This window comes from Marinihelvus fidelis (assembly GCF_008725655.1).
Taxonomy (GTDB): Bacteria; Pseudomonadota; Gammaproteobacteria; order Xanthomonadales; family SZUA-36; genus Marinihelvus; species Marinihelvus fidelis.
On the sequence record NZ_VYXP01000007.1, the window covers coordinates 102,672 to 159,143 of the forward strand.

The following is a 56,472-nucleotide window of genomic DNA, read 5'->3' on the forward strand; positions in this document are numbered from 1 at the left end:
GACCATCTGGGATGAGTGGGCCGACGAGGACGGCGAACTGGGGCCGGTGTACGGCGCCCAGTGGCGGCGCTGGCCGACCCCTGATGGCGGCCATATCGACCAGCTGGCCGAACTGCTCGACAACCTGGAAAACCGCCCGGATTCCCGCCGCCACCTGTTGTCGGCCTGGAACCCGGCCGTGTTGCCGGATGAGCGTGTCAGCCCCAGTGACAACGCCAGCGCCGGACGACAGGCGCTGCCGCCGTGCCACACGATGTTCCAGTTCTATGTCGCCGATGGCCGCCTCAGCTGCCAGCTCTACCAGCGCAGCGCCGACGTGTTCCTGGGCGTGCCGTTCAATATCGCGTCCTATTCCCTGCTGACGCTGATGATGGCCCAGGTGCTGGAATTGCAGCCGGGTGACTTCGTTCACACCTTCGGCGATGTCCATATCTATGCCAACCACTTCAACCAGGTGCGTGAGCAGTTATCGCGCCAGCCGCGGTCGCTGCCGACCATGCGCCTGAATCCCGAGGTGCGCGAGCTGTGGGATTTCCGTTTCGAGGATTTCGAGCTGCGGGACTACGACCCGCACCCGGCGATCCGCGCGCCGATCGCGGTCTGAGCGCGTGACCGCGAGCCTGACCATCGTCGCCGCGATGGGGCGCCACCGGGGTATTGGCATCGAAGGCCGGTTGCCCTGGCACCTGCCGGCCGAGCTCCGGCATTTCAAACAGCTGACCATGGGCAAGCCCATCCTGATGGGCCGCAAGACCTTTGAGTCGATCGGCCGTCCCTTGCCCGGCCGCCAGAACCTGGTCGTGACGCGGAATGCCGACTGGCGGGCCGAGGGTTGCCAGGCGGCGGTGTCGCTGGCGGCGGCACTGGCCCTGGCCGAAAGTGATGAGGTCATGGTGATTGGCGGTGGAGAGTTGTACCGCCTGGCGTTGCCGGTGGCCTCGCGCATGGTGCTGACCATGGTCGATGCCGAGCCCGAGGTGGATACCTGGTTTCCGCAGTGGCCCCTGGACGAGTGGCGCCGGGTATCGGCCAAGCCTCATCCCGCAGATGCGGACAATCCGCTGGCCTTCCGTGTTGACGACTGGGCGCGGGTCAGGCCGGCGGCCGGGCCCTGACCTGGATCACGCGGTCGTCTTCCAGGCGGTAGGCGGTGAGCGAGCCGCCCCAGACACAGCCTGAATCCAGCGCCATGTAGCGCTTGCGCACCCGCAGGCCCAGCGCCGCCCAGTGGCCGAAGGCGATGCGCACGTCCCGGGTCTGCCGGTTCTTGTGTTTGAACCACGGTTTGTAACCTGATTTGCCACTGCCCGGTGGGCCCGAGGCGTTGAAGTCGGCGCGCCCGTTGGGCCGGCAGAACCGCAACTGGGTGAGGATCTTGGTGATCAGGCGCAGGCGTTTCCAGCCCCGCAGGCTATCATCCCAGCGACGCGGCCGGCTGCCGTACATCTTGCGCAGGAACTTGCGGCGCCGGTGCGAGCGCAGCACGCTGTGCACCTCGTCGGCGCGGGCCAGCGTGGTTGCCACGTCCCATTGCGGGATCACGCCGGCATGCATGCGCAGCAAACGGTGCTCCGGCGACCAGGCCACCAGCGGCTCGGCGGCCAGCCACTCGATCAGGGCTTCACGGTCACTGGCCACCAGGATACGGTCGAACTCGGCATTGCTGCAGCCGCCGCGTGGGAACTTCGATGCCGCGGCCAGCAGGTGCAGGTCATGATTGCCCAGCGTGACGCTGACGCGGTCGCGAATACCGTGCAGCAGGCGCAGGGTTTCCAGCGAGCGACCGCCGCGGTTGACCAGGTCGCCACAGGACCAGATGTAGTCTTCCGCCGGGTCGAAGTTGATGGCCTCCAGCAGGCGCTGAAGCGGCTCGTAACAACCCTGAATGTCCCCCACCAGGTAAGTGGCCATCGATCCCCCTTATCGCCCCGGTTCAGTGCAGCGCGTCGGGCGCGAGCAGGGCGAACTCCGGAATGTCGACCCGGAAGGCCTCGCCGGATTCGGTCTCGAACCCGTAGGAGCCCTTCATCGAGCCGGCGCGGGTGGGGATGAATGCGCCACTGGTGTAGGTGTAGCGCGCGCCCGGCGGCAGTTCCGGCGTCTCGCCCACCACGCCATCGCCCACCACTTCCTCCACGTGGCCGTTGCCATGGGTAATGATCCAGTGGCGGTTCAGCAAGGTAATGGCGACGTCACCTTCATTGGTGATGTGGATCGTGTAGGCAAAGGCGTACTGGTCCTCGTGCTCGCCCAGGTACTGGGGAACGGGAACAATCTTGACGGGGATGTCCGCGGGCATGTGGGGTTCCGTGCGAGCCTGGCCCCATGATAGCAGTCCCGATTACCGATACCAGCCCCGCCCGCTAGGTGGTGATTCAGCTGGTTTGCTCGACTACGTAGGCCGCGAGTGCGGCAAAGGCGTCCAGGGAGAGTGTTTCCGGGCGCGCCACCGGGTCGATGCCGGTCGCCTCGAAGGCGGCCGGGTCGACGTGGCCCTTCAGGCTGTTGCGCAGGGTTTTGCGGCGCATCGAAAAGGCCCGCAAGACCAGCTGGTCGAACGCGGCCTGGTGCACGGTCGGCACGCGGGGGCTGGGGCGTGGCTGCAGGCGCACGACGGCGGAATCCACGCGCGGGCGCGGATCGAAGGCCTCCGGCCCCACCTGGAACAGCGGCGTGACCTCGGCCAGGTTCTGGCAGGCCAGGCTGAGGCGGCCGTAGTCGCCGCCGCCCGGCGCGGCGGTCATGCGGTCGACCACCTCTTTCTGCAACATGAAATGCATATCCACCGGGGGCTCGTTCTGCTGCAGCACGTGGAACAGCAGCGGTGTGGAAATGTTGTAGGGCAGATTGCCCACCAGGCGCCAGCGGCGGCCGGAGGACAGCGCGCTGAAATCGACCTTCAGGGCGTCTTCGCAGACCACCTCCAGGTGTGGCCGGCGCTGTTGCAGCGAAGCGGCCAGGTCGCGGTCGATCTCCACAACTGCCAGGTCGGCACCCGCGGCGATCAACGGGCCGGTAATGGCCTGGCGGCCCGGACCGATCTCGACAATGCGCTCGCCCGGCTGCGGAGCGATCGAGGCGACAATCCGGTCGATAACCGTGCTGTCGACCAGGAAGTTCTGGCCGAAGCGTTTGCGGGCGCGATGGTTCACTGGCTGGCCGCCCGGGTCATGCGCGCGGCGATCTCGACGGCGTGTCCAAGGCTGGAGGCGTCGGCAATGCCCCGGCCGGCGATGTCGATGGCGGTGCCGTGGTCCACGGACACGCGCGTGAACGGCAACCCCAGCGTGATGTTCACGGCGCGCCCGAAACCGGCGTGCTTGAGGACCGGCAGGCCCTGGTCGTGGTACATGGCCAGCACGGCGTCACAGCCCTCCAGCGCAGTGGGCGTGAACGCGGTGTCCGCCGGCACCGGGCCCAACAGGTCCAGCCCGTCGCGGCGGCATGCCTCGATGACCGGCGCGATGATGTCGTCGTCCTCGTGGCCCAGGTGGCCACCTTCGCCGGCGTGCGGGTTCAGGCCCAGCACCTGCAGGCGGGGTTTGGCGATACCGAACTGCCGCTGCAGGGCGTCGGCGGTGATGCGGATGGCGCTGTCGACGGCCTCTGTGGTGATGGCATCCGGCACCTGGCGCAAGGGCAGGTGGGTGGTTACCAGCGCGACCCTGAGCGAATCGGTGGCCAGCATCATGATCACTCGGTCGACTTCGGCGAGGTCGGCGAGAAATTCCGTGTGGCCGCTGAAGTGATGGCCGGCGTCGTTGATCACGCCCTTGTGGACCGGGCCGGTCACCAGTGCCGCGGCATGGCCGTCGCGAACCAGGTGTACAGCCTGGCGCAGTGTGTCGAGCACATAGTCGGCGTTGGCCGGATCCAGATGGCCAGGCCGGGCCGGTGCGCGTAGCGGGACGGGGTAACAGGCCAGTTGTCCCGCCCGGGGTTCGAGGCCGGGGGACCATTCCACCATGTCGATGTCCAGGCCCAGCATCGTGGCCGCGGACGCCAGCACCGCCGGGTCGCAGACGGCCAGCAAGGGCGCGGTGGCGCCGCTATCGGCCAGGCGGACCAGGCACTCAGGCCCGACACCCGCGGGCTCGCCGGGCGTGACCGCAAGCCAGGCCGGGGCGGTCATCAGCCGGGCAGGCGGATGTCGACGTAGGCTTCTTCGCGCATCTGCCGGATGAAATCCTCGATTTCCGAGTCCGCGCGGCGTTGCATGATGGTCTGGCGCGCCATGTTGCGGAGCGCCTGGTCGGTGACGTCGGTTTCGCGGTAGCCGGTGCGCTGGACGATGTGCCAGCCCTCGGCGGTCTGGAACGGCTCGCTGACCTCGCCATCCTCCAGTCCCTCGAGCATGGCCGCGAATCGGTCGCCAAACTGCTGCGGGATGATCCAGCCCATGTCGCCACCGATGTTGGCGCTGGTGGTGTCATCGGAGAACTCGCGGGCGAGCTCGGCAAAGTCTTCACCGTCGTCGATGCGCGTGCGGATGGTGCGGATCTCCTCCATCGCGGCGCGCGGCGTGACCAGTTCATTAGGCGTGATCTGAATGTGATTGGCGCGATACTCCTCGGCCATGACCCGCTGGCGCTCACGTCGGTCGCTCACCAGGATGATGTGCAGTCCGGCGGCGCTGCGAACCGGCTCGGAGTACTGGCCGGCCTGGAGGTCGCGAACAGCCTCGGCGAACTCGCGGGGCATGCTGCTCAGGTCGCGCCAGCCGATGTGACCGCCTTCCAGGGCGTCGCTGCTCTGGGAGTAGCTGATGGCGGCCTGTTCGAAGCCCATGCCGCCATCAAGGTCAGCATGGATCTGGTCTGCGCGGGCTTCGGCTTCGGCCACGGCCTGCGGGGTCGAGCCATCCGGGATGCGCACCAGGATCTGTGACAGGTCGAACTCGCCGCCGCTGAAGTCCTCGGAGGCCAGCAGGATGTCGATCTCGGTATCGCTGACCGGGTCCATGCTGCTGACGATACGCTGGCGCAGACGTTCGGCGACGATCTCTTCGCCGATGTTGCGGCGGAAGTCGTCGAAGTCCTCGCCCTCGGAGGAGATGACCTGGCGCAGCTGGTCCAGCGAAATGCCGTTTTGCTGGGCCACGTTCATCAGCGCCTGGTCGATGTCCGCGTCACTGACGCGAATACCGGTTTGCTGGGCGCGCTGTACCTGCAGTTTGCGGACAATCAGGCGTTCGAGCACCTGCTTTTCCAGCAGGTCCTGCGGCGGCATGCCGCCGCCCTGGGCGCGGATGCGGTCGACGATGCCATCGATGGCCACATCGAGCTCACTGCGCAGGATCACGTCTTCTTCCACCAGCGCGACGATGCTGTCGATCGGCTGGGCTGCCTGGGCCTGGGCCAGCGCCGGCAGAAGCGCGGTCGCGGCAAGCGCGAGGGCCATCAGGCGAGAAACGAATCGGGGTGTTTGCATCGAAAATTACTCCTGCCGGGGCGCATCCTGGCGCGCCGCACCGGCATCAGGTCTTGCTTTTCAGAGGACGGCTATTCTAAACCAAACCGCCACGGGTGCGAGGGGTTGCGACGGCCCCGGGGCTCACGGCGCCGGCGTGTAGAACAACGGCGGTTCGCGGCGGCCGAAGCTGCCCAGCCCCTTCAGGCGCAGTTCCAGGTAGATGGCATCGCGCTCGCCGCCCTCGCGGTCCTTCAGGTAGCGCCGCGCGACCACCCGCAGGGCCCAGCAGCAACTCTCGTACTCGGCACCGACCAGGCCTTCCAGCAGCTCGTCGTCCTGGACCGACCAGTTCACCCGCGAGAACAGGCGCCAGCTCTCGTTGATGGGCCAGTAGTAGCGCACATCGAACTGGTCCAGGCGATCGCGCCGGTAGCGGTATTCGACCGCCATCCGGTGGCCGTTGCGGGTGGTGTGATCCAAGCCGGCCACGCCCACGTCAAGCTGGTTGGCTTCCCAGTCCCACTGCAGGCCCAGCCGGGCGGTGAAGCGATCCATCGGGTGCCAGTTGAACTCGCCGATAAACGGTGACTTTTCCAGCCGCTCCATGGTTTCGTCCGGCAGCCGGACCAGCGGGTTGTCCAGGTAAATGATCTGCCCCAGGCTCAGGCTCCAGGCGTCATTGCCGCGGTTGGCGTCAATCGAGCGCGTACTCAGCGCCAGCGTGACCTGGTTGGCGTCGCTCTGGCGGTCTGCGCCGGTGTAGCGGTTGTAATGGAACAGCTGGGCGAAACCGAAGGTGAACTCGTTGGTATCGAAATCGGGCAGCTCGTCCTGGTTCTCGTAGGGCACGTACAGGTAGTAGATACGCGGCTCAAGTGTCTGGGTGTTGCCGCTGGCCAGTTCGCGTTCCAGGTACAGCCCGCTGTCCAGGCTGAGGATGGAGGTGCCGCGGTCAGGGGACTCGTCGCCCGGCTCGCCCTGCAGGTCGAGTTCATAGGTGGTGTAACGGTAGCCGGCATTGGCGCGCAGGAAACCCCAGTAGCGGTCCAGGTTCCAGGACAGGTCGGGGTAGACGTCCAGGCGGGCGCCGGTGACGCCGGTGTCGCGGTCGAAGTACACGAGCTCGGAATCCAGCCGTGCCTGGAAGCCGCTCCGGCCCAGCGGTGCGTCGAACATAAAGGCGGCGCGCGGCAGGCGGCGGTAAGGCTCCTGTCCGGGTGAGACCGAGTCATCAATCACCTGGAAGCCGTCGGCCAGTAACGAGAAGATCCAGTAGCGGCCGGCGCCGTCGATGCTGGCCTGGCTGCGCAGGTACTGGCGTGAAGTTTGTGCCAGGTCGCCGCCGAAATCCTGGAAGTAGGCATCGTCGCTGACCCGCTCCAGGCGCATGCGGCCACGCCAGGCGGGCGAGAACGCAGCACTGGCCCGGGCCAGGTAGTGCCAGCGGTCCTCGCCGGTCTTGTCGTCGTCGAACAGGTAGCTGCCGTCGAAGACGCTGCTGGTGCGTTGGGTCAGCAGCCGGTATTCGCCGGTGCCCATGAAGCCTCGGTCGGTGTACAGCCGGGGCGTGAAGGTCAGGTCCTGGTTGGGCGCGATGTTCCAGTAGTACGGCACGCTGACTTCCAGGCCGTTGTCGTTGGCGGTGCTCAGCGAGGGGTACAGGAAGCCGCTCTTGCGCCGGTCGTCGATTGGGAAGGTCATCCAGGGCACATACATCACCGGGATGCTGCCCAGCTCCAGCTTGGCGCCGCGGGCCACGCCCACACCCTCGTCATGGCGCAGCTCCAGTGACTTCGCGGACAGCCGCCACTCGGGGTCGTCACCCGGGCAGGTGGTAAACCAGATCCGCCGCAGGTCGGTGCGGTTGCCGCCGCTGACGTGCGCACTGTCCGCGCCGCCATGCGCGCTGGAGCCGACGAAGCCATAGTCGACGTCGTAGAAATCACCGGATTGCTCATTGAAGCCGTACAGGCCGTTCGAGGCCGACAGGCGCACCTGGGAATCCTCATAGCTCAGCGGCGTGGGCAGCCCGAGTACCCGGCTGACCGGGTCGAAGCGCGCGGCCTCGGTGGACAGGTGCTGGTCGGCGCGGAACAGTTCGACATTGCCGCTGGCGGTACCCGGCTGGCCCTTGCTGGCTTCGAAGCGTTGGGCGTAGATGTTCACCGGCGCGCTTTCGCGGTCCGGAACCGTGCCGACCACGGGCGCCAGTGCCGGCTGCGGGCAGGCCAGTGCCGCCGGCGTTTCCGCCGTTTGCGCCCATGCCGTGGGCGATAGCAGCGCGATCATCATGCTCGCGCGGGACGGCCAGCGGGACCGTTTTCGGTTTGCCAGGGAGTTCACGCAGTCACCTGCCGGGAAAATCGGCGTAACGGTGTCACAAACCGGACACCGGCGCAACGGCGCGAGGTCATGGACACGGTGTTTCCAGCCAGCGCGCCCGGGTGTCGGCATCGCGCCCGGCGATTGATGCGGCGGCCTGGTGGAACCGTTCAAAGTCGCCGTCGCTGTTCTCGAACAGCTGTTCAAACGCGCAGTGCCCGCCCTGGTACTGGCTCACCAGGGCCATGCCGGCATTGTTGGCGCCGGCGTCGAAGAACCAGCGCCAGGGGTCGCTGCCCTGCCACTCATCATTGCGCAGGCGGTCGTAGTCCCGGCGCAACGCCCCGAACAGTTCGGCCTTGGCCGCCAGCCGTTCGCCCTCCGGGCGGGTCGTAGCGTACAGGTTCGCCAGTTGCCCACGATACCGGTCCACCAGCTGGCGCCACTGCGCGCTCATGGCCTTGCGCCGCTGCCACGCGGCAACCTGCTCGCCCCGGCCCGTGTCCTGCAGCCAGCGGCTGACACCTGCCGATTCGACAAAGCTGGCATAGGACTCGCTGAACGCCGTATCGCCCGCGACATAGAGCCGGCGATGTGCAAGCTCATGAACCAGTGTGCCCGCCAGGTAGGGGTCCGGCGCGTCCAGCCAGGTGTCCAGCAGCGGGTCGTCGAACCAGCCTAGCGTGGAGTAGGCGGACGCCGGCGACACGATGACGTCATCACCGCGTTGCCGCAGGCGCGCGGCGAAGGCTTCGGCATCGTCGGGATCGTAATAGCCGCGGTAGGGCACACAGCCGGCAACGATGAAGCACCATTCGCGCGGCACCAGCGACAGCGGTGGTGCGGCGACGACATTCCAGACCACGGCATCGTGGCCAGTGACGACCACCTGTGAATAGGCGTCGTCCGCGGGCAGTGCGAGTTGCCGCTCCGCGTAGGACAGCACGTCGCGGGCGACCAGGATGCGTTCGGCCAGCGGGTCCCCCGGCCCAGCCTGCGCCAGGTAGCCGTCGACGTCCTGGCGGTCATTCATCAGCGAAAGGTGGCCACCGACGGCCTGGGCGTAGTACCCGGGGCCGGCACAGGCCGACGCCAGCAGCGCACACAGGCCCAGGACCATGGCCCTCGGGAAGGTGCCTGTCATCAGGCCGAGTCGGTATCCGCCGGCACGAAGTCGAGCGAGGCCGAGTTGATGCAGTAGCGCAGGCCCGTGGGCGGCGGCCCGTCCGGGAACACGTGCCCCAAGTGCGCGTCGCAGCGCGGGCAGACCAGTTCGGTGCGGATCATGCCGTGGCTCAGGTCGCGTTTCTGGACGATGCCGGCGGCTTCGAGTTCGCCGTGAAAGCTGGGCCAGCCACAGCCGGAGTGGAACTTGCTGTCAGCGCCGAACAGCGCGTGCCGGCAGCAGACGCAGTGATAGGTGCCGTCCTCGAAGTGGTCACAGTACTCGCCCGTGAACGGGCGCTCGGTACCGGCCTGGCGGGTGACGCGGTACTGTTCGGGGTCCAGGGCCTGTCGCCATTCTTCGTCCGTCTTGTCAACGCGGTCATTCATCGTGGGCACCTCCGGGATGGATGGAATTATACCGTGCGCAATGTCTGCGCTATGCTTCGACCATGACGACACTGAGTCCGTTTCACCTGGCCATCCCGGTCAATGACCTGGCCGCCGCGCGACGCTTCTACGGCGAGCTGCTGGGGTGCCCGGAAGGCCGTTCTTCCGGCCACTGGGTCGACTTCGATTTTCGTGGCCACCAGCTGGTCTGCCACCTGGACGAGGCCGCAGCCGGCGGGCCGTTGCGCAACCCGGTCGATGGTGACCAGGTGCCGGTGCCGCATTTTGGCCTGGTGTTGTCGATGACGGAGTGGCAGGCGCTGGCCGACCGGCTGGAAGCGGCCGGTACGCGCTTCGAAATCCCGCCGCGCATCCGTTTCCAGGGCCAGGTGGGTGAGCAGGGTACGTTCTTTGTCTTTGATCCGGCCGGCAACGCGCTGGAGTTCAAGGCCTTTGCCGACCCCGAACGGCTGTTCGCCAGCGACTGAGGCCGGCGGCATGATCAAGGTTTTCGAAACACTGGATATTCTCGAGGCCGGCCGCATCCGCAGCCTGCTTGAGGCCCATGATATTGATGTGTTCATGAAGAACGAGTTTGCCGGTGGCGCGCTGGGCGACCTGCCGTTCCTGGAAGTCGCGCCGCAGCTGTTCGTGGTCAATGACGATGATGCCCCGGCGGCGCGAAGGCTGATCCGCGAGGACGGCAGCGAGGTGGCCGAAGCCCGCTAGCGGTCGTCGCCGCGCAACGCGCGAATCGCGGCTTCAAGGCGCTCTGTGGTGAGTTCCGCCGCCGGGATCGGTTCGCCAACCCTCAGTTCGATCCGCCCGAACAACTTGTATGGCCGGCGCTTCCAGAACGAGTCGCGGCGGCTGAACAGCGACCCCCACAGGTGGCACAGCGCCATCGGTACCACGGGCACCGGGTTCTGCTCGACGATTTTCGCCACGCCGCCCTTGAAGGGCTGGATCTCGCCATCGCGGGTGATGCCGCCCTCGGGGAAAATGCCCACCGGCGCGCCGGCGGCCAGCTCCGCATCGATCTTTTCATAGGCCGCCGCCAGGATGTCGGCATCCTCGCTGGCCGATGCAATCGGGATCGCCTTGCCGGCGCGGAACAGCCAGCGCATCACCGGGATGTCGTAGAGCTTGTACCACATGACGAATCGCGTCGGCCGCGGCGACATGCCCATGATAATGACCGGGTCTACGTAGCTGACATGGTTGCAGGCCAGGATCACCGCGCCTTTTTCCGGGATGTTCTCCAGGCCCGTCACTTTCACCCGGTAGATGGTGTGGATGAGCAGCCAGGCCACGAACCGCAGCAGGAATTCCGGCACGATGGTGAAGATGTACAGCGCGACCACGGCGTTGAGGATGGCCGTGGCCAGGAACAGCTGCGGAATCGTAAAGCCGGCGGCGCCCAGCATGATGATGGCAAACACCGCGGCCACGACCATGAACAGCGCGTTGAGAATGTTGTTGCCGGCGATGACGCGGGAGCGGTGCGACGCCGCCGAGCGGGCCTGCACCAGGGCGTACAGCGGCACGATGTAGAAGCCGCCAAAACCGCCGATCATCAGCAGGTCAAAAACGATACGCCAGCTGCCGGCCTGGGCAAAAAACGTCGCCGGTTCCAGGCCCACGGCCGGACTCAACGGGCTGGCGAAATACAGGTCGATGCCGAACAGGGTCAGGCCGATAGTGCCCAGCGGCACCAGGCCAATCTCGACCCGGTGGTTGGACAGTTTCTCGCAGGCCAGTGAGCCGACGCTGATGCCGACGATAAACACACCCAGCAGCATGGACATCAGCCGTTCGTCGCCACCCAGCACATTGATCGTGTAGCTGGGCACCTGCACCAGGATGGTGGCGCCGAAGAACCAGAACCAGGAGATGCCCAGCACGCCGTGCAGCACGGTGCGGTCGGCGCCAATGAATTTCAGGTTGCGGATGCTCTCGCTGAAGATGTTCCAGTTGATCTTCAGGCCCGGGTCGACGGCCGCCGCGCGGGGGACATACAGGCTGGCGAGCCAGCCGCAGACCGCCACGGCCAGCGCTGCCACCGCGACCCACATGGGCCAGGCCGTATCGACGCCGGCGAGCAGTGGCCCGGCGATGGTGCCGCCCAGGATGGCGACGAAGGTACCCATTTCCACCAGCGCATTGCCGCCGACCAGCTCCCTGGGCGCCAGCACCTGCGGCAGGATGCCGTACTTGATGGGCCCGAAAATGGTCGACTGGAAACCCAGCCCGAACAGCACCAGCAACAGCAGCGGCAGGTTGCCCAGCCACAGCCCCAGTGCCGCCAGGCCCATCAGGCCCACTTCGAACAGCTTGATGCGGCGAATCTGCGCTGACTTTTCGAACTTGTCGGCGAACTGGCCGAACAGGGCCGAGAACAGGAAGAACGGCAGGATAAACAGCAGCGCGCTCAGGTTGACCAGCTGATCGGTATTCAGGCCGCCCATCTGGCTGGCTTCGAAAACCAGCAGTGCGGCCAGCGCGTTCTTGAAGATGTTGTCATTCAGCGCGCCCAGCGCCTGGGTCACGAAGAACGGCCCGAAGCGGCGCTCGGTGAACAGCCGGAACTGTGAGCGGCCGGACATGCGGGGTCGCCGTCAGCCGGCCAGCTGCGTCAGCACGCCGGCGATGGTGGCCGTCATCATTGTCGCCAGGGTGCCGCCGAACACGGCGCGCAGGCCCAGCCGGGCGATATCGCCGCGGCGCTCGGGTGCGAGCCCGCCGATGCCGCCGATCTGGATCGCGATCGAAGAGAAATTGGCGAAACCACACAGCGCATAGGTGGAGATCAGCACCGCCTGTGGCGACAGGGTGTCTTTCAGCTCGTTCAGGGACAGGTAGGCGACGAACTCGTTGGTGATGACCTTCTCGCCAATCAGCCCGCCCACGGCCACGGCGTCCTGCCAGGGCACACCGATCACCCAGGCCAGCGGTGACAGCAGGTAGCCCAGGATCAGTGACAGCCCCAGCGGCTGGCCCAGCAGTTCTTCAAGGCCGGTGACCTGGCCCAGCCAGCCCAGCGGCCAGTCCAGCAACGCGATCAGGGCAATGAACGCCAGCAGCATGGCGCCGACATTCAGCGCCAGACGCATGCCGTCTGAAGCGCCATTGGCGGCCGCCTCAATGACGTTGCCGGCGGTCTTCTCGACATGCAGCTTGACGGTGCCTTTTGTCAGCGACTCATCGGTTTCCGGTCGCAGGATCTTGGCGATGACAATGGTCGCGGGCGCGGCCATGACGCTGGCCGCCAGCAGGTGGCGGGCGTAGAACAGCTGCATCTCGGGGTCGGGGCCGCCCAGCATGGCGATATACGCGGCCAGCACGGCGCCGGCGATGGTCGCCATGCCACCGATCATCATCGTCAGCAGCTCGGACTCGGTCATGCGGGCGATGTAGGGCCGCACCACCAGCGGCGCCTCAGTCTGGCCGACGAACACGTTGGCGGCGACGGACAGCGACTCTGAACCGCTCACATTCAGCAGTTTCTGCATCACCCAGGCCATACCCTGCACGACCTTCTGCATGATGCCCAGGTGATACAGCACACCCATCAGCGCGGCGAAAAAGATGATCGTCGGCAGCACCTGGAAGGCAAAGATGAACCCGAAGGACTCGACATTGGTCAGGTCACCAAAGATGAACGAGGCGCCGGTCATGGCAAAGCCGATGACCTTGACGAACAGTCCGGAGAGCAGGTTGAAGAATTCGCGGCCGCCGGGTACCAGGATCACCAGGATGGCGAAGAGCAGTTGCAGGCCCACGCCGGTGACGACCAGTTTCCAGTTCACCGCGGAACGGTTCATGGACGCGAGCCAGGCCAGCCCAAGGAGGACGAGCAGGCCGAAGATTCCGAATGCGATGCTGCCGATCATGCTCCGCTCCCGGAGTTGTTGTTATCGGCTTGGGAATGTATCGGGTTGAAGGCGGCGCCGCAAATGCGGCTACCGCCACCCGTCAAGACGGATATCCGTATCCGCCGGTAAACCGGTATGAAACCCTTCAGTCAACCAGGCCCGCGAACGCCATCGAGGAGAGATTGCTACCGAAATCAGCGCGCGCATCGACCGCCAGCAAGGTGAGCACCAACAAGGTGAACACGATGAATAGAATGGTTTTCCGGGCTTCAGTCTTCACAATGGACCTCCTTGTCGTTGTGGCCCCTTTGGCCGCGGGAAGCGGCCTCTATAACGGTATAACGCAGGAAGGAACTACTTCGTATCATCGGTGACGCGTGACGCGGTCAGATCTCGATACCGGACCAGCTGCGCGAGCGCCATTGATGAACGCAGTGGATGGCCTGGCCAACCCGGTAGAACGTGTTGACGATCCACACACCCAGCAGGCCATAGCCCAGGGTGGGGCCGATGATGAAGGCCGCGGGCAGGAACAGCGCCCATTGCCAGAACACGCTGATCCACATGGCCCGGCGGGTGTCGCCGGCGCCGATCAGCGCGTTCATCAGCACCATGCCGGCGGTGTCGAAGCCGATCATCAGTGCCCACAGCACCATCGGCAGGTAGGCCAGTTCCAGCGTGTCAGGGTTGTGGATGAACACGCCCAGCAGCGGTCGTGCCAGCGGTATCAGCAGCAGCGTCAGCACCAGGCCGTAGATGAAGGTCAGCAGCGCACAGTTCCAGCCCCACTGCAGGGCGTCGTCCTCGTCTTTTCTGCCCAGCGCGTTGCCTACCAGCGTCGTGCAGGCGAGCGCGACGCCCATCGCGGGCAGCAGCGCGGTGATATGGAAGGTCATCAGGATGTTCACCGCCGCAACCTCGGCGGTGCCGATGCGACCGACGATCCACACCAGCGTCACCAGGCCCGCGGAGAAGAAAAGTTGCTGGATGCTGGCCGGCAGCGACAGCTTCAGCTGTTGCCAGAGCATGGTGCGGGTGGGGCGACGATGCAGGAAACCCTTGTCCCGGGCACGGCGCCAGGCGAAGAAAAAGTACAACGCGGTACCGATGTACAGTGAAATGGTGGTCGCCAGGCCGGCGCCGTAGACACCCAGTTCGGGTGCGCCCAGATTGCCGAAAATCAGCACCCAGTTCAGGAAGATGTTGATGCTGTGCATGATCAACAACGTCTGCAGGTAGACGCCGGTCATGTGAATGGCGCTCCAGTAACCGCGGAACGAGAAATTCATGCCGATGGCGACCATCGCCAGCAGCCGTACCTGCAGGTATGGCGTTCCGAGCGCCTGCACCTCCGGGTCGTCGGTCAGCCAGGTAAAGGCAGCGGGGGCCAGTGCGTAGAGCAGCGCGCAGGCGGGGACGCCCATCAACAGCGCCAGCGCCAGGCCGCCATTCAGCGGCACCGCGGTTTCCTCGTCGCGTCCTTCTCCCAGCCGTCGCGAGGCCAGCGCCTGTACGCCGGCCGACAGGCCGATGATGAACGAGATGGCCAGGTAGTTGGTAAAACTGCCGATACCAGTCGCGGCCAGCGCGGCGTCACCGAGGCGGCCGACCATGCCGATGTCAACCAGGTTGAGAATGTTCTGGCTCATCATGCCGCCCATGATGGGCAGCGCGATCAGCCAGATGGAACGTCGGCGATCAGCGGTTGGAAAGGCCACCTTCAGCATCGGTCAGGGCTCCTTTGCATTCTCGTTTGCATGGACGAATGTCAGCAACGGGGCGTAGTCCCCGCCATCGGCGGCTCGCAGGGCTGCAATATAGTTTTTTCGGCGTACGTTGTCGGCCTGGAGATCGAACCCACTCGCCCATTCGATGGCGGGATGCCGATAGGCGTCTTCAAGCAAAATGTCGGCGGCAATGCGCGCGTGACGACCATTGCCATTCGCAAAGGGGTGAATCAGCACCATGCGGTGATGGAATCGCGCGGCGGCTTCCAACGGCTCGTAAACACCGTTCACTGACCAGAACTTCGCATCATCGAGCAGTAACCTGAGTTGGACTGGGATCTGGGTGGGTTCGACGCCGATGTTCTTCTCCGTCAGTCGGTATTGGCCCGCCCATGCCCAGACATCACCAAACAGGCGCCGGTGCAGCGTGCGGATAAAGGCCTCGTCAAAAATGCTGCCGCCACGACGGCGGGTGATCCAGCCCAGCCCCTGTTCGATATTGGCCTGTTCAAGTTCGTCCAGTTCAGCGCGTGTCGTGATGTGGGCGAACCTGAGCCCCTCCTTTTCATCCGGATCCAGTGGCGTGGCGCCCTCAGGCTCCGGAAACGTCACTGATCATTCCAGAAATCCGCCGGCATGTCCCGAGCGAGTTCTTCGGCGAGATCTTCTATGCGCTGCCGGGCCTGCTCATCCGGCAAGGATTGCTGCTCCAGGGCCATGTGGGCGTTGGTCCGGCGAACGCGCCCGCTGGCTTTGCGACGCGCCTGGTGTTCGACCATGTCCGCGATACTGGTTTCCGGAACAATGGCATAGACCAGCCGTCCGCCCATCGCGTCGGCGAGTTTGCGCAACTGGTTGATCGTGATGGCGCCTTCGCGCTCGTTGCGCTCCGCCTGGTAGACGGCGCCGCGACTCACCCCCAGTCGCCCGGCCAGGGTGTTGACGGGCATGCGCAACGCCTTGCGAAGCGTGGCCAGCCAGCCCTCGGGCGGGGTTCGCACGTTTCCGACTTGTCGCGCGGCTTCATCAAGCAGGCGCACGGTCTGTTTCCTGGCGGTATCCCTGACACTCATTGGTGGCCACCTCGGGGTCAAAAGCACGTTGTGTATCAAATAATATACATTAAAGGTTTGTATGTAAAATTATTGATATACATTAGCGCATAAAATGTATATCATCTAATATACATCACGTGCCGGTAAAATGAGCGCTGTGCCGTGCCCCGGGCAGCTTGCGCTCAGGCGAACTGCACCGTTTCCCGCGTCGGCGAGAACGTGATGTCCGGCCAGCGCTCGGTGGTCAGTTGCAGGTTGACCCGGGTCGGTGCCAGGTAGACCAGCTGCTCGGCGGCGTCCAGCGCCAGGTTATTGCTGAGCTGGTTGGTGAAATCACGCAGCATCTTTTCGTCCTTGCAGCGAACCCAACGGGCCGTTTGAACGTTCACGGCCTCGAAAGTTGCGTCGACGTTGTACTCATGTTTCAGGCGGTAGGCCACCACGTCGAACTGCAGCATGCCCACCGCGCCCAGCACCAGGTCGTTGCCCAGCATCGGCCGGAAGAACTGCGTCGCGCCTTCCTCGGACAGCTGCTGCAGGCCCTTCTGCAGCGCCTTCAGCTTCAGCGGGTCGCGCAGGCGCGCCACGCGGAACAGTTCCGGGGCGAAATTGGGGATGCCGGTGAACTGCAGCGACTCGCCCTCGGTAAAGCTGTCGCCGATGGCGATGGTGCCGTGGTTGTGCAGGCCGATGATGTCACCCGGCCACGCCTCTTCCACGCTGTCGCGGTCCTGCGCCAGGAAGGTCAGCGCGTTGGCGATGCGGATGTCTTTTCCTAAGCGCACGTGGTGCATCTTCATGCCCTGCTCAAAACGCCCCGAACAGACCCGCATGAAGGCCACGCGGTCGCGGTGGGCCGGGTCCATGTTCGCCTGGATCTTGAACACGAAACCGGTGAGCTTGCTCTCGTCGCAGGCGACCTCGCGGGTGGTGGTCGCGTGGGCGCGCGGTGCCGGTGCGTGCTTGACGAAGGCGTCCAGCAGCGGCGTGACACCGAAATTGTTGATCGCGGAGCCGAAAAACACCGGCGTCTGCTTGCCGGCCAGGTAGGCTTCGGCATCGAACTCGTGGCTGGCGCCGCGTACCAGTTCGATCTCGTCGCGGAATTCCGCGACGTCGCCGCCCAGGCGCTCATCCAGCAGCGGATTGTCCAGCCCCTCGATGATCTCGGCGTCCTGGGTCACGTAATTCTTGCCGGGCTCATACAGGTGCACGGCGTCGTCGAGCAGGTGATAGACGCCGCGCAGGCGCTTACCCATACCGATAGGCCAGGTCACAGGCGCACACTCGATGCCCAGCACCTCTTCCACTTCGTCCAGCAGCTCGATGGGCTCGCGGCCTTCGCGGTCGAGCTTGTTGATGAACGTGAAGATGGGCGTCTGGCGCATTCGGCAGACGTCCATCAGCTTGATGGTGCGCTCCTCCACGCCCTTGGCGCAGTCGATGACCATCAACGCCGAATCCACCGCGGTCAGCGTGCGGTAGGTGTCTTCGGAGAAGTCGGCATGGCCCGGGGTATCGAGCAGGTTAACGACGCGGTCGCGGTAATGGAACTGCATGACCGAGCTGGTCACGGAGATGCCGCGCTCCTGCTCCATCTTCATCCAGTCAGATGTCGCATGCCGCTCGGTCTTGCGCGACTTGACCGCGCCCGCCTGCTTGATGGCACCACCGAACAGCAACAGCTTTTCGGTAATGGTCGTCTTGCCAGCGTCGGGATGCGAAATGATCGCAAAGGTACGACGGCGCTCGAGTTGTTTCTGGACCTGTGACATGGGGCGGAAAACCGTCGGAAAAACGGCGCATTTTAGCAGATGCGCGGGCCGGGTCTTGGTGCGCTGCAGATGTCGCCCCGTCCGCTCTGAACGCGGTCGGACGGCCTTTCGGTCAATAGTGTTAAGTTAGGAAAAATAATCAAGCCAAAAAACTGGAGCCGAAACATGAGAATGTACAAAATCGCTCGCCAGGCCGCGTTGCACGTTCTTGCCGCCGCCGCGCTCTTCACCGCTGTCCCGGGCCTGGCCCAGGACGGCACGATCTATCCCCTGGACGCTCCGGCAGAGCCCAACGCCATTCCGCTGGGCACCGGTGGCGTTGAGGACCAGCCCGCGAGTGAGACCTGGTTCCGCCAGTGGGGCGATCCGATGGCGCGGAATATCACCACCGCGACCCTCACGCCGTTCCTGCCGGAGCCGGAAAAGGCGAATGGCGCCGCAGTCATCGTCGCGCCAGGTGGCGGCTTCCGGTGGCTGTCGCTGGGCAACGAGGGTTGGGAGGTGGCCGAGGCGCTAGCGGACCGCGGCATTGCCGCCTTCGTGCTCAAGTACCGGCTCCAGCCCACGCCGGAATCACTGGACGGCTTCCGGGAGTCGATGAACCGGATGTTCGCGGAGGTGGACGAGTCGTCCGACGATTCGCAGGATATGGAGCCGCCGCGCCGGCCGCGCTGGGATCTTTCCAACCAGCTTGAGGATGCCGAGGCGGCTTACGCCATGATCCTGGAGCGGGCTTCGGAGTGGGGTGTCGACACCAGCAGGCTGGGCATGATCGGCTTTTCAGCAGGTGCCGGGTTGACGATGCACAGTACGCTTCATTCCGAAACGATGGACCTGGCGTTTATCGGGCCGATCTACGGTGGCATGGGAGCGGTGGAAGTGCCTGAAAACGCACCGCCGATGTTCAACGTCATCGCCAGCGATGATTTTCTCTTCGGGGGCCAGTTCGGTGTGGTCGAGTCGTGGTTCAACGCCGGTGTGCCGGTTGAATTCCACCTGTACCAGAACGGTGGACACGGGTTTGGCCTCGGCAACCCGGATCGCACCAGCAACCGCTGGTTTGATGCCTTCATTTACTGGCTGGACGTGAACGGCTTCCTGGAAGCCAGCCCTGAAGCCTGAATCAGACCCGCAACGCGCCCCGGAACAACTTGTGTAGTGGGCGTTCCAGGCGCTGGTAGTAGCGCACACATGCCCACAGGATGATGATGGCCAGGGCGATGAAGGCGAGCTGGGCGAGCCAGGCGGGCCGGCCACCGAGCCAGGTGTTCAGGCCGGCGCCGCGTGTGGCCTCCAGGACCAGGGTGTGGCTGAGGTAAATGGCGTAGGAGGCGCCGCCGGTGGCCAGGCTGAAGCGGGCCGGTGCCGAAATGCCGGCCTGGTCGAGGCGGACCAGGCCGGCAACGATCAGGATCCCGGCGGTGCCGAACACGGCGACACGCCAGAACACGAAATAGCCCTGGCCGATGCGGCCGTCAAACACTTCGGCGTTGATCCAGCCGCCGGCGCTGTAAGCGGCGACACCCACTGCCAGTAGCCCCCAGCCGAACAGTGCCGATCCACCAGGCCGTCGCAGCACGTGGGCGAGCACCGCGCCGGCCAGGAACTCGACCAGGTAGGGGCTGAAACCATACGCGGTGGCCAGCGACATTCGCACGATGTTTTCCGGCGACCAGGCCTGGGCGACGAACTGGTTGTACAGGGCCAGGCCCAGCACCAGGGCAAACGCCATGATGATCAACGCCGGTCGCCGCCGGCCGCCCACCGCGATGGCCAGCGTAAACGCGGTGTAGAAAATCATCTCGAAAACCAGCGTCCAGGCCACCGGGATCAGCATTTTCGGCATGGAAATGGGCCACAGGACCAGTGAGCCCGGCAGGTCCACGCGCGTCAGCCGTGCAGGGTCGGTCACCGCGAAGACCAGCAGGGCCAGCAGGCAGAAGGGCCAGTAACCGGAGTAGATCCGGGCCACGCGGCGGCGGGCGAAGCGCCAGGCATCCGCGGGCCCCGCCTCGTTCTTCGTGGTCCAGGCCATGATGAAACCCGAAATCACGAAGAACAGGTCGACGCCGGCGAAGCCGGCCCGTTCACCAAAGCCGAACAGCCAGCCCAACTCGTGCCCCGTGGCACGCACGTGCGCGGCCTCGTGAAACAGCACGACCAGCATCGCGGCCGCAAAGCGCAGGAACTGGATGTTGACCAGCATGCTGTCGGGCGCCTAGTGCGAAGCCGGTGAAGCGGCAGGGTTGGGAGGCCCCGCGAGGACGCCTTCCAGCAGCTGTGGCCGGTCCGGGTCCATCAGGCCGCCGGTGGGCAGGCGAAAGCGGAACGGCAGCGATTCCAGCGCCATGCCGACATTCAGTTGCACGACGAAATGAAGGTGCGGTCCGGATGAATATCCGCTGTTGCCGGAGTTGGCGATCCAGAACCCGGTGGGCACCCGCATGCCCGGCGCCACCCTGACGCTGTTCGCCTGCAGGTGGGCATAGACGGCCATGCTGCCATCGTCGTGCAGGATGCGGACGTGGTTGGCGCGGGTGAGGTACTTCGCTTCCTGGCGGCCCTCGCCGTGGTAGTTCTCTTCGACATCCATGATCACGCCGGCTCGGGCGGCCAGGATGGGCGTGCCCAACGGCATGGCGATGTCGACGGCGTACTGGCTGGCACCGTCCTTGTGGGTGGCGTCGTCATCCAGGCCCTGGGAGATGGGGTAGGCCTCGCCGCGCGCGAATGGCGGGTAGTAATCCAGGTCGTCGGGCAGGTCGGTCTTCGGCGGTCCGGGCATGGCCCGATAGGACAGCCGGTAGCTGAAGCCCTGGGCTGGGTCCGCGGCCCGCAGCCTGACCAACGGTTGCTCAGCCTGCCCGGGCAGTACGAAGCTGGCCGGCAACGGCGGGTCGGCGATGATGTTGCTGGCCTCGGCCAGGCTCAGCTCGACCTCGGCGTCACCACCATAGCGGTTGAAGAAGTAGTGCTCCGGCTCGTGCCGGTGGCCGGCCCGCCGGGCGGTGATCATCTGGCGCGGCTCGCCCTGGGTGACGAAGGTGTCGAAGGCCTGGCCGTTGTCGGATGGCGGCTTGTCACTGAAGTGCCACAGGCCATCCTCGTCCTGCCACTTGTACATGTCGCCGGCCAGTGCCGCGCCGGCGAACAGCAGCGCGGCCCACGTGCCGATGCGCGCCCCGTGAATCAACTCAGCACTCGATCACGTTGACGGCCAGGCCGCCCCGCGACGTTTCCTTGTACTTGTTGCGCATGTCGCGGCCGGTCTCGCGCATGGTGCGGATGACCTTGTCCAGCGACACCTTGCCGACGCCGTCGCCGCGCATGGCCAGGCGTTGGGCGTTGATGGCCTTCACCGAGGCCATGGCGTTGCGCTCGATGCAGGGAATCTGCACCAGCCCGCCCACCGGGTCGCAGGTCAGGCCCAGGTTGTGTTCCATGCCGATCTCGGCGGCGTTCTCCACCTGCGAGACCGAGCCGCCCATGGCCGCGGTCAGGCCGCCGGCCGCCATTGAGCAGGCCACGCCCACTTCGCCCTGGCAGCCGACCTCGGCGCCGGAGATCGACGCGTTGAGCTTGTAGAGGATACCGATGGCGCCGGCAGTGAGCAGGAACTCGATCACCCCGCCCTCGCTGGCGCCGGGAATGAATTTTTCGTAGTAGCCCATGACCGCGGGGATGATGCCCGCGGCGCCATTCGTCGGCGCGGTCACCACGCGGCCGCCGGCGGCGTTCTCCTCGTTCACGGCCAGCGCGAACAGGTTGACCCAATCCAGCGAGGTCAGGGCGTCATCGTTGCCCGGCCCTTCGCGGTCGGACAGCGCCTGGAACAGCCGCGGTGCGCGGCGCTTGACGCCCAGCGGCCCGGGCAGTTCACCGGGGCTGCGGCAGCCGCGGTCGATGCAGGCATGCATGGCGGCGTGAATCTCGAGCAGGCCGGCGCGAATGGCTTCGGGTGAGCGCCAGGCCTGCTCATTGGCCAGCATCAGCTGGCCGATGCTCAGCCCTTGTTCGCTGCACTGCGCTACGAGCTCCGCGGCGGTGCTGAACGGGTGGGCCAGCGGCGTGTCGTCAGCGACGATGCGGTCTTCCGCGGCCTCGTCATGGTTGACGACAAAACCGCCGCCGACGGAATAGAAGTCCCGTTCCAGCAACACGTCGTCGTTGATGTCGTAGGCGGTGAAGCGCATGCCATTGGAATGGTGTGGCAGCATCTCGCGCTTGCGGAACTCCAGGTCGCGCTTCTCCACGAAGGCGATGTCATGGTCGGTGGTCAGGTGGATGCGGCCCGATTCGGCGGTGTTGGCCAGCAAGCCCTCGATGGCATCGGGGTCGATGGTGTCCGGTGCCTCGCCCAGCAGGCCCAGGATGATGGCCTTGTCGGTGCCGTGGCCACGGCCGGTGTGCGCCAGTGAACCGTAAAGGCGGGTCCGGATGCGCGTGGTATCAGCCAGTTTGCCGGCCGAGGACAGCCGGCGCACGAACGTGGCCGCGGCGCGCATTGGCCCCACCGTGTGCGAGCTGGAGGGCCCGATGCCGATTTTGAACAACTCGAAGACACTGACGGCCATGCCGTTTCTCCATTGGCGGATGCGCGAATTCTACCGCCTGCGGGGGGTGCGCGCCGACTCCCGCTGCGGCATGATGCCCGCATGCGATACCTGCTCTATACCCGTCCTGACTGTCACCTGTGCGATGAGGCCGCCGACCTGGTGGCTGCCGTGGCCCCCGGCCTTGCCCTTCAAACTGTCGATATCGAGGACTCGATCGACCTGCTGGACCGCTATGGCACCCGCATTCCGGTCCTCGCCCGCGAAGCCGGTGGCGAAGAGCTGGGATGGCCATTTGACGCCGCGCGCCTGTCAGGGTTCCTTGCGTCCACACCTGGCTGACGACGCCCCTTCGCCGACGCAAAAAAAATCCCGGGACCCTTTCGGGACCCGGGCAGAGGAGAGTCGAGCTGTAATGATCCAGAGAGAGACTTGCCGCCATGCGGCCGGCCGGCGTGGATCAGTGCGCCTGGCCGAACAGGTTGCGCGCGGTGTCCGCCAGTCGGTCGGCGGCCTCGCGCAGGGTAATGAACAGGCCCTTGAACGCGCCCTGCGTGCGCTCCGAGGTCTCGTCCAGCACCAGGGCAAGGACGATGTAGGCGATGACGGTGGGCAGGGTCAGGAAGACCAGCAGCACGATGGCGATCGCGCGCAACACCCAGGGCTCCTGGCCCATGCGCCCGGCCAGGGTCTTGCAGACCCCAAACAGCAGGGGCTGTCCCGGTCGCCCATTCAGGTTGTCCCTGACGCTCTGTAAGAAATCATCCGTCGCCATTGCATTGGTCTCCAGTCGGCTTACGTGGTGAGTATATCGATGCAGGTTGCGTGCCAAATGTGCCGAAAGTCTCAGGGCCAGTGTTTTCCGGCGGTTTTGGCGCATCCGGATGGTCAACTGCGATGGCCCCCGGTGGGTTTTCACGCCAACGCATGGCCGATTTGACGATCCCGACGCGACGGCCCGAACTTTCCACCGCCGGGAACCTCGGTTAGTCTGCGCGCATGAAACGCGGACAGGTATCCCGGGACCTTGACGGTCCGACCCTGGCACGGGTGCTGTCGGCCGGCGTCCGCCACCTGTTCAGTCGCCGCGACTACATCAACCGGATCAACGTGTTCCCGGTACCGGATTCGGATACCGGCACCAACATGGCGTTTACCTTCAAGGCCATCCTCGACGCCCTGGATACCCCCGGAAAACAGAGCCTGCCCGAGGTACTGGACCGTGTCCGCCATGCCGCGGTTGACGGTGCACGCGGCAACTCCGGCGCGATCATGGCGCAATGGTTCCAGGGTTGTACCGAGGTGGCCGGTGAGCGTACCGGGCTGGACCCGGCGACGCTGGCGGCGGCCTGCGCGCGCGGTGCCGAGCAGGCCTGGAGCGCGATGGCCGAGCCCGTGCCGGGCACGCTGCCCAGCGTGCTGGAGGCCTTTTCCGATGGCATGGTTGAAGCGGCGGACCTAGCGCAAGCGGATATCGTGCGGGTCTTCGATGCCGGTGTGACGGCCGCCCAGGCGGCACTCGCCGATACCCCGAACCAGTTACCGGTACTGCGCCAGGCGGGCGTGGTTGACGCCGGCGGTCAGGGTTTCGTCGACCTGCTCGAAGGCATGCAGGCCTTTGTTGCCGACGGCACCATCGACCCCCTGGACGACGCCTGGGCCAGCGCCGCCGAGTCCGCCGACCCGGCCATGGACCACGGCCTGGACGTGGGCGATCACCAGTTCTGCACCGAGTGCGTCATCGAGGGCCAGGGCCTGGACCGGGCCGCGATCATGACCGCGCTGCAGGCGCTGGACCACAGTTCTCTGGTGGTCGCCGGCGGCGACCAGCGGGTCCGGGTGCATATCCATGTCAACCAGCCGGCGGACGTGTTCCTGGCCTGCGAGGCCTTCGGCGAGATCCGCCAGCAAAAAGCCGATGACATGCAGTGGCAGCACGGGTTGATGAACCTGGCCGGTGGCGTTGCGGTGGTCACGGACTCCGGTGCCGACCTTCCGGTCGCCGAGGTCGAGCGGCTGGGCCTGCACGTGGTGCCGGTGCGTCTAAGCTTCGGTGACCGCGAATACCTCGACGGCGTGTCGCTGAAGCCCGTCGATTTCTACCGCATGCTGGAAACCGCCACGGAACGGCCGAAGACCTCGCAGCCACCGGCCAAGGACTTTCGTCGCGTGTTCGAACTGCTGACCGTGCACGGCTATCGCGTGGTCCACGTGGGCCTGTCCGGAAAACTCAGTGGCACGACCCGCGCCGCGAGCACGGCCGCCGAGGCCATGGACCCCGGCCAGGTGACCATCTTCGATACCATGAACGCCGCCTGCGGCCAGGGCCTGCTGGCCCTGCTGGCCGCGGAAGCGGCGGCCGCCGGCAAGGACGTCGATGCCATTCTCGCGATGCTGGAACGGGTGGCCCACCGGGCCCGCACGATGGCCATGCCCAACGAGGTCAAGTCGATGGTGCGCGGCGGCCGCGTGCCGGCGTGGCTGGGCAAGATGGCCACGTGGCTGCGGCTGACGCCGATTATTGCCGACCACGACGGCAAGCTGACCGTGGTCGGCGTGGCCACCGGGCGCCGCGTGAAGCCGGCGTCACTGGCGCGCCGGGCGCTGGCCGCGATGAAGCAGGATCGTGTTTATCGCGTCATGGTGTCGCATGCCGACAACCGGGAGGGCGCGCGTGAACTGCGCCGCCTGTTGCTGGAAGGGCACCCCCGGATTCATTCCTGCCACCTGGCGGAGGCCGGCCCCGCCGTGGGCGTCCACCTGGGGCGTGGCGGGCTTATCATCGGCTTTATGCCGGAACACCGAGAACTGGAGCACGAGACGTGACCGAGGCCATGGTCGAAATCCTGGTGGGCTACCTGTTGGGCTCCGTGTCCGGCAGCCTGCTGCTGGGCAAGATCAAGAACATCGACATCCGCACCCACGGCAGTGGCAATGCCGGGGGTACCAACGCCCTGCGCACGCTGGGTTTTCGCTTCGCGCTGGGCGTGATCATCATCGACGTCGGCAAGGGTGTGCTGGCTGCAGGCTGGGCGCCGCACCTGCTGGGTGACGCGCCGGAGTGGCAGGTGCTGGCCTGTGGGTTCGCCGCCGTGTTCGGCCATTGCTACCCGGTGTTCCACGGTTTCCGTGGCGGCAAGGGCGCGGCCACGGCCGTGGGTGTTCTGGCCGCGGCGCAACCCTGGTTGCTGGTTCCCCTGGCGATCACCTGGGTGCTGACGTTGATCCTGAGTGGCTATGTCGGGCTGGCGACCGTGCTGGCCATGTTGAGTCTTTTCCCGGCCGCGTTGTGGCTGGGCAAAAGTACGGCCGTGCTGATATTCGCCGCCGCGTTGGGGCTGTTCGTGGCCTTCACTCACCGCAGCAATTTCCGCAACCTGGCCGCCGGCACCGAGCATCGTTTCGAGCGTGTGCGCCTGGTGAATGGGTTCCGGCGCGCGCCGAAGGATGACTGAGTACGCGGACGCCGGCGATACGCTGGTGTTATCGGACGTGCTTGAAGCCGCCGGCAGCGCCGGCCGGCGCGTGGCCCTGGAACGGGTCGAGGACATCGACTCTACCAATGCCGAACTGCTGCGCCGCGCGCCGGCCGAACGGCAGGCCGTCGCGCTGCTGGCCGAGCACCAGTCCGGCGGTCGCGGCCGGCGGGGTCGCGACTGGCATTCCCCGCGCGGGCGCAATGTCTACCTGAGCCTGGGCTGGCGGTTCGCGCCGGCACGGTCCGACCTCGTCATGTTGCCGCTGGTGGTCGCCGTGGCCGCCGCGCGCGCGCTGAAGTCGCTGGGCGCGACCGATATCGGTATCAAGTGGCCCAACGACCTGTGGCTGGACGGCTGCAAGGTGGGCGGCTGCCTGGTCGAGACCACGTCCTCGGCCGGCGGCATGGACGCTGTGATCGGTGTGGGACTGAACGTTGGCATGACCGGAGACCCGGGCGCGCGAAACATCGAGCGGCAATGGGCCGACCTGCGCGACCAGCTGCCGGACCTGTCGCGCAGCCGCGCCGCCGGTGCGCTGCTGGCGCATCTGGTCAGGGCCGCGGAGGCGTTCTCGGCGGCGGGTTTCGCGGGGTTTGCGCAGGACTGGGTGCGGATGGATGTCCTGCGCGGTCGCACCGTGGTCATCGAGCGCGACGGAGCGGAACTGGACGGGCGGGCGCTGGGCCTGGGCGCCGGCGGCGGGCTGCTGGTCGACGGGCCGGATGGCCCGGTTGAATGCATGGCCGGCGAGGTTCGCGTTCACACCGTCGACGGCAGGCCGCTATAATCACCGGGTGCCGCCGGCATCGCGGCACCCATCCCGAAACAGCGGACGTTGGGGATACCAAGCAACCATGTCGAGATTGATTGTCATCGCCCTCTTGGCGGCGAACCTGGCCTTGCTGGGTTACGCGGCCGCACGCGTCACGCCGGCCCAGCCGGTGTCGCAAGTCATGCCGCAAGCCCCGGTCGAGCCCCGTCGCTGGCCGGCCGAAACACCCCGAATCCAGCTGATGGCGGAAATGCCTGCTCCCGCCACGACCGTCGACCCGGCGCGCCGGTGCTGGTCGGTGGGCCCCTTCGAAACCCGCCAGTCGCGTGAAAATACACGCCTGCGGCTGCTCGACCTCGCCGACGCCATCGCGGACCGCGAAAGCGAGGCCCTGGTCGAGCTGGGCTACTGGGTCACGCTACCGGCGTACCCGAGCATGGCGGACGCCGTTACCGGCATGCAGGAACTGACCCGCGCCGGGCTGCATGACATCGCCGTGGTGACCGACGACACCGGCGACTACCGTGTCTCGCTGGGCTATTTCCTGCAGGAATCCAATGCGCGACGCCGCCGCGACCAGTTGCGGGAGTTGGGCTACGAAGCAGAGACGCGACTGCAGCGCGAAGCGCAACCGCGCTACTGGCTAGACATGGAGCGCGACCGCCCAGACGCGTTCAGCCCGCCACCGGACGTCGATGCCAGCCTGTTGAGATCCATCCCCTGCGGCGTGCCCGTACCCGTCCAGCCGTCTCCCGTCCAACCATCACCCGCCACGCCACAACCGGTGGATGAGTCAGCCGTCGCTGGCGACCAGGTGCCCCAGCGAGAAGCGCTTCCGGACCTCTGACAAAGTGACAAAGCCATGAATTCAAAGCCCAGCAAAAGAGTCGCAATCGTCACAGGCGGGTCTCGTGACATTGGTAGAGCCATTGCGGAGAAAATGGCTGCCGAAGGTGTCAGGGTTGTAATTAATTTTCACGGTAGCGCAGAGCGGGCAAAGGAAACGCTCAACGGCATTCAGGCGGTCGGTGGTGAGGCCACTATTGTGAAAGGTGACATGACCTCATACCAGGATGTGCAAACGTTGGTCAGTACAGCCTGCGAGACCTATGGTGATGAAATTCATTACCTGATCAACGTCGTTGGCGGGCTGGTTAGCCGCCGCACACTGTTAGAGATGAGCGAGGGGTTTTTCGAGGAGGTCATGAAGTTGAACATGACCAGTACCTTCCTCGTCACGCGAGCGGTCGTGCCGCATATGCCTTCCGGTTCAGCTGTCGTCAATTTCGCATCCCAGGCAGGTCGTGATGGCGGTGGCCCCGGTGCGGCAGCCTATGCGGCGTCAAAAGGCGCGGTAATGGCGTTTACCCGTAGCATGGCCAAGGAACTCGGGCCACAGGGAATCCGCGTCAATGCACTGTGTCCAGGCATGATTGATACCACTTTCCATGACACCTTTACCAGGAATGAAGTGCGTAAAAACGTTGCTGCTGCGACACCATTGCGTCGCGAAGGTGATGTGTCGGATATTGCTGAAGCAACCTGGTTTCTTGCTTCACAATCAAGCGAATTTATTACCGGCGCTTGTGTTGATATCAACGGTGGCATGTACTTCTCGTAGCCATAGAAATTAACTGTCTATGCAGGCCAATTGGTGATGTTCTGCTTCATTACAGTGGTTCTGACCTTTCCCGCTTAACTGGTTTGATAAAATGGCCAGACGAATTCCGGCCAGAAGATGGGCTGGAATAGGTTGATGATGGCGGCATTCAGGTTGGCCAGGAGTTTGGAATGAGCAGCAAACGGCTGTATCACACTGTTGCGGAACGTATAAAACGAGGCATTGCCGACGGGACTTATCCTCCAGGGACGCGGCTGCCTGGCGAGCGTGAATTGGCACAACAGTTTCAAGTCAGTCGAGTGACCATTCGGGAAGCAGAGATTGCCCTACAGGCGCTTGGTCAAGTCATCATTAAAACGGGTTCGGGTGTCTATGTCACAGATCCGGCAGAACGTGGCAGCCTGGTGTTTCCGGAAATGAGCCTGTTCGAACTGACAGAGGCGCAGTCTATGTTCGAGTCCGAGGCTGCGGCGTTGGCCGCCCGCAATATCGAAGATACGGAACTCACCGAACTGGTGAAGCTGGGAGGCGTATTGGCGGACAATCAGACCGATGACATGACGGCTGTAGCTGACGCCGACAAAGATTTTCACATTGCGATCGCTAAGGCCTCGGGAAACGCTGCTGTTTTGTTCGTGGTGAAAACGCTTTGGAAAATTCGTACCGAACTGGCTGACTCACCGGAAACCCAGTCAAAGGAGACTTCAGGCGCTGGCTATGTTGGTCGTGTAGCCGTGTATAAGGCCATTTTGAAGGCCCTTGAGGATCGTGATTCCTCAGCGGCTCGCCAGGCAATGTTGGATCATTTTCGACACTTGCTGACCTTCCTTATTGACCTGACCGAGGAGAAGGAAATGCAGGTGGTCCAGCAACGTTCTTCATGGAGCCGGAAGCGCTATCTCCACTCACGATCGCCTGGTCATTCCAATTAGCCATGAGCGAGAAGGTGATTCACTGGTTACTGTGAACGTCAATTTCGTAATGTCAGCAATGCGTTGGGCCAGGGTTCGCTTACCGGCGCAAATTCTGGCCATATTTTTCTGCGCTGCTGCAATTCCGCAAGCTAACAGCGAAGTCGCCATTGGCAACGAACACAGCACCTGGCGCGAATACGGTGGTGGACCCTCGCAGGTCCAGTATTCTTCACTCGACCAGGTCAACCGCGATAACGTCCATGACCTGGAAGTCGCCTGGGTCTACGACTCCGGCGATGTCGACAGCGAAGAGCGCGAGTATCACGCCAAGCGCCGCCTGCATCACACCCCCATCGTCCTGGGTGACCTTATATATGGTGTCAGCCCGGCACTGCGCGTGTTCGCGCTTAACGCGGCGACCGGCGAGCTGGCCTGGGAACGGGAGCCGACGCTCGCGCCGGGCGAAAAAAGCCTGGGCGGGGTGTTCATCCGCGGACTGATGCAGTGGCAGGGCCGGCGGATCCTGTATACGGCCGGGCACTACCTCTACGCGCTGGATGCCGCCACGGGGGAGCCCGTCAGCGGCTTCGGTGAGAGTGGCCGCGTGGACCTGCGCGAAGGCCTGGGCCGGCCCGTGGACAGCGTCGGCATTTCCGCCACCAGCCCGGGCGTGGTGTTCGAAGACCTGGTGATCATGGGCTCCAGCCTGTCGGAATCGCTGCCGGCCGCGCCGGGCGATGTGCGCGCCTTCGATGTGCATACCGGTGAGTTGCGCTGGTCGTTCCACACCATCCCGCACCCTGGCGAGTACGGCCACGAGACCTGGCCCGAAGACGCCTGGACCTATTCCGGCGGCGCCAATGCCTGGAGCGGTATGAGCCTGGACCGCGAGCGCGGCATAGTGTTCTTTGGCACCGGCTCCGCCTCCGACGACTTTTACGGCGCCAACCGCCACGGTGACAACCTGTTCGCCAACTCGGTGGTGGCGCTGGACGCGCGCACCGGCAAGCGCGAGTGGCATTTCCAGGTGGTGCGCCACGACGCCTGGGACCGCGACCTGCCGGCGCCGCCGGTGCTGGCCACGGTCAACCGTGACGGCGAGCCCGTAGACGCGGTGATCCAGGTGACCAAGTCCGGGCACGTGTTTGTGCTCGACCGCGATAGCGGCCAGTCGCTGTTTCCGCTGGAAGAGGTGCCGGTTGAGCCTTCGACCCTGCCCGGTGAGCAGCTGGCGAAAACACAGCGGCTGCCGAAGTTGCCCGCGCCCTTTTCACGCCAGGTCTTTGACGAGACCACGATCACCGACCGCAGCCCTGAGGCCACGGCCAACGTCCGCGAGCAACTGAAAGAGATCACCATCGGCGGCCAGTTCATCCCGCCGTCGACCCGGGCCCAGGCGGTGTTCCCCGGTTTCGATGGCGGCGCGGAGTGGGGCGGTCCGGCGTTCGACCCGGAGACCTCGCTGCTTTACGTCAACGCCAATGAAATGCCCTGGCTGCTGAAGCTGGAAGAGCGCCAGCCGCTGCCGGCCGGCGCGCATGCCTCCCAGGCCTACCAGTTGCTGTGCTCGTCCTGCCACGGCGACGACCGGCAGGGTACCGGCGAATTCCCGTCGCTGGTGGGCCTGGACGAGCGCATGGACTGGGAAGGTTTCACCGACGTGCTGATGTCCGGCCGCGGGCGCATGCCGGCGTTCAGTGCCTGGTTCGACTGGAAGGGCCGCGATGCCATGGCGGCATACCTGCTGCATGGCCAGGACGGCCCAATCGAAACGGCCCTGGGCGCCGACTCGCCGCTGTTCCTGCGCTACCGCATCGCCGGTTACCCGCTGTTTACCGATCACGAAGGCTACCCGGCGGTGAAGCCGCCCTGGGGTACGCTCAGCGCCATCAACATGGATACCGGAGAGTACGCCTGGCAGATTCCGTTGGGCCAGTACCCTGAATTGGTGGCGCAGGGGCTGGATGACACCGGCTCGCAGAACTACGGCGGCCCGGTGGTCACCGCCGGTGGACTGGTATTCATCGCCGCCACGCTGTTTGACCGCAAGATCCGCGCCTTCGACAAGGCCAGCGGCAAGCTGCTGTGGGAGCATGAGCTGCCGGCGGCGGGCGTCGCCACGCCAGCCGTCTACCAGGCCGACGGACGCCAGTTCATCGTCATCGCCGCTGGTGGCGGAAAGTTTGGCGGCAAACAGTCCGGCAAGTACGTGGCCTTCGCGCTGCCTGAAAAAGACTGATCCACGATAAGACCTAAAACCAGGAGAACCCGATGACCCGATTCACCCGACACCTCGCACTGGCGGCGCTGGCCGCCACCCTGGCCGCCCCGGCCGCCGGCGCCGGAGAGCTGGGCCTGCAGCTGTACAGCCTGCGCACGCAGATGGCCGAAGACTTGCCTGCGGCCTTCGCGCTGATGGAAAAATGGGGGCTGGAATACGCCGAGGGCGGCGGCACGCTTTATGACCATCCGCTGGATGATTACAAGGCCGCGCTCGACGCCCACGGCATCCAGGTGGTCAGCGTCGACACCTCGCTGGACGAGCTGCGCGACAACCCGATGGCCGCGGTCTTCAAGGCCCGTTATTTCGGCGCCGAGTACGCCACGTTCTACTGGATCCCGCACGACGGCGCCAAGGGCTTCGGTTTCGACGACGCGGATAACGCCGTCAAGATCATGAACGAAGCCGGCAAGCTGCTGAAGGCCAACGGCATCACCCTGCAATACCACCCCCATGGCTACGAATTCACCCCACACGAAGACAGCACGTTGCTGGATTACATGCTGCAGAACGTGACCGAGGCCGAGTTCCAGATGGACGTGTTCTGGATCAAGCAGGGCGGTGCCGACCCCGTCGAATACCTGCAGCGCTACCCGGGCCGCTTCAAGTCACTGCACCTGAAGGACCGCCTGCCGGGCACGCCGGACTCCACCAACGGCCACGCCGATGTCGAAACCAACGTGGTGCTGGGCCAGGGCGATGTCGGCATCGCCGCCGTGGTAGCCGAAGCAAAGCGCCAGGGCATCGAGTGGTTCTTCATCGAGGACGAGTCGTCGCGGGTGGTGCAGCAGGTGCCGGCGAGCATGGCGTACCTGGCTTCGCTGGACGAAGGTGATGCTGACTGAGGGAACAAGGGGGAGGTGGTGCCGGCACCAAGATTCGAACTCGGGACCTACTGATTACAAATCAGTTGCTCTACCAACTGAGCTATACCGGCATCGGGGTATGACGCAGGCGGGGATTTTACCGAAAAACAGCGTCCTGTTTCACTAAAACAGTGGTTTGCGCCAAGGCGAAGTTAAACGTTTAAAGTTCTGGTTGAAACTGCTTAAGTTTTATTGCAGTATTGTCCGCGGTTGGGGGGGTCCAGCTAAAAGGATGTTGCTTTGGGACTCGCTCGGCTGATGGAAAAGGGATTCCATTCGTTCGCCCGGACCGCCCGGTCCAGGCACACGGTCAGCTCGACCTGTTCCAGACTGATCTTCAAGGCATGGACGATTTCCGTGGTGATGCTGATGGCGTCACCCGCAATGGCCAATAATCCGGCGGCTCACCAGGGGCTTAATGGTTGGTTGGTCCTCGGTGTGATTACGACGGTGCTGGCCTCGGGCCTGTTCCTGCAGTCAACAACAAGGCGGATACGCTGATCCAGAGAGAGCCAGGGGTTCGCTTACAACGTAGAAAAATAATAAGAAGGAGTGCGCCCGGCTTGCCGGGCTTTTTTTTGCCTATAATCCGCCGATGACCATTGGCGCACTATTCGATTGGGACGGGGTCGTCATCGACTCTTCCGTCCAGCACGAGAAAAGCTGGGAGCGGCTGGCCGACGAGGCCGGCCTGGATCTGCCGGCGGATCACTTCAAACGTGGCTTCGGCATGAAGAACGAAGTCATCATTCCCGGCATCCTGGGCTGGACCGAGGACGCTGACGAAATCCGGCGTCTCTCGCTGCGCAAGGAAGCCCTGTACCGCGAAATTGTTCGCGAGGACGGCATCGAGACGCTGCCCGGCGTGCGCGAACTGCTGGCCATGCTGCGCGACCATGGCGTGCCGTGCTCGGTGGCATCGTCAACGCACCGCGAGAATATCGAAACCGCTTTCGACGTGCTGGGCATCCGCGAGTTTTTCTCCGCCGTGATCACGTCGGAAGATGTGTCGCAGGGCAAGCCCGACCCCGAAGTGTTCGAGAAAAGCGCCGCCGCACTCGGTTGCGAACCACACCACTGTGTCGTGTTCGAAGACGCACACGTGGGCATCGACGCCGGCCTGGGCGCCGGCGCCAGGGTCATCGCCGTGGCCACCACCCACCCGATCGAGACCCTGGGTGACGCCGACGTGGCGGTCGAATCACTCAGCGAGGTCGACTGGGCCATGGTGAAAGCGCTTTTTGATTAATCGGTATGATTTGTCATACTTATCGTAATTAGCGCTCCGCATCACTATAATCAGGCCCTGAAATTTGATGGTCCGGGCGCACCCGCACCCGCGGGCGTGACGTCACGGAGCCATCTCCCGCCCCTTTGCGGCGGTACAAGATTGCGGCATGCAACGAGGCAGAATGAACGAGGCTCAACATATCGCCACGGGTCACGTGGTTTTTGGCTGTGAACTGGGTTCGACCCGAATCAAGTCGACGCTGATCACCCCCTGCGGAAAACCCCTCGGGTCCGGTGCCTTCGGCTGGGAAAACCAGCTGGACGATGGCATCTGGACGTACGACATGGACGCCGTGCTGAAGGGCCTGGCCACCAGCTATGCCGCGCTGGCCGAGGATGTCCGGAAGTCCCATGGTATGCCGTTGGAGCGAATCGGCGCGCTGGGGTTCAGCGCCATGATGCATGGCTACATTGCAACCGACGCGGCCGGCGAGTTGCTGGTTCCGTTCCGGACCTGGCGTAACAATTTCACCGGTGAGGCCTCCTCCGCACTCACTGACCTGTTCGGCTGGCCGATTCCACAACGCTGGAGCATCGCCCACCTGTATCACGCCATCACCAGCGGCGAGGCGCATGTCGGCGACATCGCGCACATCACCACGCTGGCCGGCTGGGTGCATTGGAAGCTGACCGGCCAGTGGGCCATCGGCGTGGGTGATGCATCGGGCATGTTTCCCGTTGACCCGAAGACCGGGCAGTGGGACGCGTGGATGCTGGAAACATTCGACGCCCATGTCGCCGACCGGGGCCTGGGCTGGTCGCTGGCGGATATCCTGCCCACGATTGTAAAGGTGGGAGAGGATGCCGGCACGCTGACCGAGCCAGGTGCGGCCCTGCTGGACACAAGTGGTGCCTTGCAGGCCGGCGCCGTGATGGCGCCGCCCGAAGGCGACGCCCAGACCGGCATGGTGGTGACCAACAGCGTGCGCCCGCGAACCGGGAACGTCTCGGCCGGCACGTCCGTGTTCGCCATGCTGGTGCTGGAGGAGCGGCTGTCATCGGTGCATCACGAGATCGACCTGGTGCTGACACCGGACGGCGAACTGGTCGGCATGGCGCATTCCAACAACTGCAGCTCGGATTTCGATGCCTGGGCGGGCCTGCTGGGCGAAGCGGCCGCGCTGCTTGGGGCCGATGTCGATGACGACAAACTGTTTTCCAAACTGATGCCGATGGCGTTGCAGGCCGATGCGGATGCGGGCGGGCTGCTGGCTTACGGCTACGTGTCCGGCGAACACATGACCGGCTTCAGCGAAGGCCGGCCGTTGTTCGTCCGCGCCCAGAACAGCCGGTTCACGCTGGCCAATTTTGTCCGCGCGCACCTGTTCTCGGCACTGTGCGCGCTGCGCACCGGGATGAATGTGTTGACCGAGCGCGAGGGCGTGAAGGTCGAGGAACTGCGCGGACATGGCGGCTTCTTCAAGACCGAGGGCGTGGGCCAGCGCATGATGGCCGCGGCCACCAACACGCCCGTCAGCCTGCCGGACACCGCGGGTGAGGGCGGGGCCTGGGGGATGGCGCTGCTGGCGGCCTACCTGCTACGCGATGACCGTGACCAGGCGCTGGCGGATTTCCTCGACCGGTTGATCGGCGACTCCATCGGCCCGGCCACTGCCCCGGACCCGGCAGACGTGGCTGGCTTCAACGACTACTTCAAACGACACACCGCTGCGCTGGCCGTTGAGGCGGCGGCGGTTGAGCACGTGGACTGAGCGACCCATGAGTTACAGCGACCTGAAAGAAGCGGCCTGGGCGGCCAACATGGAACTGAACGAACGTGGCCTGGTGTTGTACACCTGGGGCAATGTCTCGCAGATTGACCGCGATGCCGGTGTGCTGGCGATCAAGCCCAGCGGCGTGTCTTACGACAAGCTCACGGTGGATGACATGGTCGTCGTTGACCTGGACAACCAGGTCGTTGAGGGCAAGCTGAAGCCGTCCTCGGACACCCGCACGCACACGCACCTGTACCGGCATTTCGAAACCATCGGCGGCATCACGCACACGCATTCGACCCACGCCACGGCCTGGGCGCAGGCGCAGCAACCTATCCCGTGCTTCGGCACCACGCACGCGGATTACGCCTACGGCGAGATTCCGTGCACGGCGGTGATGCGCGACGAGCAGATCGAGCGCGACTACGAGGAAGAGACCGGCGTGCAGATCACCGAGGCCTTTGCCGGGCGCAACCCGGTGGAGACCCCGATGGTCATCGTCGCCGGCCACGCGCCCTTTACCTGGGGCAAGGACGCGGCGGAGTCGGTTTACAACGCGGTGGTGCTGGAGGAGGTCGCGCGCATGGCCCTGTACACCCGCATGATCGACCCGACGCGCGGGCCGCTGAAACAGGCCATCGTCGACAAGCACTACCTGCGCAAGCATGGCAAGAATTCCTATTACGGCCAGGGCTGACGGCACTGGCGTACTGCATTCCGGAGAAAGACAGACATGAAGATTTACGGTGACAAGACCATCTGGTTCGTGACCGGCTCGCAACATCTTTACGGGCCGAAAGTCCTTGAGCAGGTGGCGAAGAACAGCCAGGCCATCGCCGACGGCCTGACGGCTTCCGAGCACGTGTCCGCAAAGGTCATCGCCAAAGAGGTGGTGAAGACACCGGGCGAGATCCACGCCATTTGCCGCGAGGCCAACAACGACCCGGATTGCGTCGGCCTGGTGCTGTGGATGCACACCTTCTCGCCGGCCAAGATGTGGATTGCCGGGCTGCGCGCGTTGAACAAGCCATGGATGCACTTGCACACCCAGTTTGGCGCCGAACTGCCTTGGGCCGACATCGACATGCACTACATGAACCTTAACCAGAGCGCCCACGGCGACCGGGAGTTCGGCCACATCGGCACGCGCCTGCGCATCGACCGCAAGGTGGTGGTCGGGCACTGGCAGACCGAGTCCGTGCAGCGGCAGATGGATGACTGGATCCGCGCCGCGATGGGCTGGGACGAAGCGCAGAACCTGGTGGTGTCACGCTTCGGCGACAACATGCGCCAGGTCTCCGTCACCGACGGCGACAAGGTCTCGGCGCAGATCCAGTTCGGCTACGAGGTCAACGCCTGGGGCCTGGGCGACCTGGCGAAAGTGGTCGATGCCGTCAGTTCCGAGGACATTGACGCGCAGATCGAGGTTTACAAGGATGATTACGAGATCGACGCGTCCGTATTTGACGACACTGACAAGCTGGAATTGCTGCGAAACGAGGCGCGACTGGAACTGGGCATGGAGCGTTTCCTTTCCGAGCGCGGTTCCATGGCCTTCACTAACTGCTTCGAGAACCTGACCGGCCTGTCCGGCCTGCCGGGCCTGGCCACGCAGCGGCTGATGAGCCGCGGTTACGGTTACGGCGGTGAAGGCGACTGGAAGACCGCCGCCATGGTGCGCATCGTCAAAGTGATGTCGAAGGGCCGCGAGGGCGGCACCAGTTTCATGGAAGACTACACCTACGATTTCGGTGCCACCGACCAGGTGCTGGGCGCGCACATGCTGGAGATCTGCCCGTCGATTGCCACCGAGCCGAAGGCGAAGGTCGACATCCAGCTGCACACCATCGGCATCAAGAAGGACATCGCGCGGCTGTTGTTCTCCGGCGCCACGGGCCCGGCCATGAACATCTCCAAGATCGACCTGGGCACGCGCTTTCGTATCGTGGTCAACGAACTGGACACCGTCGAGGCGCCGGCCGAGATGCCGAACCTGCCGGTGGCCAAGGCGCTGTGGGTGCCGCGCCCGAACCTGGAAGTGTCCGGTGCGTGCTGGATTCACGCCGGCGCCGCGCACCACAGCTGTTACACGCAGGGCATCACCCTGGAGCAGCTGGAGGACTTTGCCGAGATTGCCGGGGTCGAGCTGGTGGTGATCGGCGCCGACACCAACGTGCGCGAGTTCAAGAAGGAACTGCGGCACAACGCGGTGTACTACCACCTGGAGAACGGTGTTTAAACACCGCGCTGAGCGTACGAAACCCAATGTGCCAGGCCGCCCGGCCTGGCCCGGTCGCCTGTTGACGGCCCTGGTGGCCGTGCTGGCTGCGGGCAGTACGACCGCCCAGTTCACCGACGTCACCGTCCACGACCCGTCCATCGTCAAGGTGGACGACACGTACTACATCTTCGGCTCGCACCTGGCCGCGGCCAGGTCCACCGACCTGGTGCACTGGACCCGTTTCGCCGAGGGCGTGAACCCCGGCAACCCGCTGTTCGTGAACCCGGTGACCGAGTTGCAGGACCTGTTCGACTGGTCCGGCACGGTGGGGCTCTGGGCCAACGACGTGCGGCAGCTGGATGACGGCCGCTTCTACATGTACCCAAACCTGTCGGCCAACACCGAGCCGCGGGCATCGCTGTCACTGGCCATCGCCGATGACATCGAGGGGCCGTACACCTACCAGGAAATCTTCCTGCAGTCCGGCATGTGGGGCGAGATCAGCGAGGACGGCGAGAACATCTACGAGCCGCGCGACCACCCCAATACCATTGATCCGCACGTGTTCTACGACCGTTCCGGCGAGCTGTGGATGGTCTACGGCTCGTATTCCGGTGGCATTTTCATCATGCGCATGGACCCGGTGACCGGCCTGCCCGCGCCCGGCCAGGGTTACGGCAAGCACCTGTGGGGCGGCAACCATGCCCGCATCGAGGGGCCGTTCATGCTCTACAGCTGGGACACCGGCTATTACTACCTGTTCGTCACCTTCGGTGGGCTGGACGCCGTAGGCGGCTACAACATGCGCGTCGCCCGGTCACGGCGCCCGGATGGTCCTTTCCTGGACGCGCTCGGCAACGACATGGCCGAGGTGAAGTCCGATCCGTCGCTGCCACTGTTCGATGATGAAAGCATTGAGCCTTTCGGCCAGAAGCTTATGGGCAACTTCCGGTTCCGCCGCAAGGACGGCGAACCGGGTGCCGGCAGCGGGCATGGCTATGTCTCGCCCGGGCACAATTCCGCGATTTACGAACCCGCGCTGGATAAATATTTCCTGGTCTTCCACACCCGCTTCCCCAACCAGGGCGAGTTTCACCAGGTGCGCGTGCACGAGTTCTTCCTGAACGCTGACGGCTGGCCGGTGGTCGCCCCGCATCGTTACCTGCCGGAGAGCGGGCCGGGTTCGCTCGGTTTCGGGGCGGGAGACGCTTCGCTGACGAGTTTCCCGCCGCGCAAGGGGCTGGCCGACCCGTGGGAGCAGGGCGCCTGTGTCCGGGCGATGCACTGCAAGCCGGCACCCGCACGTAGCGCGGCTGAACTGGCCGGTGACTACAAGTTCATCAACCACGGCAAGGCGATTTCTGCGGCCATTGTCGAGTCGACGCTGCTGGTACTGAATGCCGATGGCTCGCTCGGCGGCGCCCACACCGGCCGTTGGGCCAGCCAGCCCGGGGAGCGGCTGGTGCTGGACCTCGATGAGGTTGGCCTGTTCCAGGGCGTGGTCTCGCGCGGCTGGAATGAAACGGCCGACCAGTACGTGATGACCTTCACGGCACAGTCCGTGGAAGGCATTTCCGTGTGGGGCAGCCGCATCGAATACGAAGGTGGTGAATCGAATAACCAGCCGAGCGCGGCCGGGGTCACTCGACCGACCCCCGCTGTACTCGGCCACAAGAGGCTCAAACAACAATGAAGACACAAAAACTGACCGTGATCGAGAAGATCGGTTTCGGCGCCGGCGACATGGCCGTGAACGTGGTGATCTCGTCGATGTTCCTGATCGTCTCGTTCTTCTACACCGATATCTTCGGCCTCAAACCTGCGCACATGGGCATCCTTTTCCTGGCCACACGCCTGATCGACGCGTTCACCGACCCGATGATGGGCATGCTCACCGACCGCTGGAAGTCCGAACGCTTCGGCCGCTTTCGGCCGTACTTCCTGTACCTGTCAGTGCCGTTCGGCATTTCCGTTTTCCTGATGTTCACCACCCCGGACTGGGACTACGGCGCCAAACTGGTGTGGGCCTACGCCACCTACATCCTGGTCACGCTGATGTTCACCTCGGTGACCATTCCGTACATCTCACTGATCGGCGTGCTGACGGCCGACCCGCAGGAGCGCCTGTCCGCCAACGGTTACCGGCTGTTTTTCGCCAAGATCGCGGCGCTGATGGTCACCAGCGCGGTGCCGGTGCTGGCGGCGGCCTGGGGTGGTGATGACCTGGCGCGTGGCTACCAGCTGGCCATGGGCCTGATGGCCGGTATCGGCACGCTGATGTTCCTGTTCTGTTTCGCGACCACCACCGAGCGCGTGGAGCACGAGGTGGAGACCAAGCCTTTCGGCGAACAGGTGCGACTGCTGTTTCGCAATGACCAATGGCTGATTCTCTGCGGCGTGTGTCTGACCGGCACGCTGGGCTACGTGATCCGCGGCTCCGTGGCGGCCTACTACGCCAAGTACTACCTGGCCGGCGACGAGAAGATTATCTCCGCGTTCCTGACCACCGGCGTGGTGGCGGCCATCCTGGCGATGATCGCGTCCACGTGGATCACCAAGCGGTATTGCAAGGTGCAGCTGTTCCGCTGGAGCCAGCTGGCGGTCGGCGTGCTGAGTGTCGTGCTGTACTTCGCCGTCGGTGGGCCGGACGACATCATGTTGGCCTTCATGCTGTATTTCCTGCTGTCGTTCGTCGTCGACCTGCACGCGCCGGTGTTCTGGTCGGCGATCGCCGAGGCGGTCGATTACGGCCAGGCCAAGACCGGCAAGCGTGTTTCCGGCCTGGCGTTCGGCGGCATCTCGTTTTTCCAGAAGGCCGGCATGGGCCTGGCCGGCTTCGTGGTCGGCATGCTGCTGACGTTCTACGGTTTCGAGGCCAATGTCGAGCAAACCGAACGCTCACTCGCCGGTATCGCGCTGATGCTGTCGATCATCCCCGCCGTTTTCCACGTGGCGATGGGTCTGCTGATGTTCGGCTACCGCATCACCGACAAGTACTACAACGACATGAAGTCCAAAGGCCTGATCGAAGACGAGGCGCCGGAGTACATCACGGAGATGCCGCCATCATGAACAAGCTCGAACCACTGATCCCGCAACGCGCGGACCCGTACATCCACAGGCACACTGACGGCTGGTACTACTTCACGGCCTCGGTACCGGCCTACGACGGCATCGAACTGCGCCGCGCGCGCACCATCGCCGGGCTGGCGGAAGCTGACACCGTGATGGTCTGGCGCAAGCCCGATGAAGGCCCGTACAGCGATCTCATCTGGGCGCCCGAAATTCACTTCAACCAGGGTGCCTGGTACGTGTATTTCGCCGCCGCGCCGTCGCGCGAGATCAAGGACGACCTGTTCCAGCATCGCATGTACGCGATCTCGACGCCGGCGGATAACCCGCTGGAAGGCGAGTGGACCTTCGAGGGCCGGATCGAGACCGGCATGGACACGTTCTGCCTGGACGCGACCACGTTTACCCACAACGGCGTGCTGTATTACCTGTGGGCGCAGAAAGAGAGCGGCATCCGCGGCAATTCCAACCTGTACATCGCACCGATGGCCGACCCGGTGACCCTGGCCGGCCCACCCGTGCGCCTGACCATTCCCGAGTACGACTGGGAAATTCAGGGTTTCTGGGTGAACGAGGGCCCGGCGGTGGTGAAACACGGCGGCCGCATCTTTATCACCTACTCGGCCAGCGCCACCGACGAGCGTTATGCCATGGGCCTGCTGTGGGCTGATACGGAAGCTGACCTTCTGGACCCGGCGAGCTGGTCGAAATCTCCGGAACCGGTACTGACCAGCAGCCCGGATAACGATATCTTCGGCCCCGGTCACAACAGCTTCACCGTGGCCGAGGACGGCGAAACCGACATGCTGGTCTACCATGCCCGCACCTACACCGAGATTGAGGGCGACCCGCTGTGGAACCCGGACCGGCACACCTTCGTGAAGCCGCTACGCTGGGGTGAGGACGGCATGCCGATCTTTGGCGACGCGGCCTTCGCATGAGCACAGGGGTCAGAGTAAAGGGACAGAGTAAACCCCACCGATTTTCGCGGATGAGGGGGCTGTTACTGGGTTTACTCTGTCCCTTTACTCTGACCCCTTCACTCCTGCTGGCCGACGTCAGCTACTTCCTGCTCGACCAGGTTCGCTTGCTGGACGGCCCGTTCAAGGCCGCCCAGGACCGCAACATCGACTACCTGCTGGCGCTGGAACCGGATCGCTTGTTGGCGCCCTACCTGCGCGAGGCCGGCCTGGAGCCGAAGGCGCCGACCTACGGCAACTGGGAAGGCTCCGGCCTGGACGGCCACATCGGCGGTCACTATGTCAGCGCGCTGGCCCTTGCAGTTGCCGCCACTGGCCGCGACGACATGCGCCAGCGACTGGACTACATGCTCACCGAGCTGAAGCGCGCCCAGGACGCCAACGGCGACGGCTACATCGGCGGCGTGCCCGAAAGCAACCGGCTGTGGGGTGAAATCCGCCGCGGCGACATCAACGCCGACCTGTTCAGCCTGAATGGCGGCTGGGTGCCCTGGTACAACATCCACAAGACCTTCGCCGGCCTGCGCGACGCCTACCTTTACACCGATTCACCTCTGGCCCGCGAAATGCTGATCGACTGGGCCGACTGGGCCGCGGCGCTGGTCGAGGAACTCAGCGACGAGCAGGTCCAGGCCATGCTGCGCTCCGAGCACGGCGGCCCCAACGAGGTGTTCGCCGATGTTTACGCCATCACCGGCGATGAAAAATACCTGGCGCTTGCGCGGCGCTTTTCGCACCGGCTCATTCTCGACCCACTGCTGGCGGAAGAGGATCAACTGACCGGCCTGCACGCCAACACGCAGATTCCCAAGGTGATCGGCTACCAGCGCGTGGCCGAGGTGGCCAACGACGATGACTGGCACGACGCGGCCACGTTTTTCTGGGACACCGTGGTCAACGGCCGCAGCATCGCCATCGGTGGCAACAGCGTGCGCGAGCACTTCAACCCGCGCGACGATTTCAGCAGCATGATCGAGGACATCGAGGGCCCGGAAACCTGCAACACCTACAACATGCTGCGCCTGACCCGGCAACTGTTCGGCGCCGAGCCGCAGATGCGCTATGCCGACTACTACGAGCGCGCGCTGTACAACCACATCCTCGGTTCACAGGACCCGCAAACCGGCGGCCTGGTGTACTTCACGCCGATGCGCCCGCAGCACTACCGCGTGTATTCGCAACCGGACCAGGCCATGTGGTGCTGCGTCGGTTCGGGCATCGAGAACCACGTGAAGTACGGCGAGTTTATCTACGCGCACGACGACGACGGCAATGAACACAAGCTGCTGGTGAACCTGTTTATCCCCTCGCGGCTGGAATGGCCGGAGCAGGGCGTCGTCATCCGCCAGGAGACCCGTTTTCCGGATGAGTCCGCCACGCGCTTGGTGTTCGAAACCGATGCGGCCATCACGCTGGCGCTGCGCTACCCAACATGGGCAACCGCCACCCAGCGGGAACTACAGGTCAACGGCGAACCCGTCACCGTCTACGCCGCACCCGGCGAGTACATTGATCTAAAGCGAACCTGGAAAGCCGGCGACACGGTCACGCTGGCGCTGCCGATGAAAGCCCACCTGGAACCCCTGCCGGACGGCTCACCGTGGAACGCCGTGCTGTACGGCCCCATCGTCCTGTCCGCGCCGGTCGACCCGTTCGAAGACGAGACGCTGGACTTCCTCGCCGACGACAGCCGCATGGGCCATATCGCCGCGGGCGCACAGTGCCCGCTGGAAGAATCGCCGATGCTTGTCACCGGTGCCGGCGGCTTGCCTGAGGCGCTGCAGCGACTGCCTGGCGACGAACTGCGCTTCCAGGCCCCCGGCGCCATCGAGCCCAAAGAATACGCGGGCCTGGAGCTGATCCCGTTCTTCCGCGTCCACCGTACCCGCTACATGGTCTACTGGCCGTCGGGAACGCCATCCGAACTGCAGGCCATGATGACCCGAAACGCCTACGCCGAAGCCGCGCGCCTGGCGTTGCTGGATGCCACCATCGACAGCGTCAACCCCGGCGAACAGCAGCCCGAGGCCGAGCATGACCTGGAAGGCGAGGGCATGGACGCCGGCGTCAACTTCAACCGCCACTGGCGCCACGCGACCGGCTGGTTCGGTTACCGCCTGGCCGACCCGGAAAACGAGGCGCGCTGGCTACGAATCACCTACTGGGGCGCGGACGCCGGCCGCAGCTTCAGCATCCTGCTCAATGGTGAGAAAGTCGCCGCCGTCACGCTGAAAGGCGAACACGGCGCGGTGTTCCACGATGTCGACTACCCCATCCCCGACACCGCGCGCGCCGCGGCCGATGGCGAGTACACCCTACGCTTCGAAGCCGCCAAGGGCTCCATCGCCGGCGGCATCTACGGCGTGCGCCTGTTAAGCTCGATTCCGGACTGAGCCAACCCGGGAACACCCTTGCGTGAACTCAACCTGATCCGCCCCGGCCAGCTGGACTGGGTGGAAAAAGACGCCCCGACACTGCAGGGCCCAACCGACGCGTTGGTGCGCCCGTTCGTGGCAAGCCGTTGCGACGGCGATTCATTGCCCATCAACCTGCACGGCCTGCGCCACCAGGGCATGCGCCTGGCCATGAACATCGGCGCCATCGACCCGGTGGTCGGCGACATCGTCGGCAAGGACCCATTCAAGGGCCCGTTCGGCATCGGCCACGAGGCCATCGCCCAGGTCACAGCCATCGGCGATGAAGTCACCAACGTGAAGGTTGGCGACACCGTGGTCGTTCCCTGGGCGATTTCCTGCGGCGAATGTTATGAGTGCAAGCTGGGCCTGACCGCCAAGTGCTCGACAATGGTGCCGACCAGCCCGGGAAAGACGCTGTGCTGCTTCGGTTTCGGGCCGAACTGCGGCGACTGGGGCGGAGTGGTCTCGGATTGCCTGCGGATCCCGAACGCCGACCATATGCTGGTGCGCGTACCCGACGGCGTCGACCCGTTGCGTGTCGCCTCCGCCGGCGACAACCTCACCGACGCCTGGCGCACCGTCCACGGCCCTCTGCAGCAGCGCCCCGGCGGCAAGGTCATCGTCATTGGCGGCGGCGCCCACAGCATTGGCCTCTATGCCGCCGGCTTCGCCGTGCGCCTTGGCGCGGAACGGGTCGACTATTTCGACAGTGCGGACGAACGCCTGGAAGTGGCCGAAGGTTTTGGCGTGACCGCTCACAAGGTCGGCAAGTCCGACCGCCGCTCGCTGTTACCGAAAATCAGCGAACGCTACGACGTCGGCGTCGAGGCCTCGTCCACCACCCAGGGCCTGCGCGACTGCCTGCGCGCCCTGCGCCCGGGGGGCATCTGCACCGGCACCGGCTACTACCTGTTCAAGGACACCCGGCTGCCGGTCATGGACATGTACGCCAAGAGCGCCTCGCTGCACGTCGGCGTCTCGCACGTACTGCCGCACCTGCCGGAAATGCTGGATTTCATCGCCCGAACAGGCTTTGAAGCCGAGCGCGTAACCTCGGTGCTGGCGGACTGGGACGACGCGGTGGAGGCCTATGCGGCTCGGACGACGAAGGTGGTTTTAAAACGTGATCCGCTAAACATGGCTTGAGGGTGCCTTGGTACAAAGCGTCTTCTGCATATCGCAGACAGCACTCAATCTCCAAACTCCTGCCCAAACACCGGAAACCCCTCCTCATCCCATTCAAGCACCCGCGCCCTTGCATGGCGGTTCGGGTCGGTCAGTGGCGTACCGCGCAGGTCGCGGTAGTCACGGGCGTGGTAGATCAGCAGGTCGGTGACGCCGTCCTCGGCGATCGTGAAAGAGTTGTGGCCGGGGCCGTAGCGGACCAGGGCGTCGTTGGTGGTGAACACGGGTTCTTGTGACTTGTGCCAGCTGGCGGGGTCGAGCAGGTCGGCGTCTTCATCGGCCCAGAGCAGGCCCATGGCGTAGCGGTGGTCGGTGGCGGCGCCGGAGTAGGTCATGAAGATCTTGCCGTTGCGCTTGATGACCGCGGCGCCCTCGTTGACCTTGTAGCCCTGGATTTCCCAGTCCAGCGTGGGCTCGCTGATGATGACGGGCTCGCCGGTGATGGAGGTCGGGCTGTCCATTTCGGCGATCCACAGCGCGGAGTTGTACGTACGCTCGGCGTTCTGCTGGGCCCAGACGTAGTAGCGCTTGCCGCGGTGCTCGAACTGGGTGGCGTCCAGGCTGAAGGTGTCCAGGCCGGTCTCGAAGCGGCCTTCCTCGCTCCAGTTGTCGGTGAACGGGTCGTCGTCGGGGTTGGACAGCGTGTACATGCGAATGCTGAACGGCTGGTCCTTCTCGCCGGCGGCGAAGTACACGTACCAGGCGCCGTCGATGCGGTGCAGCTCCGGGGCCCAGATGTTGATACTCATGGGGCCGGACTCGCGCTTGCGCCAGATCACCTTTGGCTCGGCGATCTTCAGGTCGTTCAGGCGGCAGGCCTGGCGGATCTCGATGCGGTCGAACTCGGGCGCGCTGCCGATGAAGGTGTAGCAGCCGGTGTCGGGGTCACGGTGGATCCACGGGTCGGCGCGCTGCGGGACGATGGGGTTGTCGATGTTCAGGGTGTCGGCGTTGGCCGGGACAGGAATGATCGCGACCAACGCGAACAGGGTCAGGATGATTCGAATCGACATGCCTGGCGCTCCATTGGTGATTTCAATCTCGATTCTACCCCGTACAGTCAGCGGCAAGCAGGTGACCATCACGAATAGTCACTTGATGGGCTATACTCAGATGACCACATATGATGACCATGGTGTACGACATGGAGTCACGGCAGGTTTCAAAATCGAAATTCAAGGCGCGCGCGCTGGAACTGTTTCGCGAAGTTGAGGCTTCGGGCAAGCCAGTGATCGTGACGGACAAAGGTAAACCGGCCATCGAGATTCGTCGTTACAGGGGCGATGAACGATCGCCGCTGGAGAAGTTGAAAGGCACGGTGATTGCCTTTGAGGATCCGACCGAACCCGTTGGCGCAGAGGACTGGGAAGCGCTGGATTGATTGTTCTCGATACCCATGCGCTGGTCTGGTGGGTACATGCCGACACGCAACTGTCGTCCGCCGCGCGCAAGGCGATCAGGGCGGAGACTCGCGCAGACGAAGGGCTGATCGTGGTTTCAGCCATTTCAGCGTGGGAAATTGCCTTGTTGGTGGAGAAAGGGCGGTTGACCCTGAGCATGAGCGTTGATGACTGGATGGAAGCCGTTGCCGAGATCGAGTCTGTCCGCATAGTCCCGGTTGATGCCGTGGTCGCGATTCAGTCGACCCGGTTGCCCGGCGAGATTCACCCAGACCCTGCTGACCGCATGATCATTGCGCTGTCGCGCCACCTGTCGGCACCATTGGTGACTGCGGATGGACGAATTCGCGCTTACAAACACGTTAAAACAATCTGGTAGGCCCGGGTGAGATTCTACCCGTTGGTTTGCCGAGGAGGCTCTGATGATTCTTGAGCGTTTAGCGCTGCTTTTGGCCATGTGCCTGTCCACGAACGCCTTGGCCGTCCAGGTCGAAGTCCACGACCCGGTGATGGCGAAGGAAGGCGACCACTACTACGTGTTCAGCACCGGGCCCGGCATCACCATTTACCAGTCCGAAGACCTGGAGCACTGGCGCTGGGTGGGCCGCGCGTTCGACGGTGAGCCGGACTGGGCGCGCGAGGTGGTGCCGGATTTCAGCGGCCACCTGTGGGCGCCGGACATCTTCGAGCACGACGGCAAGTGGTATCTGTACTACTCGGTCTCCGCCTTCGGCAAGAACACTTCGGCGATGGGCGTGACTGTGACCGATACGCTGGACCCGTCGTCGCCGGACTATGGCTGGAAGGACCTGGGTTTGGTCATCCAGTCGGTGCCGCACCGCGATGACTGGAATGCCATCGACCCGGCCATTGTTGAAGACGACGCCGGCGGCGTGTGGCTGAGCTTCGGTTCGTTCTGGGGCGGCCTGAAAATGTTCCGCCTGGACGAGACCCTGGCCGCACCGGCAGAACCGCAGGCATGGGCCAGCATTGCTGCGCGGCCGCGGGATACAGCGACGCCCGGCGAGCAGGCCGGCGTTGGCGCCATCGAGGCGCCGTACATCTTCAGGAAGGACGGCTGGTACTACCAGTTCGTTTCCTTCGACCTGTGCTGCCGCGGCATGAACAGCACCTACAACGTGCGCGTGGGTCGGTCGAAAGATGTCACCGGGCCCTACCTTGACCGCGACGGCGTGTCGTTGATGGAGGGCGGCGGTACGCTGGTGATCGAGGGCAACGACAACTGGGTGGCCGTGGGCCACAATGCTGCCTACACCTTCGACGGTCAGGACTGGCTGGTGCTGCACGCCTATGAGACCGCCGACAACGCCAAGCAGAAATTGCGCATCCTGCCGATCAGCTGGGATGACGGCTGGCCGCAGGTCGACCCCGCCGACCTGGATCGCCGTACGACCGAGCTGGTGGGCGAGGGCCCTCCAGAGAACAAGTGATGGGGTCAGAGTAGGGGGTCAGAGTAAATCTCTACTTCTTGCTCTTAACCCGACGATCTTGCGGATTTACTCTGACCCCCTACTCTGACCCCAGGAGTTACGTCATGATCAAACTGACCCGAATCACGCCCCTGGCGCTGGCCCTGGCCGCACCCTCGGCGCTGGCCGACAACCCCATCATCACCGACATGTTCACCGCCGACCCGGCCGCGCTGGTCGACGGCGACACGGTGTGGCTCTACACCGGCCACGACGAGGCGCCCAACAACGACGTGTTCTTCGAAATGCACGACTGGCTCGCGTTCTCGTCGCAGGACATGGTGAACTGGAAAGCGCACGGCCCGATCATGCGCGCCGATGACTTCGAGTGGGCCGTCAGCCATGCCTGGGCGTCGCACATGGTGAAAAAGGACGGCAAGTACTGGTTCTACACGACCGTCCGTCACGATGAAACCAAACCCGGCTTCGCCGTGGGCGTGGCGGTCTCCGATTCGCCGACCGGCCCCTTCAAGGATGCGAAAGGCGAAGCGCTGATCACCAACGACATGACCACCCAGACGCCCAACGACTGGGACGACATCGACCCGGCCGTCTGGATCGAGGACAACGGCGACACCTACCTGTTCTTCGGCAACCTGGTACCAAAGTACGTGAAGCTGAAGGACAACATGATCGAGCTGGACGGCGAGATCCAGGTCATCGATGTGCCGCATTTCACCGAGGCGCTGTGGGTGCACCGTAAGAACGACGTCTATTACCTGACCTACGCCTGCTACTTCCCGGAAAAAATCTGCTGGGCGCGCAGCGACAGTGTCGAGGGGCCGTGGCAGTACGGCGGCATCCTCAACGAGATCGCCGGCAACACCGAGACCAACCACCAGTCGGTCATCGAGTTCCAGGGCAAGGACTACTTCATCTACCACACCGGCGGCCTGCCACCGCAGGGCGACCAGCCCAGCGGTGGGCGGTTCCGGCGCTCGGTGGCCATTGACCGCTTGTACTACGAGGACAATGGTGATCTGAAACGGGTGATCATGACCACCGAGGGCATCGAGTAACGGCGGACGGTCACTCGAACGGCAGGTTCCCGGTGGCCCGTGCCGGGCGCGTGCCGGACGGCGGCGGACCCGGTTCACCCGTGGGTGAGATGCGGAACTCGACGGTCGTCGGCTCGTTTCGGGTCCGGTATTGCGGTAGCGGCTTGCCCCAGTCGTTCCATTTCAGGTCGCCGCCGATGCCCCACTGGACCGAGTCCACCAGTAGCGACACGTGCTCGCGCGGCACGATGTCGCTGGATTTTCGCGCGCCGGGCGGTTGTTTGAACAGGTCTTCGTAGGGGAAGGCCAGAACGTTCATCATCAACGGTTGGTCGCCTTCCACCACGAAACCGAGGTCACCGGCGGTCAGTTCCATCCAGCGAACGTCGACCTTGTTGCCCGTGTCCTGCGGGCGAATGTAGTCATGATCCTGCTCCGAGATCGCCCCGCGCCACAGGCCGATGGCCGCCGAGCTTTTGCGGTCGGCATAACTTTCGTGTGGCCCACGGCCGTACCAGGTCGTGGTGGTGAAATCCCGCGGGGCCTGGAAATAGAACCCGACGCGGAAAGGCGGTGGCAGGTCTTCTTCGAGGGGCTCGAGCAGGCCGTTGACCTGCAGATCGCCGGCGCCGTTCATCCGCCAGGTGGATGAGAACTGGGCCTGCCCGTCGCCCAGGTCATGCACGACCCTGACCGCGCCGCCGCCGGGGCCTTCTCCAAGGACTTCCAGTGACCGGACCGTGCGCGTCTCGCTGAGTGTTTTCCACACCGCCAACTCACGGCCGGTGCCGACACCGACGTCGTTGTCGACCAGTGCACGCCAGAAAAACGGCCGGCCCGATGACAACAATTCCTTGCCATCGTCCCGGTACGTGACGATCAGCCCGGTGTCACGATCGATGATCAGTTGCCTGCCATTTGCGGACAGGCTGACCTGCGAGTCGTCCTGGTTCACGCGGACCGGCGTGTCCGATGCGGTCAGTGTCGACGGCTTGCCAGCCTGGACCACGAACTGCGCCCAGGCCATGACGGTCTCCGTCGGGACCAACGGAACGGTGCTTTCGTCGGTGCGCGCTTCGATGGTGAGCAGGTATTCAGCATCGGGCCGCAATGGCGTGTCGGTAAGGGGTGCGAACAACTCACCCCGGTGCCGCGCCGGCAGGTCCAGGGCCGGCCAGTTTCCGGAAGCTACCGGTGCGCCGTCCTCAAGCAGCGTCCAGCCCAGCCGGTATTCGGAGACGTTGAGGAAATCATGCCGGTTGGTCACCACCAGGCGACCGCTGTCCGCGTCGAAATCGGAGAAGTAGATCGACTCGTAGACTTTGCGCAGCTCATACAGCGCCGGGTTGGGTGTGCGGTCGGATTGCACCACGCCGTCGCCGAAGTCGATGTCGCCGCGCGGGTTATGGCCGTACTCGCCGCCGTTACCCCAGTAGGGACGGCCGTCCTCGGTGTAACGGTACATGGACTGGTCGACCCAGTCCCAGATAAAGCCGCCTTGCAGCGTTTCCGGGTGGTCGTAGATGGTTTCCCAGTACTCGACCAGGTTGCCGCCGGAGTTGCCCATCATGTGCGCGTACTCGCACTGGATCATGGGTTGTCCGTAAGTCCAGTTGACCGCGTAGTCGCGCATTTTCCAGGCTGGGTCGTACATCGGCGCGTAGATGTCGGCGTACCAGTTGGGCCGGTGGTCCGGGAGCTGGCCCCAGCCCAGGTAGCTGACCAGGCGGCCGGGGTCGCGTGCCTTGACCGCCATGGCGGCGTCTTCGAATGTCGGGCCGATACCGGCTTCGTTGCCCAGCGACCAGAAAATGATCGACGGGTGATTCTTGTCCCGCTCGACCATGTTCATCACGCGGGCCAGGTGGGCGTCACGCCAGGCCGGGTCGAAACCGATCTGGATTTCCGCGCGCCGGTCCGGGTTTGCATCGCCGTGGCCCATGTACTCGTGGCTTTCGATATTGGCCTCGTCCATGACGTACAGCCCGTACTTGTCCGCCAGTTCGTACAGGTAGGGGTCGTTGGGGTAGTGCGCCGTGCGAATCGCGTTGACGTTGTTCAGCTTCATGACCTGGATATCGCGCTCCATCGACTCGCGCGAGATCACGTGGAAGGTCTCGGGGTCGTGGTCGTGCCGGTTCACGCCGCGGATCGTGATTGGGCGGCCGTTGACCGTGACCTGGCCGTCGATGATGGCGACGGTTCGGAAGCCGATAGCGTGGGCCATGGACTGGAGTACCTGGCCGTCGGCGTCGAGCAGTTCGGTGACCAGCGTGTACAGGTTCGGGGTTTCGGCGGTCCAGGGGCGGGCATTCGGAACCCCCGCAGACAGGGTGACCGTTCGGGCGTCGTCCGTCGGCTTCAGCTCGACGGCGCGCGATAGCAGCTCGCGACCGTCGTCCAGCAGGACGATACGTGCGGTGTGGCCGGTGCCCGCCGTGGCCGAGACATCGACTGACAGCCGGCTATCGACATACGTTTCATCCAGCTCGGCACGAACGAAGACGTCAGCGATGCGCGTTCTTGGCACGGCCTTCAGGTACACCGGACGCTCGATACCGGAGACACGCCAGAAATCCTGGTCCTCCAGGTAGCTGCCGTCAGACCAGCGCCAGACGCGGATGGCCAGGGTATTGGCGCCGTCCCGGTCCAGATGGGGTGTCAGGTCGAATTCGCTGGGCAGTTTGGAGTCCTGCGCGTAGCCGATATCCTTGCCGTTGAGCCAGACCTGGTACGCGGAACCAGCCGCGCCGATGTGCAGGATGACATCCATTCCGTCCCAGTTGTCCGGCACGTCAAAATCGCGGCGGTAGGAACCGGTCTCGTTGTCGTCGTGGGGAACCAGCGGGCGGTTGGGCGGAAACGGGTAGCGCCAGTTGTTGTACTTCGGCTGGCCGAATCCCTCGGCCTGCCAGTTGGCCGGTACGGGCATGTTCGCCCAGCCGGAGACGTTGTAGGACGGGTCTTCAAAGCCTGCGGGCGCCCCCTGCACGGTGGCCGAAAAATGGAATTTCCATTGGCCGTTAAGCGAAAGGAACCGGGCAGATGCCTGGACATCGCCATCGATTGCCAGCGCGCGCGTCTCGAACGGAAATCCGCTCGCGCTTGCCGGTATGGTGTTGCGTGCGAAAACGGCCGGGTTCTCCCAGTCCGGCCGGCTTGCGTCGACCTGGACGGGCTCCACCGTTGGAATGAAGTCGGCCAGGGCGGGTGCGCCAAGGCAAAGGCATGCGGTGACAACGAGGGCTCGGTTCGGCATGGATAATCGCGGGGTCAGAGTAAGGGGTCAGAGCAGGGGGTCAGAGTAAACCGGGCTGTGCAAAACAAACCGGGGGCTTCATCGCCCCCGGTTTACTCTGACCCCCTGCTCTGACCCCACCACTCCGGTTACGGGTCCAGCAGGATCACGCTGACCGAACGCGGCGGCAGGCTCACTTCCAGCGAATCGCCGTCCAGGTTCACGTCCAGGCCCGTGGGCTTCACCGTTTCGGGTGAGTCGAACGTGTTGTGCGCGTCGATAGAGGCACCGGTCAGTACTCGCGCCTCGGCGGCGTCGGCGCTGAAGCCTTCCAGGTCGATATCAATATCGATGGCATCCGAGGCATGCAGGTTCACCAGGCCGATGGCCAGCTTGCCGTCGGTGGTCAGCGCGGCGGTGGCCGAGACGTGCGGCACGCTCACGTCACCCACTTCGTAGTCCGGCACGCCGTCCAGTTCCAGCGGCAGGTAGGTCGCGTCCTGGAACGGGATGTACAGCTCAAACGCGTGGTAGGTCGGCGTCTTGATCATCTTTGGCCCATCGGTCAGCAGCACCGCCTGCAGCACGTTCACGGTCTGCGCGATGTTGGCCATGTGCAGCCGTTCGGTGTGCTCGTGGAAGACATTGAAGTTCAGCGCGGCCACCAGCGCATCGCGGATGGAGTTCTGCTGTTCCAGGAAACCCTGCGTGCTGCCCGGGGTCGGGTCATACCAGGTGCCCCATTCATCGAGGTAGATGCCGACCTGGCCATCCGGGTCATTACGCTCCAGCACTTCTTCCTGCAGGTTCAGGTGGCCGTCGACCATCAACGTGCGGTCCAGCGTGGAGATCCACTCGGCCTCGGGGAAGCCGGTGGCCTGGCCTTTCTTGCCCCAATCGCCAGTGGGCAAGGTGTAGTAGTGGTGCGAGATGCCGTCGATCTTGAAGAACATGCCGGCATCGGTGGTGCCGCCGGACAAGGCCTCGGTCCAGTCGGTGGCGTCGTTCTGGCCGCCGCTGGCCACCAGTTTGGGCATGTAGCCCGAAGGCGCCTTCAGGAACGTCGCGTAACGGCGGTACAGGTCGGTGTAGTACGCCGGCGTCATGTTGCCGCCGCAGCCCCAGGTCTCGTTGCCGACGCCCCAGAAGGCTACTTTCCAGGGCTCTTCGCGGCCGTTGGCGCGGCGCTCTTTAGCCAGTGTGCTGTTGTCGTCGGCGGTCATGTACTGCAGCCACTGGGCCATGTCGACGGGTGGCGCGCTGCCGATGTTGCCGGCGATGTAGGCCTCGCTGTCCAGCATCTCCACCAGTTGCATGAACTCGTGTGTGCCGATGCTGTTGTCCTCTTCCACCCAGCCCCAGTGGGTGTTGATGCGCACCGGGCGATCCTCGCGCGGACCGATGCCGTCGCGCCAGTGATACTCGTCGGCGAAGCAGCCACCGGGCCAGCGGATCACCGGGATCTTCAGCGGCTTCAGCGCCTCGATCACGTCGTTACGGAAACCGCCCGTGTTGGGAATGTCGGAGTCCTCGCCGACCCAGATGCCCTCGTAGAGGCCGCGGCCCAGGTGTTCGGCAAACTGGCCGTAAAGGTACTTGCTGATGGTGTCGCCGGGTTCATCGGCACGGATGGTCATTTCGACGTCGGCTAACGCGTTACCGGCGATGCCGCCGGACAGGGCCAGCAGGCCCACGCAAAGCCCACGCGTGAGTTTTTTGGGGTTGAGCGTCATGTAAGTTCTCCTCGTTCTAATCATGGTTATGGTTTATGCGTATTCGGTGCGGTCGATTCAGCGCGAGGGCAGCTGGCATGGCTAATCGCCAGGGCAGACTGACCCGTTTGTCGCCAGTACTTAATCGGTGGTGGAAAACCGGTAGACAATCCGTGTCTCGTAGTCCTCGCCCGGACGCAGCACGGTGGACGGGAAGTCCGGCTGGTTGGGTGAATCCGGGAAATGCTGCGGTTCCAGGCAGAAGCCGCTGCGGTGGCCGTAGGTCTGGCCCTTGCCGCTGAGCGTACCGTCCAGAAAGTTTCCGGAATAGAACTGCACGCCGGGCTCCACGGTCAGCACTTCCAGCACGCGACCTGTCGTCAGTTCGGTGACGCGCCCGGCCAGAACCAGCTCGTCATCGGCCGCGGTTTTCAGCACGTAGTTATGGTCGTAGCCGCCACCCAGTTCCAGTTGCGCGTTATCGGCGCCAATGTCTTCGCCAATGGTCTTCGCCGTGGTGAAGTCGAACGGGGTGCCTGCCACCGGGGCGATATCGCCCGTGGGAATCAGCCCCGCGCCGACCGGCGTGAAGGATAAGGCCGGAATCTCCAGCTCGTGACCAAGGATGTCGCCCGCGCCGGCCAGGTTGAAATAGGTGTGCTGGGTGAGGTTGGCCACCGTGGGCTTGTCGGTGGTGGCGTGGAAGCGCATGTCCAGCTCATCGCTGTCAGTCAGTTCGTAGACCACCTTTGTCTTCAGCGTGCCCGGGTAGCCCTGGTCACCGTCTTCGGACACCAGTTTCAGCACCACGCCGGCGCTGTCCTCCGTCACGAAGGGCTTCATCGTCCAGACCTTCTTGTCGAAGCCCTCGACGCCGCCGTGCAGGTGGTTGTCGCCGTCATTCTTGTCCAACTGCACCACCTGGCCGTCGATCTCGAAGCGGCCGTTGGCGATGCGGTTGCCATAGCGGCCGATCAGCGCGCCGAAGTAGGGAGTGCCGGCCTCGTAGTCGGCGAGGGAATCCATGCCCAGTACGATGTCGCCCGCGTTGCCGTCGCGGTCCGGTGTGATCAGGCGGGTGATGATGCCGCCGTAGCCGATGACGTCCACCTCGATGCCGTTGGCGTTGCGCAGGGTGACCGCCGTGACGGTTTTGCCGTCGGCCGTGGTGCCATAGATGCGCTGGGTGGTGCTGGTTTCGTTCGCCATGGAGTCTTCCTTCTGATTTCCGGGGGTGGTGCCGTTGTCGGCGAATATCGCGGTGGGCATGGAAAATGCCAGTGCTGCGAATACCAGGGCGAGTCGGTGTGAGCCTTGGGTCATGGTGATTGCTTCTCCTGAGCGTTTTGGAGCGGTGTGTTGCCGCTGTCCATTATTTAGATATTATGATAGTACTTAATTAATTCCAGTCGAGGCGAGCCCCATTTGGATGTCCAGATTCACAGTAGCCTGACGGACCGCGTGGCGGCGTCGCTGGGCCAGGCCATCGCGGTGGGCGAGTACCCGCCCGGTGCCACGTTGCCCACGGAAACCGAGCTCGCGGAGCTGTTCGGCGCCAGCCGGACCGTCCTGCGCGAAGCCGTCAAGATGCTGACCGCCAAAGGCCTGGTCGATGCCCGGCCGCGGCGCGGTACCGTGGTCAAACCCGAGACCGAATGGAACCTGGCCGACCCGGACATTCTGTCGTGGCTGCTGCACCGGCGCGGCGTACTGCCGTTGATCCAGGAGTTCGCGGAAGTGCGCCTGGCCATCGAGCCCGCCGCCGCCGCGCTGGCCGCGCAGAACGCCAAGCCCGCGGAAATCGCCGAGATGAAGGACGCCATCGATCGCATGCGCGAGTCCGTGCTCGGTGGCGCCGATCCCCTGGTGGCGGACATCGACTTTCATGTCGCCATCCTTAAAGGCAGCGGCAACCGGTTTTTCTGGAGCCTGCGGTTCATGATTTCGGTGGCGCTGCGTTTCTCTATCCGTGTTACCGATCCACCGCAAAAAGACAAACACGGCAACGTCGAAGACCACAACCAGGTGCTCGAGGCCATCGAGGCAGGCGACAAGGCGTTGGCTGAGACACGCATGCGCGAACTATTGACCGAGGCGAAGGTTCTGCTTTCCGAAGCGCAAAACCGAAACGACGCCGCAGCCGAGATCGCCCCTTCCGATGTCGGATTTCCCGTCCCGAAGTAACCCCGGTTCATCCTGATTTTTCTGGGCCTCATCACGAGATGATTGAACTCTTAGTCTATAAGTAGTACAAATATGATGAGTGAAAAGCACAGGCTCTTGCAAATAAAAGTGGCGCACCTGCATGGCACCAGGTGAACGACCATGAATTAGCTCACCCGTGACACCGGTCTCAACCGGGTTTCGGGCAGTCCTGCAAGATCCAGATAACGATTACGGCTCATGCTTCCTGGAGGAGGACATTCAATGAAAAGCAGCACACTCAAGCGCCTGCCACTGGCCATTACGATGGCACTGGCCACCGGACAGTCGGCAATGGCGCAGGACGAAGACGAAAGCGTTCTCGAAGAAGTGATCGTCACCGGCG

At 64.3% G+C, this 56,472-nt stretch carries 53 protein-coding genes and 1 tRNA gene (2 of these 54 running past the window's edge); 30 read left to right on the plus strand and 24 right to left on the minus strand.

Annotated elements, in window-relative coordinates:
* Both F3N42_RS12325 and F3N42_RS12330 read left to right on the plus strand, forming a co-directional pair.
* A protein-coding gene (locus F3N42_RS12325) for a thymidylate synthase (protein WP_150864778.1) crosses the window boundary here: on the plus strand, window positions 1–604 show its 3' portion. Its footprint begins 230 nt before the window's first position; the window shows 604 of its 834 coding nt (coding positions 231–834); the start codon falls outside the window, past its left edge; it ends in the stop codon at window positions 602–604.
* Between the two features lie 4 nt (window positions 605–608).
* Window positions 609–1,115, plus strand: a complete 507-nt coding sequence (locus F3N42_RS12330; RefSeq protein ID WP_224784908.1) for a dihydrofolate reductase — start codon at window positions 609–611, stop codon at window positions 1,113–1,115.
* Here the strand turns inward: F3N42_RS12330 and F3N42_RS12335 are convergent.
* From F3N42_RS12335 to msrB, 8 genes are all read right to left on the minus strand, one after another.
* On the minus strand, window positions 1,093–1,911 hold the full coding sequence (locus F3N42_RS12335) for a symmetrical bis(5'-nucleosyl)-tetraphosphatase (protein ID WP_150864779.1): 819 nt from the start codon (window positions 1,909–1,911) through the stop codon (window positions 1,093–1,095). The two genes, F3N42_RS12330 and F3N42_RS12335, sit on opposite strands and share 23 nt — an antisense overlap.
* Before the next feature lie 22 nt (window positions 1,912–1,933).
* Complete coding sequence (gene apaG, locus F3N42_RS12340; RefSeq protein ID WP_150864780.1) at window positions 1,934–2,299, minus strand: Co2+/Mg2+ efflux protein ApaG; 366 nt, start codon at window positions 2,297–2,299, stop codon at window positions 1,934–1,936.
* Window positions 2,300–2,375: 76 nt separating this feature from the next.
* On the minus strand, window positions 2,376–3,152 hold the full coding sequence (rsmA, locus tag F3N42_RS12345) for a 16S rRNA (adenine(1518)-N(6)/adenine(1519)-N(6))-dimethyltransferase RsmA (RefSeq protein WP_150864781.1): 777 nt from the start codon (window positions 3,150–3,152) through the stop codon (window positions 2,376–2,378).
* Window positions 3,149–4,132 (minus strand): 4-hydroxythreonine-4-phosphate dehydrogenase PdxA, encoded by a 984-nt coding sequence (gene pdxA, locus F3N42_RS12350; protein ID WP_150864782.1) that lies wholly within the window; start codon window positions 4,130–4,132, stop codon window positions 3,149–3,151. The genes rsmA and pdxA overlap by 4 nt, the downstream gene beginning before the upstream one ends.
* Entirely contained in the window at window positions 4,132–5,430 is a 1,299-nt protein-coding gene (locus tag F3N42_RS12355) for a peptidylprolyl isomerase (protein WP_150864783.1), read from the minus strand. Before F3N42_RS12355 ends, pdxA begins: the two co-directional genes overlap by 1 nt.
* A 123-nt stretch (window positions 5,431–5,553) precedes the next feature.
* Window positions 5,554–7,755 (minus strand): LPS-assembly protein LptD, encoded by a 2,202-nt coding sequence (locus F3N42_RS12360; RefSeq protein ID WP_191621395.1) that lies wholly within the window; start codon window positions 7,753–7,755, stop codon window positions 5,554–5,556.
* 67 nt (window positions 7,756–7,822) lie between these two features.
* Window positions 7,823–8,878: an aminopeptidase gene (locus F3N42_RS12365; protein ID WP_150864785.1), complete on the minus strand. Its 1,056-nt coding sequence runs from the start codon at window positions 8,876–8,878 to the stop codon at window positions 7,823–7,825.
* Window positions 8,878–9,288 (minus strand): peptide-methionine (R)-S-oxide reductase MsrB, encoded by a 411-nt coding sequence (msrB, locus tag F3N42_RS12370; RefSeq protein WP_150864786.1) that lies wholly within the window; start codon window positions 9,286–9,288, stop codon window positions 8,878–8,880. Before msrB ends, F3N42_RS12365 begins: the two co-directional genes overlap by 1 nt.
* Before the next feature lie 62 nt (window positions 9,289–9,350).
* Here msrB and F3N42_RS12375 point away from each other — a divergent pair, with 62 nt between their 5' ends.
* Entirely contained in the window at window positions 9,351–9,776 is a 426-nt protein-coding gene (locus F3N42_RS12375; RefSeq protein ID WP_150864787.1) for a VOC family protein, read from the plus strand.
* A gap of 10 nt (window positions 9,777–9,786) precedes the next feature.
* Window positions 9,787–10,017 carry a putative signal transducing protein gene (locus F3N42_RS12380; protein WP_150864788.1) on the plus strand — a complete coding sequence of 77 codons (231 nt, stop codon included), beginning with the start codon at window positions 9,787–9,789 and terminating at the stop codon, window positions 10,015–10,017.
* Here the strand turns inward: F3N42_RS12380 and F3N42_RS12385 are convergent.
* From F3N42_RS12385 to F3N42_RS12410, 7 genes are all read right to left on the minus strand, one after another.
* Window positions 10,014–11,894, minus strand: a complete 1,881-nt coding sequence (locus tag F3N42_RS12385; protein ID WP_150864789.1) for an MFS transporter — start codon at window positions 11,892–11,894, stop codon at window positions 10,014–10,016. The two genes, F3N42_RS12380 and F3N42_RS12385, sit on opposite strands and share 4 nt — an antisense overlap.
* A gap of 12 nt (window positions 11,895–11,906) precedes the next feature.
* Entirely contained in the window at window positions 11,907–13,181 is a 1,275-nt protein-coding gene (locus F3N42_RS12390) for a NupC/NupG family nucleoside CNT transporter (RefSeq protein WP_150864790.1), read from the minus strand.
* 127 nt (window positions 13,182–13,308) lie between these two features.
* The gene (locus F3N42_RS15845; protein ID WP_263595897.1) at window positions 13,309–13,443 is read right to left on the minus strand and encodes a hypothetical protein; all 135 of its coding nucleotides are present in this window, start codon (window positions 13,441–13,443) and stop codon (window positions 13,309–13,311) included.
* Window positions 13,444–13,549: 106 nt separating this feature from the next.
* Complete coding sequence (locus F3N42_RS12395) at window positions 13,550–14,890, minus strand: MATE family efflux transporter (RefSeq protein ID WP_150864791.1); 1,341 nt, start codon at window positions 14,888–14,890, stop codon at window positions 13,550–13,552.
* 3 nt (window positions 14,891–14,893) lie between these two features.
* Window positions 14,894–15,502, minus strand: coding sequence for a mobile mystery protein B (locus tag F3N42_RS12400; RefSeq protein WP_150864792.1), 609 nt, complete (start codon window positions 15,500–15,502; stop codon window positions 14,894–14,896).
* A complete protein-coding gene (locus F3N42_RS12405; protein WP_150864793.1) occupies window positions 15,499–15,963 on the minus strand; it encodes a mobile mystery protein A in 465 nt (154 codons plus the stop codon). Before F3N42_RS12405 ends, F3N42_RS12400 begins: the two co-directional genes overlap by 4 nt.
* Window positions 15,964–16,127: 164 nt before the next feature.
* Complete coding sequence (locus F3N42_RS12410; protein ID WP_150864794.1) at window positions 16,128–17,720, minus strand: peptide chain release factor 3; 1,593 nt, start codon at window positions 17,718–17,720, stop codon at window positions 16,128–16,130.
* A 165-nt stretch (window positions 17,721–17,885) separates the two neighbouring features.
* Between F3N42_RS12410 and F3N42_RS12415 the strand changes: the two genes are divergently transcribed.
* On the plus strand, window positions 17,886–18,842 hold the full coding sequence (locus F3N42_RS12415) for an alpha/beta hydrolase (protein ID WP_224784909.1): 957 nt from the start codon (window positions 17,886–17,888) through the stop codon (window positions 18,840–18,842).
* A 1-nt stretch (window position 18,843) separates the two neighbouring features.
* Here the strand turns inward: F3N42_RS12415 and F3N42_RS12420 are convergent, their stop codons facing one another.
* The 3 genes from F3N42_RS12420 to F3N42_RS12430 are packed head-to-tail and all read right to left on the minus strand — an operon-like array spanning window position 18,844 to window position 22,294.
* The gene (locus tag F3N42_RS12420; protein WP_150864795.1) at window positions 18,844–19,926 is read right to left on the minus strand and encodes an acyltransferase family protein; all 1,083 of its coding nucleotides are present in this window, start codon (window positions 19,924–19,926) and stop codon (window positions 18,844–18,846) included.
* A 12-nt stretch (window positions 19,927–19,938) separates the two neighbouring features.
* Window positions 19,939–20,913 carry a M23 family metallopeptidase gene (locus F3N42_RS12425; protein ID WP_150864796.1) on the minus strand — a complete coding sequence of 325 codons (975 nt, stop codon included), beginning with the start codon at window positions 20,911–20,913 and terminating at the stop codon, window positions 19,939–19,941.
* A gap of 1 nt (window position 20,914) precedes the next feature.
* Window positions 20,915–22,294, minus strand: a complete 1,380-nt coding sequence (locus F3N42_RS12430; protein ID WP_150864797.1) for an L-serine ammonia-lyase — start codon at window positions 22,292–22,294, stop codon at window positions 20,915–20,917.
* Window positions 22,295–22,375: 81 nt separating this feature from the next.
* Between F3N42_RS12430 and F3N42_RS12435 the strand changes: the two genes are divergently transcribed.
* Window positions 22,376–22,615 (plus strand): glutaredoxin family protein, encoded by a 240-nt coding sequence (locus F3N42_RS12435; RefSeq protein WP_150864798.1) that lies wholly within the window; start codon window positions 22,376–22,378, stop codon window positions 22,613–22,615.
* Between the two features lie 118 nt (window positions 22,616–22,733).
* On the opposite strand, the gene F3N42_RS12440 is transcribed toward F3N42_RS12435, so the two are convergent.
* Window positions 22,734–23,048, minus strand: coding sequence for a PspC domain-containing protein (locus tag F3N42_RS12440; protein ID WP_191621396.1), 315 nt, complete (start codon window positions 23,046–23,048; stop codon window positions 22,734–22,736).
* Window positions 23,049–23,272: 224 nt separating this feature from the next.
* Here F3N42_RS12440 and F3N42_RS12445 point away from each other — a divergent pair, with 224 nt between their 5' ends.
* The 8 genes from F3N42_RS12445 (at window position 23,273) to F3N42_RS12480 (ending at window position 32,185) form a co-directional block, all read left to right on the plus strand.
* Window positions 23,273–25,099 (plus strand): DegV family protein, encoded by a 1,827-nt coding sequence (locus F3N42_RS12445; protein WP_150864800.1) that lies wholly within the window; start codon window positions 23,273–23,275, stop codon window positions 25,097–25,099.
* The gene (gene plsY, locus F3N42_RS12450; protein WP_150864801.1) at window positions 25,096–25,728 is read left to right on the plus strand and encodes a glycerol-3-phosphate 1-O-acyltransferase PlsY; all 633 of its coding nucleotides are present in this window, start codon (window positions 25,096–25,098) and stop codon (window positions 25,726–25,728) included. The genes F3N42_RS12445 and plsY overlap by 4 nt, the downstream gene beginning before the upstream one ends.
* Window positions 25,721–26,539 (plus strand): biotin--[acetyl-CoA-carboxylase] ligase, encoded by an 819-nt coding sequence (locus tag F3N42_RS12455; RefSeq protein WP_191621397.1) that lies wholly within the window; start codon window positions 25,721–25,723, stop codon window positions 26,537–26,539. The genes plsY and F3N42_RS12455 overlap by 8 nt, the downstream gene beginning before the upstream one ends.
* A 67-nt stretch (window positions 26,540–26,606) precedes the next feature.
* Complete coding sequence (locus F3N42_RS12460; protein WP_191621398.1) at window positions 26,607–27,371, plus strand: SPOR domain-containing protein; 765 nt, start codon at window positions 26,607–26,609, stop codon at window positions 27,369–27,371.
* Window positions 27,372–27,386: 15 nt separating this feature from the next.
* A complete protein-coding gene (locus F3N42_RS12465; protein ID WP_150864804.1) occupies window positions 27,387–28,145 on the plus strand; it encodes an SDR family NAD(P)-dependent oxidoreductase in 759 nt (252 codons plus the stop codon).
* A gap of 170 nt (window positions 28,146–28,315) precedes the next feature.
* Window positions 28,316–29,077 (plus strand): FadR/GntR family transcriptional regulator, encoded by a 762-nt coding sequence (locus F3N42_RS12470; protein WP_150864805.1) that lies wholly within the window; start codon window positions 28,316–28,318, stop codon window positions 29,075–29,077.
* A 49-nt stretch (window positions 29,078–29,126) separates the two neighbouring features.
* Window positions 29,127–31,298: an outer membrane protein assembly factor BamB family protein gene (locus F3N42_RS12475; RefSeq protein WP_150864806.1), complete on the plus strand. Its 2,172-nt coding sequence runs from the start codon at window positions 29,127–29,129 to the stop codon at window positions 31,296–31,298.
* Window positions 31,299–31,330: 32 nt separating this feature from the next.
* Window positions 31,331–32,185 (plus strand): sugar phosphate isomerase/epimerase family protein, encoded by an 855-nt coding sequence (locus tag F3N42_RS12480; RefSeq protein WP_150864807.1) that lies wholly within the window; start codon window positions 31,331–31,333, stop codon window positions 32,183–32,185.
* 16 nt (window positions 32,186–32,201) lie between these two features.
* Here F3N42_RS12480 and F3N42_RS12485 read toward each other — a convergent pair.
* Window positions 32,202–32,277: transfer RNA gene (locus F3N42_RS12485), tRNA-Thr, on the minus strand.
* A 187-nt stretch (window positions 32,278–32,464) separates the two neighbouring features.
* On the opposite strand from F3N42_RS12485, the gene F3N42_RS12490 reads away from it, so the two are divergent.
* From F3N42_RS12490 to F3N42_RS12535, 10 genes are all read left to right on the plus strand, one after another.
* Window positions 32,465–32,707: a hypothetical protein gene (locus F3N42_RS12490; protein ID WP_150864808.1), complete on the plus strand. Its 243-nt coding sequence runs from the start codon at window positions 32,465–32,467 to the stop codon at window positions 32,705–32,707.
* A gap of 94 nt (window positions 32,708–32,801) precedes the next feature.
* The gene (locus tag F3N42_RS12495; RefSeq protein ID WP_150864809.1) at window positions 32,802–33,455 is read left to right on the plus strand and encodes an HAD family hydrolase; all 654 of its coding nucleotides are present in this window, start codon (window positions 32,802–32,804) and stop codon (window positions 33,453–33,455) included.
* Window positions 33,456–33,618: 163 nt separating this feature from the next.
* Window positions 33,619–35,208, plus strand: a complete 1,590-nt coding sequence (locus F3N42_RS12500; protein ID WP_150864810.1) for a xylulokinase — start codon at window positions 33,619–33,621, stop codon at window positions 35,206–35,208.
* Window positions 35,209–35,215: 7 nt separating this feature from the next.
* The gene (gene araD, locus F3N42_RS12505) at window positions 35,216–35,908 is read left to right on the plus strand and encodes an L-ribulose-5-phosphate 4-epimerase AraD (protein ID WP_150864811.1); all 693 of its coding nucleotides are present in this window, start codon (window positions 35,216–35,218) and stop codon (window positions 35,906–35,908) included.
* Between the two features lie 36 nt (window positions 35,909–35,944).
* Window positions 35,945–37,450 carry an L-arabinose isomerase gene (gene araA / locus F3N42_RS12510; RefSeq protein ID WP_150864812.1) on the plus strand — a complete coding sequence of 502 codons (1,506 nt, stop codon included), beginning with the start codon at window positions 35,945–35,947 and terminating at the stop codon, window positions 37,448–37,450.
* Between the two features lie 28 nt (window positions 37,451–37,478).
* Window positions 37,479–39,125, plus strand: coding sequence for a glycoside hydrolase family 43 protein (locus tag F3N42_RS12515; protein WP_224784910.1), 1,647 nt, complete (start codon window positions 37,479–37,481; stop codon window positions 39,123–39,125).
* A complete protein-coding gene (locus F3N42_RS12520; protein ID WP_150864814.1) occupies window positions 39,122–40,504 on the plus strand; it encodes an MFS transporter in 1,383 nt (460 codons plus the stop codon). Before F3N42_RS12515 ends, F3N42_RS12520 begins: the two co-directional genes overlap by 4 nt.
* Complete coding sequence (locus F3N42_RS12525; RefSeq protein ID WP_150864815.1) at window positions 40,501–41,445, plus strand: glycoside hydrolase family 43 protein; 945 nt, start codon at window positions 40,501–40,503, stop codon at window positions 41,443–41,445. Before F3N42_RS12520 ends, F3N42_RS12525 begins: the two co-directional genes overlap by 4 nt.
* A 50-nt stretch (window positions 41,446–41,495) precedes the next feature.
* On the plus strand, window positions 41,496–43,877 hold the full coding sequence (locus tag F3N42_RS12530) for a glycoside hydrolase family 127 protein (protein WP_150864816.1): 2,382 nt from the start codon (window positions 41,496–41,498) through the stop codon (window positions 43,875–43,877).
* 18 nt (window positions 43,878–43,895) lie between these two features.
* The gene (locus F3N42_RS12535; protein ID WP_150864817.1) at window positions 43,896–45,047 is read left to right on the plus strand and encodes a zinc-dependent alcohol dehydrogenase; all 1,152 of its coding nucleotides are present in this window, start codon (window positions 43,896–43,898) and stop codon (window positions 45,045–45,047) included.
* Between the two features lie 44 nt (window positions 45,048–45,091).
* Here F3N42_RS12535 and F3N42_RS12540 read toward each other — a convergent pair whose 3' ends face one another.
* Window positions 45,092–46,099 carry a glycoside hydrolase family 43 protein gene (locus tag F3N42_RS12540; protein WP_150864818.1) on the minus strand — a complete coding sequence of 336 codons (1,008 nt, stop codon included), beginning with the start codon at window positions 46,097–46,099 and terminating at the stop codon, window positions 45,092–45,094.
* Window positions 46,100–46,212: 113 nt separating this feature from the next.
* On the opposite strand from F3N42_RS12540, the gene F3N42_RS12545 reads away from it, so the two are divergent.
* The 4 genes from F3N42_RS12545 (at window position 46,213) to F3N42_RS12560 (ending at window position 48,995) form a co-directional block, all read left to right on the plus strand.
* Window positions 46,213–46,467 carry a type II toxin-antitoxin system Phd/YefM family antitoxin gene (locus F3N42_RS12545; protein WP_224784911.1) on the plus strand — a complete coding sequence of 85 codons (255 nt, stop codon included), beginning with the start codon at window positions 46,213–46,215 and terminating at the stop codon, window positions 46,465–46,467.
* Window positions 46,464–46,865: a type II toxin-antitoxin system VapC family toxin gene (locus tag F3N42_RS12550; RefSeq protein WP_150864819.1), complete on the plus strand. Its 402-nt coding sequence runs from the start codon at window positions 46,464–46,466 to the stop codon at window positions 46,863–46,865. Before F3N42_RS12545 ends, F3N42_RS12550 begins: the two co-directional genes overlap by 4 nt.
* A 43-nt stretch (window positions 46,866–46,908) precedes the next feature.
* On the plus strand, window positions 46,909–47,937 hold the full coding sequence (locus F3N42_RS12555) for an arabinan endo-1,5-alpha-L-arabinosidase (RefSeq protein ID WP_150864820.1): 1,029 nt from the start codon (window positions 46,909–46,911) through the stop codon (window positions 47,935–47,937).
* A gap of 104 nt (window positions 47,938–48,041) precedes the next feature.
* Window positions 48,042–48,995, plus strand: coding sequence for a glycoside hydrolase family 43 protein (locus tag F3N42_RS12560; protein WP_150864821.1), 954 nt, complete (start codon window positions 48,042–48,044; stop codon window positions 48,993–48,995).
* A gap of 10 nt (window positions 48,996–49,005) precedes the next feature.
* On the opposite strand, the gene F3N42_RS12565 is transcribed toward F3N42_RS12560, so the two are convergent.
* The 3 genes from F3N42_RS12565 to F3N42_RS12575 form a co-directional block, all read right to left on the minus strand.
* Window positions 49,006–52,233, minus strand: coding sequence for a glycoside hydrolase family 2 TIM barrel-domain containing protein (locus F3N42_RS12565; RefSeq protein ID WP_150864822.1), 3,228 nt, complete (start codon window positions 52,231–52,233; stop codon window positions 49,006–49,008).
* Between the two features lie 128 nt (window positions 52,234–52,361).
* The gene (locus F3N42_RS12570) at window positions 52,362–53,945 is read right to left on the minus strand and encodes an alpha-N-arabinofuranosidase (protein WP_191621399.1); all 1,584 of its coding nucleotides are present in this window, start codon (window positions 53,943–53,945) and stop codon (window positions 52,362–52,364) included.
* 120 nt (window positions 53,946–54,065) lie between these two features.
* Window positions 54,066–55,247 carry an aldose epimerase family protein gene (locus F3N42_RS12575; protein ID WP_150864824.1) on the minus strand — a complete coding sequence of 394 codons (1,182 nt, stop codon included), beginning with the start codon at window positions 55,245–55,247 and terminating at the stop codon, window positions 54,066–54,068.
* 102 nt (window positions 55,248–55,349) lie between these two features.
* Between F3N42_RS12575 and F3N42_RS12580 the strand changes: the two genes are divergently transcribed.
* Together F3N42_RS12580 and F3N42_RS12585 are read left to right on the plus strand one after the other, a co-directional pair.
* On the plus strand, window positions 55,350–56,108 hold the full coding sequence (locus F3N42_RS12580) for a FadR/GntR family transcriptional regulator (protein WP_224784912.1): 759 nt from the start codon (window positions 55,350–55,352) through the stop codon (window positions 56,106–56,108).
* Between the two features lie 243 nt (window positions 56,109–56,351).
* A protein-coding gene (locus tag F3N42_RS12585; protein WP_191621400.1) for a TonB-dependent receptor crosses the window boundary here: on the plus strand, window positions 56,352–56,472 show its 5' end (the start). 2,639 nt of this gene lie beyond the right edge of the window; only the first 121 of its 2,760 coding nucleotides appear in the window; its start codon is at window positions 56,352–56,354; its stop codon lies off the right edge, out of view.

What these genes read in the sequence shown, in the direction of transcription:
- F3N42_RS12335 (WP_150864779.1), bottom strand. Translation starts at nt 1,911, where the DNA reads ATGGCCACTTACCTGGTGGGGGACATTCAGGGTTGTTACGAGCCGCTT.
- apaG (WP_150864780.1), bottom strand. Translation starts at nt 2,299, where the DNA reads ATGCCCGCGGACATCCCCGTCAAGATTGTTCCCGTTCCCCAGTACCTG.
- pdxA (WP_150864782.1), bottom strand. Translation starts at nt 4,132, where the DNA reads ATGACCGCCCCGGCCTGGCTTGCGGTCACGCCCGGCGAGCCCGCGGGT.
- F3N42_RS12355 (WP_150864783.1), bottom strand. Translation starts at nt 5,430, where the DNA reads ATGCAAACACCCCGATTCGTTTCTCGCCTGATGGCCCTCGCGCTTGCC.
- F3N42_RS12365 (WP_150864785.1), bottom strand. Translation starts at nt 8,878, where the DNA reads ATGACAGGCACCTTCCCGAGGGCCATGGTCCTGGGCCTGTGTGCGCTG.
- msrB (WP_150864786.1), bottom strand. Translation starts at nt 9,288, where the DNA reads ATGAATGACCGCGTTGACAAGACGGACGAAGAATGGCGACAGGCCCTG.
- F3N42_RS12375 (WP_150864787.1), top strand. Translation starts at nt 9,351, where the DNA reads ATGACGACACTGAGTCCGTTTCACCTGGCCATCCCGGTCAATGACCTG.
- F3N42_RS12380 (WP_150864788.1), top strand. Translation starts at nt 9,787, where the DNA reads ATGATCAAGGTTTTCGAAACACTGGATATTCTCGAGGCCGGCCGCATC.
- F3N42_RS12385 (WP_150864789.1), bottom strand. Translation starts at nt 11,894, where the DNA reads ATGTCCGGCCGCTCACAGTTCCGGCTGTTCACCGAGCGCCGCTTCGGG.
- F3N42_RS12390 (WP_150864790.1), bottom strand. Translation starts at nt 13,181, where the DNA reads ATGATCGGCAGCATCGCATTCGGAATCTTCGGCCTGCTCGTCCTCCTT.
- F3N42_RS12395 (WP_150864791.1), bottom strand. Translation starts at nt 14,890, where the DNA reads ATGCTGAAGGTGGCCTTTCCAACCGCTGATCGCCGACGTTCCATCTGG.
- F3N42_RS12405 (WP_150864793.1), bottom strand. Translation starts at nt 15,963, where the DNA reads ATGAGTGTCAGGGATACCGCCAGGAAACAGACCGTGCGCCTGCTTGAT.
- F3N42_RS12410 (WP_150864794.1), bottom strand. Translation starts at nt 17,720, where the DNA reads ATGTCACAGGTCCAGAAACAACTCGAGCGCCGTCGTACCTTTGCGATC.
- F3N42_RS12415 (WP_224784909.1), top strand. Translation starts at nt 17,886, where the DNA reads ATGAGAATGTACAAAATCGCTCGCCAGGCCGCGTTGCACGTTCTTGCC.
- F3N42_RS12420 (WP_150864795.1), bottom strand. Translation starts at nt 19,926, where the DNA reads ATGCTGGTCAACATCCAGTTCCTGCGCTTTGCGGCCGCGATGCTGGTC.
- F3N42_RS12430 (WP_150864797.1), bottom strand. Translation starts at nt 22,294, where the DNA reads ATGGCCGTCAGTGTCTTCGAGTTGTTCAAAATCGGCATCGGGCCCTCC.
- F3N42_RS12435 (WP_150864798.1), top strand. Translation starts at nt 22,376, where the DNA reads ATGCGATACCTGCTCTATACCCGTCCTGACTGTCACCTGTGCGATGAG.
- F3N42_RS12440 (WP_191621396.1), bottom strand. Translation starts at nt 23,048, where the DNA reads ATGGCGACGGATGATTTCTTACAGAGCGTCAGGGACAACCTGAATGGG.
- F3N42_RS12445 (WP_150864800.1), top strand. Translation starts at nt 23,273, where the DNA reads ATGAAACGCGGACAGGTATCCCGGGACCTTGACGGTCCGACCCTGGCA.
- F3N42_RS12455 (WP_191621397.1), top strand. Translation starts at nt 25,721, where the DNA reads ATGACTGAGTACGCGGACGCCGGCGATACGCTGGTGTTATCGGACGTG.
- F3N42_RS12460 (WP_191621398.1), top strand. Translation starts at nt 26,607, where the DNA reads ATGTCGAGATTGATTGTCATCGCCCTCTTGGCGGCGAACCTGGCCTTG.
- F3N42_RS12465 (WP_150864804.1), top strand. Translation starts at nt 27,387, where the DNA reads ATGAATTCAAAGCCCAGCAAAAGAGTCGCAATCGTCACAGGCGGGTCT.
- F3N42_RS12470 (WP_150864805.1), top strand. Translation starts at nt 28,316, where the DNA reads ATGAGCAGCAAACGGCTGTATCACACTGTTGCGGAACGTATAAAACGA.
- F3N42_RS12475 (WP_150864806.1), top strand. Translation starts at nt 29,127, where the DNA reads ATGTCAGCAATGCGTTGGGCCAGGGTTCGCTTACCGGCGCAAATTCTG.
- F3N42_RS12480 (WP_150864807.1), top strand. Translation starts at nt 31,331, where the DNA reads ATGACCCGATTCACCCGACACCTCGCACTGGCGGCGCTGGCCGCCACC.
- F3N42_RS12490 (WP_150864808.1), top strand. Translation starts at nt 32,465, where the DNA reads ATGGAAAAGGGATTCCATTCGTTCGCCCGGACCGCCCGGTCCAGGCAC.
- F3N42_RS12495 (WP_150864809.1), top strand. Translation starts at nt 32,802, where the DNA reads ATGACCATTGGCGCACTATTCGATTGGGACGGGGTCGTCATCGACTCT.
- F3N42_RS12500 (WP_150864810.1), top strand. Translation starts at nt 33,619, where the DNA reads ATGAACGAGGCTCAACATATCGCCACGGGTCACGTGGTTTTTGGCTGT.
- araD (WP_150864811.1), top strand. Translation starts at nt 35,216, where the DNA reads ATGAGTTACAGCGACCTGAAAGAAGCGGCCTGGGCGGCCAACATGGAA.
- araA (WP_150864812.1), top strand. Translation starts at nt 35,945, where the DNA reads ATGAAGATTTACGGTGACAAGACCATCTGGTTCGTGACCGGCTCGCAA.
- F3N42_RS12520 (WP_150864814.1), top strand. Translation starts at nt 39,122, where the DNA reads ATGAAGACACAAAAACTGACCGTGATCGAGAAGATCGGTTTCGGCGCC.
- F3N42_RS12525 (WP_150864815.1), top strand. Translation starts at nt 40,501, where the DNA reads ATGAACAAGCTCGAACCACTGATCCCGCAACGCGCGGACCCGTACATC.
- F3N42_RS12530 (WP_150864816.1), top strand. Translation starts at nt 41,496, where the DNA reads ATGAGGGGGCTGTTACTGGGTTTACTCTGTCCCTTTACTCTGACCCCT.
- F3N42_RS12540 (WP_150864818.1), bottom strand. Translation starts at nt 46,099, where the DNA reads ATGTCGATTCGAATCATCCTGACCCTGTTCGCGTTGGTCGCGATCATT.
- F3N42_RS12545 (WP_224784911.1), top strand. Translation starts at nt 46,213, where the DNA reads ATGACCATGGTGTACGACATGGAGTCACGGCAGGTTTCAAAATCGAAA.
- F3N42_RS12555 (WP_150864820.1), top strand. Translation starts at nt 46,909, where the DNA reads ATGATTCTTGAGCGTTTAGCGCTGCTTTTGGCCATGTGCCTGTCCACG.
- F3N42_RS12560 (WP_150864821.1), top strand. Translation starts at nt 48,042, where the DNA reads ATGATCAAACTGACCCGAATCACGCCCCTGGCGCTGGCCCTGGCCGCA.
- F3N42_RS12565 (WP_150864822.1), bottom strand. Translation starts at nt 52,233, where the DNA reads ATGCCGAACCGAGCCCTCGTTGTCACCGCATGCCTTTGCCTTGGCGCA.
- F3N42_RS12570 (WP_191621399.1), bottom strand. Translation starts at nt 53,945, where the DNA reads ATGACGCTCAACCCCAAAAAACTCACGCGTGGGCTTTGCGTGGGCCTG.
- F3N42_RS12575 (WP_150864824.1), bottom strand. Translation starts at nt 55,247, where the DNA reads ATGACCCAAGGCTCACACCGACTCGCCCTGGTATTCGCAGCACTGGCA.